Annotated in this window: 52 protein-coding genes, 1 other RNA gene, 1 pseudogene and 1 other annotated feature (1 of these 55 running past the window's edge); of the genes and pseudogenes, 32 read left to right on the top strand and 22 right to left on the bottom strand. The window is 53.0% G+C overall.

Annotated elements, in window-relative coordinates; all coding sequences use genetic code 11:
• Positions 1-50: 50 nt before the first annotated feature.
• The 5 genes from lon to fadM all read left to right on the top strand — a co-directional run bounded on the left by lon (position 51) and on the right by fadM (position 6,053).
• A complete protein-coding gene (gene lon, locus ICA20_RS18265) occupies positions 51-2,405 on the top strand; it encodes an endopeptidase La (protein WP_038638272.1) in 2,355 nt (784 codons plus the stop codon).
• Between the two features lie 209 nt (positions 2,406-2,614).
• Positions 2,615-2,887, top strand: a complete 273-nt coding sequence (hupB, locus tag ICA20_RS18260) for a nucleoid-associated protein HU-beta (protein WP_003021629.1) — start codon at positions 2,615-2,617, stop codon at positions 2,885-2,887.
• Positions 2,888-3,154: 267 nt separating this feature from the next.
• Positions 3,155-5,029 (top strand): peptidylprolyl isomerase, encoded by a 1,875-nt coding sequence (gene ppiD, locus ICA20_RS18255; RefSeq protein ID WP_038638276.1) that lies wholly within the window; start codon positions 3,155-3,157, stop codon positions 5,027-5,029.
• Between the two features lie 146 nt (positions 5,030-5,175).
• The gene (locus ICA20_RS18250) at positions 5,176-5,550 is read left to right on the top strand and encodes a helix-hairpin-helix domain-containing protein (protein ID WP_038638279.1); all 375 of its coding nucleotides are present in this window, start codon (positions 5,176-5,178) and stop codon (positions 5,548-5,550) included.
• A 104-nt stretch (positions 5,551-5,654) separates the two neighbouring features.
• On the top strand, positions 5,655-6,053 hold the full coding sequence (gene fadM / locus ICA20_RS18245) for a long-chain acyl-CoA thioesterase FadM (RefSeq protein WP_038638282.1): 399 nt from the start codon (positions 5,655-5,657) through the stop codon (positions 6,051-6,053).
• A gap of 58 nt (positions 6,054-6,111) precedes the next feature.
• Here the strand turns inward: fadM and queC are convergent, their stop codons facing one another.
• Both queC and ICA20_RS18235 read right to left on the bottom strand, forming a co-directional pair.
• A complete protein-coding gene (gene queC, locus ICA20_RS18240) occupies positions 6,112-6,807 on the bottom strand; it encodes a 7-cyano-7-deazaguanine synthase QueC (RefSeq protein ID WP_038638285.1) in 696 nt (231 codons plus the stop codon).
• 64 nt (positions 6,808-6,871) lie between these two features.
• Positions 6,872-8,572 (bottom strand): SgrR family transcriptional regulator, encoded by a 1,701-nt coding sequence (locus ICA20_RS18235; RefSeq protein ID WP_038638288.1) that lies wholly within the window; start codon positions 8,570-8,572, stop codon positions 6,872-6,874.
• A gap of 100 nt (positions 8,573-8,672) precedes the next feature.
• Between ICA20_RS18235 and cof the strand changes: the two genes are divergently transcribed.
• A complete protein-coding gene (cof, locus tag ICA20_RS18230) occupies positions 8,673-9,491 on the top strand; it encodes an HMP-PP phosphatase (RefSeq protein WP_038638290.1) in 819 nt (272 codons plus the stop codon).
• Between the two features lie 50 nt (positions 9,492-9,541).
• Here the strand turns inward: cof and ICA20_RS18225 are convergent, their stop codons facing one another.
• Complete coding sequence (locus tag ICA20_RS18225; RefSeq protein ID WP_129695007.1) at positions 9,542-10,597, bottom strand: PLP-dependent cysteine synthase family protein; 1,056 nt, start codon at positions 10,595-10,597, stop codon at positions 9,542-9,544.
• A gap of 116 nt (positions 10,598-10,713) precedes the next feature.
• On the opposite strand from ICA20_RS18225, the gene decR reads away from it, so the two are divergent.
• The 5 genes from decR to amtB all read left to right on the top strand — a co-directional run bounded on the left by decR (position 10,714) and on the right by amtB (position 16,634).
• Complete coding sequence (gene decR / locus ICA20_RS18220) at positions 10,714-11,172, top strand: DNA-binding transcriptional regulator DecR (protein WP_003831023.1); 459 nt, start codon at positions 10,714-10,716, stop codon at positions 11,170-11,172.
• Positions 11,173-11,216: 44 nt separating this feature from the next.
• Positions 11,217-12,989: a SmdA family multidrug ABC transporter permease/ATP-binding protein gene (locus ICA20_RS18215; RefSeq protein WP_038638295.1), complete on the top strand. Its 1,773-nt coding sequence runs from the start codon at positions 11,217-11,219 to the stop codon at positions 12,987-12,989.
• Complete coding sequence (locus tag ICA20_RS18210) at positions 12,982-14,760, top strand: SmdB family multidrug efflux ABC transporter permease/ATP-binding protein (protein WP_038638298.1); 1,779 nt, start codon at positions 12,982-12,984, stop codon at positions 14,758-14,760. Before ICA20_RS18215 ends, ICA20_RS18210 begins: the two co-directional genes overlap by 8 nt.
• Positions 14,761-14,977: 217 nt before the next feature.
• The gene (gene glnK / locus ICA20_RS18205) at positions 14,978-15,316 is read left to right on the top strand and encodes a P-II family nitrogen regulator (protein ID WP_006685697.1); all 339 of its coding nucleotides are present in this window, start codon (positions 14,978-14,980) and stop codon (positions 15,314-15,316) included.
• Positions 15,317-15,347: 31 nt separating this feature from the next.
• Complete coding sequence (gene amtB, locus ICA20_RS18200) at positions 15,348-16,634, top strand: ammonium transporter AmtB (RefSeq protein ID WP_038638301.1); 1,287 nt, start codon at positions 15,348-15,350, stop codon at positions 16,632-16,634.
• A gap of 72 nt (positions 16,635-16,706) precedes the next feature.
• Here amtB and tesB read toward each other — a convergent pair whose 3' ends face one another.
• Positions 16,707-17,567, bottom strand: a complete 861-nt coding sequence (gene tesB, locus ICA20_RS18195) for an acyl-CoA thioesterase II (protein WP_038638304.1) — start codon at positions 17,565-17,567, stop codon at positions 16,707-16,709.
• Positions 17,568-17,778: 211 nt separating this feature from the next.
• On the opposite strand from tesB, the gene ICA20_RS18190 reads away from it, so the two are divergent.
• Positions 17,779-18,348, top strand: a complete 570-nt coding sequence (locus ICA20_RS18190) for a YbaY family lipoprotein (protein ID WP_038638307.1) — start codon at positions 17,779-17,781, stop codon at positions 18,346-18,348.
• 31 nt (positions 18,349-18,379) lie between these two features.
• Here ICA20_RS18190 and ICA20_RS18185 read toward each other — a convergent pair.
• Positions 18,380-18,769: pseudogene (locus ICA20_RS18185) on the bottom strand (MGMT family protein).
• Positions 18,770-18,853: 84 nt separating this feature from the next.
• Here ICA20_RS18185 and ffs point away from each other — a divergent pair.
• The 3 genes from ffs to ICA20_RS18170 all read left to right on the top strand — a co-directional run bounded on the left by ffs (position 18,854) and on the right by ICA20_RS18170 (position 19,571).
• Positions 18,854-18,950: signal recognition particle sRNA small type (gene ffs, locus ICA20_RS18180), an RNA gene on the top strand.
• A gap of 154 nt (positions 18,951-19,104) precedes the next feature.
• Positions 19,105-19,356, top strand: a complete 252-nt coding sequence (locus ICA20_RS18175; RefSeq protein WP_038638313.1) for a hypothetical protein — start codon at positions 19,105-19,107, stop codon at positions 19,354-19,356.
• Complete coding sequence (locus ICA20_RS18170) at positions 19,353-19,571, top strand: hypothetical protein (RefSeq protein WP_038638314.1); 219 nt, start codon at positions 19,353-19,355, stop codon at positions 19,569-19,571. Before ICA20_RS18175 ends, ICA20_RS18170 begins: the two co-directional genes overlap by 4 nt.
• Positions 19,572-19,630: 59 nt before the next feature.
• On the opposite strand, the gene ICA20_RS18165 is transcribed toward ICA20_RS18170, so the two are convergent.
• A complete protein-coding gene (locus ICA20_RS18165; protein ID WP_038638318.1) occupies positions 19,631-21,058 on the bottom strand; it encodes a PLP-dependent aminotransferase family protein in 1,428 nt (475 codons plus the stop codon).
• Positions 21,059-21,146: 88 nt separating this feature from the next.
• On the opposite strand from ICA20_RS18165, the gene ICA20_RS18160 reads away from it, so the two are divergent.
• Together ICA20_RS18160 and ICA20_RS18155 are read left to right on the top strand one after the other, a co-directional pair.
• Positions 21,147-21,776, top strand: a complete 630-nt coding sequence (locus ICA20_RS18160; RefSeq protein ID WP_038638321.1) for a membrane protein — start codon at positions 21,147-21,149, stop codon at positions 21,774-21,776.
• A 64-nt stretch (positions 21,777-21,840) separates the two neighbouring features.
• The gene (locus tag ICA20_RS18155; protein WP_038638323.1) at positions 21,841-22,194 is read left to right on the top strand and encodes a DUF1428 family protein; all 354 of its coding nucleotides are present in this window, start codon (positions 21,841-21,843) and stop codon (positions 22,192-22,194) included.
• A 51-nt stretch (positions 22,195-22,245) separates the two neighbouring features.
• Here ICA20_RS18155 and ICA20_RS18150 read toward each other — a convergent pair whose 3' ends face one another.
• Entirely contained in the window at positions 22,246-23,799 is a 1,554-nt protein-coding gene (locus ICA20_RS18150) for an EAL domain-containing protein (protein ID WP_038638327.1), read from the bottom strand.
• A 188-nt stretch (positions 23,800-23,987) separates the two neighbouring features.
• Between ICA20_RS18150 and ICA20_RS18145 the strand changes: the two genes are divergently transcribed.
• Positions 23,988-24,248, top strand: coding sequence for a type B 50S ribosomal protein L31 (locus ICA20_RS18145; RefSeq protein ID WP_038638331.1), 261 nt, complete (start codon positions 23,988-23,990; stop codon positions 24,246-24,248).
• Position 24,249: 1 nt separating this feature from the next.
• Positions 24,250-24,390, top strand: a complete 141-nt coding sequence (gene ykgO, locus ICA20_RS18140) for a type B 50S ribosomal protein L36 (protein ID WP_005125190.1) — start codon at positions 24,250-24,252, stop codon at positions 24,388-24,390.
• 73 nt (positions 24,391-24,463) lie between these two features.
• On the opposite strand, the gene ICA20_RS18135 is transcribed toward ykgO, so the two are convergent.
• From ICA20_RS18135 to acrA, 6 genes are all read right to left on the bottom strand, one after another.
• Complete coding sequence (locus ICA20_RS18135; protein ID WP_038638334.1) at positions 24,464-24,934, bottom strand: YlaC family protein; 471 nt, start codon at positions 24,932-24,934, stop codon at positions 24,464-24,466.
• 116 nt (positions 24,935-25,050) lie between these two features.
• Positions 25,051-25,602: a maltose O-acetyltransferase gene (gene maa, locus ICA20_RS18130; RefSeq protein WP_038638337.1), complete on the bottom strand. Its 552-nt coding sequence runs from the start codon at positions 25,600-25,602 to the stop codon at positions 25,051-25,053.
• A 185-nt stretch (positions 25,603-25,787) separates the two neighbouring features.
• Positions 25,788-26,006 carry an HHA domain-containing protein gene (locus ICA20_RS18125; protein WP_002892050.1) on the bottom strand — a complete coding sequence of 73 codons (219 nt, stop codon included), beginning with the start codon at positions 26,004-26,006 and terminating at the stop codon, positions 25,788-25,790.
• A gap of 27 nt (positions 26,007-26,033) precedes the next feature.
• Positions 26,034-26,408: an Hha toxicity modulator TomB gene (tomB, locus tag ICA20_RS18120; protein WP_003021733.1), complete on the bottom strand. Its 375-nt coding sequence runs from the start codon at positions 26,406-26,408 to the stop codon at positions 26,034-26,036.
• 487 nt (positions 26,409-26,895) lie between these two features.
• A complete protein-coding gene (gene acrB, locus ICA20_RS18115; RefSeq protein WP_038638345.1) occupies positions 26,896-30,045 on the bottom strand; it encodes an efflux RND transporter permease AcrB in 3,150 nt (1,049 codons plus the stop codon).
• Positions 30,046-30,067: 22 nt separating this feature from the next.
• Complete coding sequence (gene acrA, locus ICA20_RS18110; protein WP_038638348.1) at positions 30,068-31,261, bottom strand: multidrug efflux RND transporter periplasmic adaptor subunit AcrA; 1,194 nt, start codon at positions 31,259-31,261, stop codon at positions 30,068-30,070.
• 141 nt (positions 31,262-31,402) lie between these two features.
• Between acrA and acrR the strand changes: the two genes are divergently transcribed.
• Entirely contained in the window at positions 31,403-32,053 is a 651-nt protein-coding gene (acrR, locus tag ICA20_RS18105) for a multidrug efflux transporter transcriptional repressor AcrR (protein ID WP_038638351.1), read from the top strand.
• 127 nt (positions 32,054-32,180) lie between these two features.
• Positions 32,181-35,546 carry a mechanosensitive channel MscK gene (mscK, locus tag ICA20_RS18100; RefSeq protein ID WP_038638354.1) on the top strand — a complete coding sequence of 1,122 codons (3,366 nt, stop codon included), beginning with the start codon at positions 32,181-32,183 and terminating at the stop codon, positions 35,544-35,546.
• Between the two features lie 39 nt (positions 35,547-35,585).
• Here the strand turns inward: mscK and ICA20_RS18095 are convergent, their stop codons facing one another.
• The 3 genes from ICA20_RS18095 to priC form a co-directional block, all read right to left on the bottom strand.
• Entirely contained in the window at positions 35,586-36,509 is a 924-nt protein-coding gene (locus ICA20_RS18095) for an Rpn family recombination-promoting nuclease/putative transposase (protein ID WP_038638355.1), read from the bottom strand.
• A 69-nt stretch (positions 36,510-36,578) separates the two neighbouring features.
• Complete coding sequence (rsmS, locus tag ICA20_RS18090) at positions 36,579-36,746, bottom strand: pleiotropic regulatory protein RsmS (protein ID WP_006685679.1); 168 nt, start codon at positions 36,744-36,746, stop codon at positions 36,579-36,581.
• Between the two features lie 14 nt (positions 36,747-36,760).
• A complete protein-coding gene (gene priC, locus ICA20_RS18085) occupies positions 36,761-37,288 on the bottom strand; it encodes a primosomal replication protein N'' (protein WP_038638358.1) in 528 nt (175 codons plus the stop codon).
• Positions 37,289-37,357: 69 nt separating this feature from the next.
• Here priC and ICA20_RS18080 point away from each other — a divergent pair, with 69 nt between their 5' ends.
• The 8 genes from ICA20_RS18080 (at position 37,358) to hemH (ending at position 45,524) form a co-directional block, all read left to right on the top strand.
• Positions 37,358-37,735 carry a DUF454 family protein gene (locus tag ICA20_RS18080; protein ID WP_038638360.1) on the top strand — a complete coding sequence of 126 codons (378 nt, stop codon included), beginning with the start codon at positions 37,358-37,360 and terminating at the stop codon, positions 37,733-37,735.
• Between the two features lie 194 nt (positions 37,736-37,929).
• On the top strand, positions 37,930-38,481 hold the full coding sequence (gene apt / locus ICA20_RS18075; RefSeq protein ID WP_006685676.1) for an adenine phosphoribosyltransferase: 552 nt from the start codon (positions 37,930-37,932) through the stop codon (positions 38,479-38,481).
• Positions 38,482-38,598: 117 nt separating this feature from the next.
• Positions 38,599-40,527, top strand: coding sequence for a DNA polymerase III subunit gamma/tau (gene dnaX / locus ICA20_RS18070; RefSeq protein WP_038638363.1), 1,929 nt, complete (start codon positions 38,599-38,601; stop codon positions 40,525-40,527).
• Positions 39,860-39,924, top strand: a sequence feature (DnaX frameshifting element). (Overlaps the previous gene by 65 nt.)
• Before the next feature lie 57 nt (positions 40,528-40,584).
• Positions 40,585-40,914: a YbaB/EbfC family nucleoid-associated protein gene (locus ICA20_RS18065; protein ID WP_003021764.1), complete on the top strand. Its 330-nt coding sequence runs from the start codon at positions 40,585-40,587 to the stop codon at positions 40,912-40,914.
• Positions 40,914-41,519, top strand: coding sequence for a recombination mediator RecR (recR, locus tag ICA20_RS18060; protein ID WP_003021767.1), 606 nt, complete (start codon positions 40,914-40,916; stop codon positions 41,517-41,519). The genes ICA20_RS18065 and recR overlap by 1 nt, the downstream gene beginning before the upstream one ends.
• Positions 41,520-41,629: 110 nt before the next feature.
• The gene (gene htpG, locus ICA20_RS18055; protein WP_038638366.1) at positions 41,630-43,504 is read left to right on the top strand and encodes a molecular chaperone HtpG; all 1,875 of its coding nucleotides are present in this window, start codon (positions 41,630-41,632) and stop codon (positions 43,502-43,504) included.
• Between the two features lie 231 nt (positions 43,505-43,735).
• Positions 43,736-44,380 carry an adenylate kinase gene (adk, locus tag ICA20_RS18050; RefSeq protein WP_003021773.1) on the top strand — a complete coding sequence of 215 codons (645 nt, stop codon included), beginning with the start codon at positions 43,736-43,738 and terminating at the stop codon, positions 44,378-44,380.
• A gap of 181 nt (positions 44,381-44,561) precedes the next feature.
• A complete protein-coding gene (hemH, locus tag ICA20_RS18045) occupies positions 44,562-45,524 on the top strand; it encodes a ferrochelatase (protein WP_038638369.1) in 963 nt (320 codons plus the stop codon).
• Here the strand turns inward: hemH and aes are convergent.
• Positions 45,521-46,480 (bottom strand): acetyl esterase, encoded by a 960-nt coding sequence (aes, locus tag ICA20_RS18040; protein ID WP_038638372.1) that lies wholly within the window; start codon positions 46,478-46,480, stop codon positions 45,521-45,523. The two genes, hemH and aes, sit on opposite strands and share 4 nt — an antisense overlap.
• Positions 46,481-46,631: 151 nt before the next feature.
• On the opposite strand from aes, the gene gsk reads away from it, so the two are divergent.
• Positions 46,632-47,936: an inosine/guanosine kinase gene (gsk, locus tag ICA20_RS18035; RefSeq protein ID WP_038638375.1), complete on the top strand. Its 1,305-nt coding sequence runs from the start codon at positions 46,632-46,634 to the stop codon at positions 47,934-47,936.
• Between the two features lie 89 nt (positions 47,937-48,025).
• Here the strand turns inward: gsk and ybaL are convergent, their stop codons facing one another.
• On the bottom strand, positions 48,026-49,705 hold the full coding sequence (gene ybaL / locus ICA20_RS18030; RefSeq protein WP_038638378.1) for a YbaL family putative K(+) efflux transporter: 1,680 nt from the start codon (positions 49,703-49,705) through the stop codon (positions 48,026-48,028).
• 225 nt (positions 49,706-49,930) lie between these two features.
• Positions 49,931-51,151, bottom strand: coding sequence for an MFS transporter (locus ICA20_RS18025; protein ID WP_038638381.1), 1,221 nt, complete (start codon positions 51,149-51,151; stop codon positions 49,931-49,933).
• A 174-nt stretch (positions 51,152-51,325) separates the two neighbouring features.
• On the opposite strand from ICA20_RS18025, the gene ushA reads away from it, so the two are divergent.
• Positions 51,326-52,978, top strand: coding sequence for a bifunctional UDP-sugar hydrolase/5'-nucleotidase UshA (gene ushA / locus ICA20_RS18020; RefSeq protein ID WP_038638383.1), 1,653 nt, complete (start codon positions 51,326-51,328; stop codon positions 52,976-52,978).
• Positions 52,979-53,084: 106 nt separating this feature from the next.
• Here the strand turns inward: ushA and ybaK are convergent, their stop codons facing one another.
• The 3 genes from ybaK to copA all read right to left on the bottom strand — a co-directional run bounded on the left by ybaK (position 53,085) and on the right by copA (position 57,163).
• Positions 53,085-53,564, bottom strand: a complete 480-nt coding sequence (ybaK, locus tag ICA20_RS18015; RefSeq protein ID WP_038638386.1) for a Cys-tRNA(Pro)/Cys-tRNA(Cys) deacylase YbaK — start codon at positions 53,562-53,564, stop codon at positions 53,085-53,087.
• A 202-nt stretch (positions 53,565-53,766) separates the two neighbouring features.
• Positions 53,767-54,561, bottom strand: coding sequence for a TraB/GumN family protein (locus ICA20_RS18010; protein WP_038638388.1), 795 nt, complete (start codon positions 54,559-54,561; stop codon positions 53,767-53,769).
• Between the two features lie 100 nt (positions 54,562-54,661).
• Positions 54,662-57,163 carry a copper-exporting P-type ATPase CopA gene (gene copA / locus ICA20_RS18005; protein ID WP_038638391.1) on the bottom strand — a complete coding sequence of 834 codons (2,502 nt, stop codon included), beginning with the start codon at positions 57,161-57,163 and terminating at the stop codon, positions 54,662-54,664.
• A gap of 109 nt (positions 57,164-57,272) precedes the next feature.
• Between copA and cueR the strand changes: the two genes are divergently transcribed.
• On the top strand, positions 57,273-57,671 hold the 5' portion of the coding sequence (gene cueR, locus ICA20_RS18000; RefSeq protein ID WP_006685661.1) for a Cu(I)-responsive transcriptional regulator. 12 nt of this gene lie beyond the right edge of the window; the window shows 399 of its 411 coding nt (coding positions 1-399); its start codon is at positions 57,273-57,275; its stop codon lies beyond the right edge, outside the window.

Genomic DNA, 57,671 nt, shown 5'->3' with positions numbered 1-57,671 from the left:
CAGTCGTACCACCTGATTACCTGGCGGACACTAAACTAAGAGAGAGCTCTATGAATCCTGAGCGTTCTGAACGCATTGAAATCCCCGTATTGCCGTTGCGCGATGTGGTGGTTTATCCGCACATGGTCATACCCTTATTTGTAGGGCGGGAAAAATCTATCCGTTGTCTGGAAGCGGCTATGGACCATGATAAAAAAATCATGCTGGTCGCACAGAAAGAAGCGTCAACGGATGAGCCGGGTGTAAACGATCTTTTCACCGTCGGGACCGTGGCCTCTATTTTGCAGATGCTGAAACTGCCTGACGGCACCGTAAAAGTGCTGGTCGAGGGGTTACAGCGCGCGCGTATTTCTGCGCTGTCTGACAACGGCGAGCATTTCTCTGCAAAAGCGGAGTACCTTGACTCGCCTGCCATTGATGAGCGCGAACAGGAAGTGCTGGTGCGTACCGCTATCAGCCAGTTCGAAGGCTATATCAAGCTGAACAAGAAAATCCCACCAGAAGTGTTGACGTCGCTGAACAGCATTGACGATCCCGCGCGTCTGGCGGACACCATCGCTGCGCACATGCCGCTGAAGCTGGCAGACAAGCAGTCCGTGCTGGAGATGTCCGACGTTAACGAACGTCTGGAATATCTGATGGCGATGATGGAATCTGAAATCGATCTGCTGCAGGTTGAGAAACGCATTCGCAACCGCGTGAAGAAGCAGATGGAAAAATCCCAGCGCGAGTACTATCTGAACGAGCAGATGAAAGCTATTCAGAAAGAACTCGGCGAGATGGATGATGCGCCGGACGAAAACGAAGCGCTGAAACGCAAAATCGACGCGGCGAAAATGCCGAAAGAGGCAAAAGAGAAAGCCGAAGCAGAGCTGCAGAAGCTGAAAATGATGTCTCCGATGTCGGCGGAAGCGACCGTGGTCCGTGGCTACATCGACTGGATGGTACAGGTACCGTGGAATGCGCGTAGCAAGGTCAAAAAAGACCTGCGTCAGGCGCAGGAAATCCTCGATACCGACCATTACGGTCTGGAACGCGTCAAAGACCGTATCCTTGAGTATCTCGCGGTTCAAAGCCGTGTGAACAAAATCAAGGGGCCGATCCTGTGTCTGGTTGGGCCGCCGGGGGTAGGTAAAACTTCTCTGGGCCAGTCCATCGCGAAAGCGACCGGGCGTAAATACATCCGTATGGCGCTGGGCGGCGTACGTGATGAGGCTGAAATTCGCGGTCACCGTCGGACCTATATCGGTTCGATGCCGGGTAAACTGATCCAGAAAATGGCCAAAGTGGGCGTTAAAAACCCGCTGTTCCTGCTCGATGAGATCGACAAAATGTCTTCCGACATGCGTGGCGATCCGGCTTCCGCGCTGCTTGAGGTGCTGGATCCAGAGCAGAACGTGGCGTTCAGCGATCACTACCTGGAAGTGGACTACGATCTCAGCGACGTGATGTTCGTTGCGACTTCGAACTCCATGAATATTCCGGCGCCGTTGCTGGATCGTATGGAAGTGATCCGTCTGTCCGGCTACACCGAAGACGAGAAGCTGAACATTGCTAAACGTCACCTGTTGCCGAAACAGATTGAGCGTAACGCGCTGAAAAAAGGCGAGCTTACGGTCGACGATAGCGCCATTGTGGGCATTATTCGTTACTACACCCGTGAAGCGGGCGTGCGTAGTCTGGAGCGTGAAATCTCTAAACTGTGCCGCAAAGCCGTGAAGCAGTTGCTGCTCGACAAATCACTGAAACATATTGTGATCAATGGCGACAACCTGCACGACTACCTGGGCGTACAGCGCTTTGACTATGGTCGCGCGGACAACGAAAACCGCGTCGGTCAGGTGACCGGTCTGGCGTGGACGGAAGTGGGCGGCGATCTGCTGACCATCGAAACCGCCTGCGTTCCGGGTAAAGGCAAGCTGACCTACACCGGTTCTTTGGGTGAGGTAATGCAGGAGTCTATTCAGGCTGCACTGACCGTGGTGCGTGCGCGCGCGGAAAAACTGGGTATTAATCCGGACTTTTACGAAAAACGCGACATCCACGTTCACGTACCAGAAGGGGCGACGCCGAAAGATGGTCCAAGTGCCGGTATTGCCATGTGTACCGCGCTGGTTTCTTGTCTGACCGGTAACCCGGTACGCGCCGATGTGGCGATGACCGGCGAGATCACTCTGCGTGGTCAGGTGCTGCCAATCGGTGGTTTGAAAGAAAAACTGCTGGCGGCGCACCGTGGCGGCATTAAGACGGTCTTAATTCCAGATGAAAACAAACGTGACCTGGAAGAGATTCCGGACAACGTGATTGCCGATCTGGACATCCATCCGGTGAAACGCATCGAGGAAGTTTTGACGCTTGCGCTGCAAAATGAACCCTCTGGAATGCAGGTTGTGACCGCAAAATAGTGACCTCGCGCAAAGAGCACTAATAAAAACAGGGCTGGCAGGCCATTTCGGACTTGCCAGCCTTTTTTTGTATAGCTAATTTAGATGACGGATTAGGCTTGCCATCATTAACGGGTGTTGTAAGGGCATGGCAGGCCTGATATAACTGCTGCGCGGTCGCACTTTGAAGGATTCAGGTGCGATATAAATTATAAAAGAGGAAGAGAAGAGTGAATAAATCTCAACTGATCGACAAAATTGCTGCAGGGGCTGATATCTCTAAAGCTGCGGCTGGACGTGCGTTAGATGCAATTATTGCTTCTGTTACCGAATCCCTGAAGGAAGGCGATGACGTAGCGCTGGTAGGTTTTGGTACTTTTGCCGTTAAAGAGCGTGCTGCCCGTACTGGTCGCAACCCGCAAACAGGTAAAGAGATCACCATCGCCGCGGCTAAAGTACCGGGCTTCCGTGCAGGTAAAGCACTGAAAGACGCGGTAAACTAAGTGATTTCCCCTTTGGGGATGTGACGAAGTACAAGGGCGCATCAACTGATGTGCCTTTTTTATTTCTGATTCCGGTACTTTCTACGTGTTGTGGGCTGACAATTGCCCCCGTTTCTTGTCACAATAGGCCTTTGTGCGCAGCGTTCAGGAAACGCTATGCTGCGTGAAGCATATATACTCAAAATCCTTGCCGCCGTTGTTGTAACAACGTGCAGGCGGCTTGAAGGATAACGCGTATAGTCATCTACAGCGGAGTGTGGTTACACCATGATGGACAGCTTACGCACGGCTGCTAACAGTCTCGTGCTCAAGATTATTTTCGGTATCATTATCGTGTCGTTCATTTTGACCGGCGTGAGTGGTTACCTGATTGGCGGGGGCAACAATTACGCCGCCAAAGTGAATGGCCAGGAGATCAGCCGCGGGCAATTCGAGAATGCGTTCAATAGCGAACGTAACCGCATGCAGCAACAGTTGGGCGATCAATACTCTGAGCTGGCGGCGAATGAAGGCTATATGAAAACGCTGCGTCAGCAGGTGCTGAATCGTCTTGTAGACGAAGCGCTGCTGGATCAATACTCCCGCGAGCTGAAGCTCAATATCAGCGACGATCAGGTTAAACAGGCTATTTTCGCCACGCCTGCTTTCCAGGTGGACGGCAAATTTGATAACAACCGCTACAATGCGATTGTTAATCAAATGGGAATGACCGCCGATCAGTACGCTGAGGCATTACGTAATCAGCTTACTACCCAGCAGTTGATCAACGGCGTTGCCGGTACGGACTTCATGCTGAAAGGCGAAACCGATGAGCTGGCGGCGCTGGTCGCACAGCAGCGTATCGTGCGTGAGGCGACGATTGACGTTAACGCGCTTGCCGCGAAGCAATCCGTTACCGAGCAGGAAGTTGCCAGCTACTACGAGCAGAATAAAAACAACTTCATGACGCCGGAACAGTTCCGCGTGAGCTACATCAAGCTGGACGCTGCTGCACTGCAGGAGACGGCCAGCGATGCTGATATTCAGTCTTACTATGACCAGCATCAGGACCAGTTCACTCAGCCGCAGCGTAACCGCTACAGCATTATTCAGACGAAAACGGAAGATGAAGCTAAAGCGGTACTGGATGAGTTGAGCAGAGGCGCAGATTTCGCTGCGCTGGCGAAAGAAAAATCAGCCGACATCATCTCTGCCCGTAAAGGTGGCGATATGGGATGGCTGGAAGATTCCACCACTCCGGATGAGCTGAAAAATGCCGGCCTGAAAGACAAAGGCCAACTGTCCGGTGTGATTAAATCTTCCGTTGGTTTCCTCGTTGCGCGTCTTGATGACGTACAGCCTGCGCAGGTTAAACCGCTGAGCGAAGCCCGTGACGACATTGCGGCGAAAGTGAAGCAGGAAAAAGCGCTGGATGCGTACTATGCGCTGCAGCAGAAAGTGAGCGATGCAGCCAGCAACGATAACGAATCCCTGGCGGGTGCGGAGCAAGCTGCCGGTATGAAAGCGGTTGAAACGGGCTGGTTTAGCCGTGACAGTCTGCCGGAAGAGCTGAATTTCAAACCCGTCGCTGACGTCATTTTCAATGGGGGTCTGGTTGGCGAGAACGGTACGCCTGGCAGTAACTCTGACATCATTACCGTGGATGGCGATCGCGCGTTTGTGCTGCGTATTGCAGAGCACAAAGCCGAAGCCGTTAAGCCACTGGCTGAAGTGAAAGAGCAGGTTACTGCGCTTGTTAAGCACAATAAAGCAGAGCAACAGGCTAAGCTGGATGCTGATAAACTGCTGGCGGACCTGAAAGCCGGTAAAGGCGATGAAGCGATGAAAGCCGCGGGTCTGAGCTTTGGTGAGGCGAAAACGCTGAGCCGCACTGGTCAGGATCCTCTGAGCCAGGCAGCCTTTGGTCTGAGCCTGCCAGCGAAAGACAAACCGAGCTACGGCGTGGCGAACGATATGCAGGGGAACGTTGTTCTGCTGGCGCTGGACGAAGTGAAAGCGGGTTCGATGCCTGAAGCGCAGAAGAAATCGATGGTTCAGGGGATCACCCAGAACAACGCGCAGATTGTGTTCGAAGCGCTGATGAGCAACCTGCGTAAAGCCGCAAAAATTAAAATCGGTGACGCGCTGGAACAGCAGCAATAACCGAGGCAGTTCGCAAAAAATTGCATAAAGTTGTATTAACCAAAGGCCGCTTTCGCGGCCTTTTCCATTTCTGTTATTTGCCGTTTGTCTGCTGTTCCGCACCTCGCTATCGTGATTCCACTGTTAACAAACACGGAGAAAACAGTATGAAACATGGAATCAAAGCCCTGCTTATCACCCTTTCATTGACCTGCGGCGCTATGGCCCAAAGCGCATTGGCTGCAGAGCCCGTTGCCAAAAACCAGGCGACTCAAACCAAAGCGGATGCTTCCACAGTGGCGCAAAGCAAGGCTACGCAACCCGCTAAAGCAAGCGATGATGAAGGCACCAGGGTAAGCATCAACAGCGCTTCTGCGGAGGATTTAGCGCGAGTGATGAATGGGGTCGGACTGAAAAAAGCTCAGGCCATTGTCAGCTATCGAGAAGAGTACGGGCCATTTAAAACGGTCGATGATTTAAAGCAGGTGCCGGGGATGGGAAGTTCTTTGGTAGAGCGTAACCTGGCAGTTTTAACACTTTAATAACTTGCAGAGCGCTGAAAGTTTGCCAGACTATAGAGGTCATACCAGTTATGGCCTCTTCACCCTGAATATGTACATATAAAAAAACGTAAGGTTTCTGCGCTATGCAAACACAAATCAAAGTCCGTGGTTATCATCTTGATGTCTATCAGCACGTCAACAATGCCCGTTATCTTGAGTTTCTGGAAGAAGCACGCTGGGATGGACTGGAAAACAGCGACAGCTTTCAGTGGATGACCGCTCACAACATCGCTTTTGTGGTTGTGAATATTAATATCAACTATCGCCGTCCGGCGGTGCTGAGCGACCTGCTGACTGTTACCAGTCAGGTACAGCAGTTAAATGGCAAAAGCGGCGTGTTGAACCAGACTATCACCCTGGAGCCGGAAGGACAGGTGGTAGCAGATGCGTTGATTACCTTCGTCTGTATTGATTTGAAAACGCAAAAAGCGCTACCGCTGGAAGGAGAGTTGCGCGAGAAACTGGAACTGATGGTGAAGTAGTGGCTGCGAGTGCTTGCAGGCCGGATAAGCAAAGCGCCATCCGGCATCGCTCAACCCATTACTTTAACCCGGTTTTCTGCTTCATCGCCGTCATCACTGCCGGTTTATCCGCCAGATAATGGTTAAGACCGTTGGCGCGCAGATTACAGGCCGCGCAGTGACCACAACCGTCACCTTTGATACCGTTATAGCAGGTCAGCGTTTCTTCGCGTACCAGGTCCAGCTTGCCCCAGTAATCGGCCAGCGCCCAGGTTTCGGCTTTATCGATCCACATCAGCGGAGTTTCAAAGCGGATATCTTTTGCCATCCCCAGGCTCACGGCATGGTTCAGAGCCTTGACGAACTCATCGCGACAGTCAGGATATCCAGAGAAGTCGGTTTCACAAACGCCGGTAATGACCGCCTCTGCCTGTACCTGATATGCGTAAATCGCCGCCAGCGTTAAAAACAGAATATTGCGTCCGGGCACAAAGGTATTGGGAATGCCGTTCGCATCCGGTTCGTAATCAGGCACCGGAATGTTATCACGGGTCAGGCTACTGACAGCCAGTTCGCTAAGCAGCGTGACATCAAGCACTTTGTGCGCACGCGCGCCGAGTTTTAAGGCCAGATCACGTGCGACATCAATCTCAGCGCGATGGCGCTGACCATAATCAAAGGTCACGCAGTGCACTTCATCATACTGATGTAGCGCTTGCGCCAGACAGGTCGTGGAGTCCTGACCTCCACTGAATACAACAACGGCACGTTTCATGGCTTTTCCTGACAAATAACGAAACCCATATGGTAGCGCCTGGACGTGGTGTCGACCAGCTTCTTCATGCTGAAGGGGGCGGTAACCAGGCTTCGGTGAACTCAAACCAGCCGCGAGGATTCAGGCGAACACCGTTCACGCCCGGTGGCGCGCTAATACGATAGTGATAATTGAACAGCGGAGTCAGCGTGGCATCATGCATCAGCGTGGCGAACACTTGCTGTAACGCCGCATGACGATCGTCTTCATTGGCCTGGACTTGCAGGGCATCCAGCGTGGTTTGCAAGTGCGTGTATTCAGGCGCATTGAGTACATGTGACCACAGTTGATCGCAACGTAACCACTGTTCGAGGGTATATTCAGGCGCTTCGCAAATCAGTCTGTCTCCCATCATCAGGTCGGCCTGCGCTAAAGGATGATTACCGTCCCAGTTTTTAGCATTATGAAATATAAGCGTTAATTCACAGCCGAGTAGCGCCAGCGCCTGGCGAAGCTGTTCAGCCATGGCATGTAGTTCAACCGGCAGGTGATATGCCAGCGTCAGTTTTTCCGGTAGCGCTACCTCGTTCAACTCATCCCATTGCGGGATTGTCCATCCAGGCAGCAGCGCATTGCTTGGGGTTATCAGGTTTTCATCTACCTCCAGCGTTTGTAGCAGGGAAGAGCGATGGATAATATTGACCAGCCGGCGGGCTTGCAAGGTATTCAGGCGCGCGCTTTTTCTGAGCGTGAGATAGCAAAAACCGAGGCTTATCCCGCTGCTCACCTGGCTTAGCATGGGCAACTCTTCGGGTTTACCTATCGCTATTTGCACCGGATGGCGACAGCTGGTGCCCAAGTCCTGGGAGAAGAGTTGCGGAGTTATCCAGTATTCGATCGCTTTCAGGAGTGGATGACTCAGGTGGTAGTGATCGTGACTCTCGATACGCACCAGCTCAGGGGTAAACAACGTCAACCGGAACGGACCGGTACCTACAAACGGATGTTCCGGATGCGCCAAATGGCTGCTGTAGCTTGCCAGACGATGCGCCAGCCAGAAGTCGGGGCGATGCAGAATAAAGGTCAGACACTGGGGATGGGTCACCTCAATATGTTTGACGCTGATGAACAATTTGTTCAGGGCGGGTAGCTCAAGTAGCATCAACAGTTGTTGGTGTAACTGCGTGCTGCTGACGGCATCGCCGTTATGCCAGTACAGCGTGGAGCGAATATAGAAATCCCAACGCAGGCCATCGGCGGAGATATTCCAGTGGTGAGCTAAATCACCGCAGGGGCGTTGTGTATGCGTGTCAAACCGGGTCAGGCCAGAGAATACCTGCCCGGCGAGATGTTGCTCTGCGCGACCAGGGAGAAATCCGGGGTGCAAAGGGTCGAGCTGGCGGTAATAGGGGATTCGTAGGGTTGGCGTGTCGTTTTGCCACTGGCCGCCCATAAACGGCTGTAGCAGGGTTCTTAATTCACCCGGCGCCAGTTGGGCCAGCTCCAGCACGCTAAGCTGTTCCCCCTTTTGCAGCGCCTGCTCCATCATGGTATTGCGTAGCGAGTCCGGCGTAACTAAAAAGCGTAGCTGCCCGCGTTTACCCCGCCCCGATTGGGCGTGCCACTCCAGCCAGCCTGCATCCTGCGCTTGTTTTAACAAGGTTCGCACGTGGCGTTCGCTGCAAAAACAGCGTTCAGCCAGTTCGCCAATGGTCACCAACTGCGGCTCCCCGTTCGAGGGCTGCCACAGGCGTTGGTATTGATTTAGTCGGTTCAATAGTCGCATATAAACCCGGAACAATTCATTTTATCTATTCACTATTACTTCCGTATATCTCAGGTGATACTGAATCACAAGTTAACCGCCTCACAGTGTGGAGAAAGAAATGGCTCGTCTGGCTGCATTTGATATGGATGGCACTCTTTTGATGCCGAATCACCATTTAGGTGATGAAACGCTTTCAACGCTGGCGCGCCTGCGTGAACGTGATATCACTCTGACATTTGCCACCGGTCGCCATGTGCTGGAGATGCGCCACATTCTGGGTTCTATTTCGCTGGATGCCTTTTTAATCACGGGTAACGGTACGCGCATTCACTCGCTGGAGGGTGATGTGCTGCACCGCCAGGATCTGGATCCGAATGTTGCGGATAGTGTATTGCACCAGAAGTGGGACACCACGGCCAGCATGCATGTCTTTAATGACAACGGTTGGTTCACCGGACAAGAAATTCCAGCGCTGCTTCAGGCGCATGTGTATAGCGGATTTCGCTACCAGATCGTGGATGTGAAACGTATTCCCGCCCACCAGGTAACGAAGATCTGTTTCTGTGGCGATCATGACTCGCTGATCCGTCTGCGCATTCAACTCAATGAGGCGCTGGGTGAACAGGCGAATCTCTGTTTCTCCGCGGTTGATTGCCTCGAGGTGCTGCCGCTGGGATGTAATAAAGGTTCTGCGCTGGCGGTATTGAGCAACCACTTAGGTTATTCAATGGCCGAGTGTATGGCGTTTGGCGATGCCATGAACGATCGCGAAATGTTAAGTAGCGTAGGGCGCGGCCTGATTATGGGTAACGCGATGCCGCAACTGATTGCTGAACTGCCTCATTTATCGGTGATTGGGCATTGCCGTAATCAGGCCGTATCACACTTTTTGACGCATTGGCTGGACAATCCGCATCTACCTTATTCCCCCGAATGAGAGATCCCTTCCAGCAAGCCAGACTTCGCGTCTGGCTTTTTTTTGTCTGATTAGTGGGTATTCAGGAGTAGAGCCAGCTCCGCTTTCCACGGCGTTAAATCACCGATGTGCGCGTCGACCCACAGCGGGTTGTAATAGGTTTCCAGATAACGTTCGCCGCTGTCACACAGCAACGTCACCAGCGATCCCGTTTCTCCTGCATCGCGCATACGGGCGGCAAGTTGTAATGCTCCCCACATGTTGGTACCGGTTGAGGCGCCAACTTTACGGCCTAGCTGCGTCTCCAGCCAGTGCGCGGTGGCCACGCTGGCGGCATCAGGCACGCGCAGCATTTCATCGACCACGTCAGGAATGAAAGACGGTTCTACGCGTGGGCGACCGATACCTTCGATTTTGCTACCTACCGGGGTGCGTAAGGTTGCATCGCGATCTTGCCAGAAGGGCAGAAAGACCGAGTTTTCCGGATCCACCACCATCAAACGAGTGTCGTAGCCCTGACAACGAATATAACGGCCAATGGTCGCCGAGGTGCCGCCGGTTCCGGCACTCATCACGATATGCCGGGGAACGGGGTTGGGCTCGCATTGCATCTGCCGAAAGATACTGTCGGCAATATTGTTGTTACCACGCCAGTCGGTGGCGCGCTCAGCGTAAGTAAACTGATCCATGTAATGGCCGTTCAGCTCACGCGCCAGTTGTTCAGAAGCCGCATAAATTTCGCAGGCGCTTTCCACGAAATGACAGCGCCCGCCGTAAAACTCAATCTGTTCAATTTTACGTTTCGCAGTACACGAAGGCATAACGGCGATAAACGGTAATCCTAACAGACGGGCGAAATACGCTTCGGAAACCGCCGTTGAGCCGGATGATGACTCAATGATGGTAGTGCCTTCTTTGATCCAGCCATTGCACAGTCCATACAGAAACAGTGAGCGTGCCAGACGATGTTTCAGGCTCCCGGTCGGATGCGTGCTCTCATCTTTTAAATAGAGCTGAATGCCCGGAAACGCCGGGAGTGACAGACGAATGAGATGCGTATCCGCAGAACGCTGATAATCCGCGTTGATTTCATTGATGGCGTTTTTAACCCAGGAGCTATTCATCATTAAAAGATATCCATTTGTCATTTTGTGCCCAGAATAGCGAAAAGCACGGAAAAAATTGTTGCCATTTAGCCTTTAAAATAGAATGTAAGGAGAAAATTCTTCTCTGTGGAGTGGATATGTTAGACAAAATTGACCGTAAGCTGCTCGGCTTACTGCAACAGGACTGCACCCTTTCTTTGCAGGCGTTAGCAGATGCCGTTAATCTGACTACCACCCCTTGCTGGAAACGCCTTAAACGGCTTGAAGATGATGGTATCCTGCTGGGGCGAGTCGCCCTGCTGGATCCCGAAAAACTGGGGCTGGGCTTAACCGCGTTTGTGTTGATCAAGACTCAGCACCACAGCAGCGAATGGTATTGCCGCTTTGTCACCGAAGTCACCGGAATGCCGGAAGTTCTGGGATTCTGGCGTATGGCAGGGGAGTATGACTACCTGATGCGGGTCCAGGTCGCCGATATGAAAAGCTATGACGAATTTTATAAGCGCCTGGTGAACAGCGTGCCGGGCCTGTCTGATGTCACCTCCAGCTTTGCGATGGAACAGATTAAATACACAACCGCTCTACCGATTGAATAATTCTCCCGGCGCTCATTGCCGGAAATCTTGTCAGGACATAACGCGTGCGATTATTTGCTCAATTAAGCTGGTACTTCCGCCGGGAGTGGCGTCGCTACCTTGGAGCAGTGGCTCTGCTTATTATCATCGCTATCCTTCAGCTTATTCCGCCGAAAGTGGTCGGGATCATTGTGGATGGCGTAACAGCGCAACGCTTCACCACCGAGAGGCTGCTGATGTGGGTTGGCACAATCGCCCTGATTGCGGTGGTCGTGTACTTGCTGCGCTATGTCTGGCGCGTACTGCTGTTTGGCGCATCCTACCAACTGGCGGTTGAGCTGCGAGAAGATTTTTACCGTCAATTGAGTCGCCAGCACCCCGAGTTCTATCTGCGCCACCGTACGGGTGATCTCATGGCGCGCGCCACTAACGATGTTGATCGAGTGGTGTTTGCCGCTGGCGAAGGCGTGCTGACGCTGGTGGATTCGCTGGTGATGGGGTGTGCGGTACTGATCGTGATGTCTACGCAGATAAGCTGGCAACTGACGCTTATTGCGCTACTGCCGATGCCGGTGATGGCGTTAATGATCAAACGTTACGGTGATCGACTCCATCACCGTTTTAAGCTGGCGCAGGCGGCGTTCTCCAGTCTTAACGATCGTACTCAGGAGAGCCTGACCAGCATTCGCATGATCAAGGCTTTTGGCCTGGAGGATCGGCAGTCGGCGTTATTTGCCGCAGATGCTGAAGACACCGGTAAGAAAAACCTGCGGGTGGCGCGTATTGACGCCCGTTTTGACCCAACGATTTATATCGCCATTGGGATGGCTAACCTGCTGGCGATTGCCGGAGGAAGCTGGATGGTGGTGCACGGTTTGCTGACGCTCGGCCAGCTCACCAGCTTTATGATGTATCTCGGTCTGATGATTTGGCCGATGCTGGCGCTGGCATGGATGTTTAACATTGTCGAACGCGGCAGCGCCGCCTACAGCCGTATTCGCGCCATGCTGGCTGAAGCGCCGGTGGTGGATGACGGTACTGAACCGGTGCCGGAAGGACGCGGCGAGCTGGCGGTGGCGATTCGCGAATTTCGCTACCCATTGACGGCTCAGCCAGCGCTGGAAAACGTGAATTTCCAGCTCAGACCCGGACAGATGCTGGGCATCTGCGGCCCGACCGGCGCGGGGAAAAGTACGGTGCTGTCGCTGATCCAGCGTCATTTCGATATCAGCCAAGGGGATATACGTTTTCATGATATCCCGTTATCGCGCTTACAACTTGATAGCTGGCGCAGCCGGCTGGCGGTGGTTAGCCAGACGCCGTTCCTGTTTTCAGATACCGTCGCCAATAACATCGCGTTAGGACGCCCGCAGGCCACGCAGGAAGAGATCGAACATGTGGCGCGTCTCGCCAGCGTTCATGAGGATATTTTACGTCTTCCGCAAGGCTATGATACTGAAGTGGGCGAGCGCGGCGTGATGCTGTCCGGCGGGCAAAAACAGCGAATCTCTATTGCCCGTGCTTTGCTGTTGAATGCTGAAATTCTGATCCTGGATGATGCGCTGTCGGCAGTAGACGGCCGTACCGAGCATCAGATCCTGCATAACCTGCGCCAGTGGGGCGAAGGCAGAACTGTGATTATCAGCGCTCACCGTTTATCGGCCCTGACGGAAGCCAGCGAGATTATTGTGATGCAGCATGGGCATATTGCTCAGCGTGGTGAGCATGACGTGTTGGTGCAGCAGCCAGGCTGGTATCGCGATATGTTTCGCTATCAGCAACTGGAAGCGGCGCTGTCCGACGCGCCAGAGATAAACGGGGAGGCGGCTAATGCGTAGTTTTGGGCAATTATGGCCGACCCTGAAAAGGCTGCTGAAGTACGGTTCGCCATGGCGAAAACCGCTGGCGATTGCGGTAGTCATGCTGTGGGTGGCGGCGGCGGCGGAAGTCAGCGGCCCGCTGCTAATTAGCTATTTTATCGATAACATGGTGGCGAAAAACAACCTGCCGCTGGCGATGGTCGCCGGGCTGGTTGCGGCGTATGTGGGATTACAGCTGCTGGCGGCGGGTCTGCATTACGCGCAGTCACTGTTATTTAATCAGGCGGCGGTTGGCGTGGTGCAACAGTTGCGCACCGATGTCATGGACGCAGCGCTTCGCCAGCCGCTCAGCGCCTTTGATACTCAGCCCGTCGGGCAGCTTATCTCCCGAGTAACGAATGACACTGAAGTGATTCGTGACCTGTATGTGACGGTAGTGGCAACGGTTCTGCGCAGTGCGGCCTTGATCGGCGCGATGCTGGTGGCGATGTTTAGCCTGGAGTGGCGTATGGCGCTGGTCGCGATGGTCATTTTCCCGGCGGTGCTGGTGGTGATGGTGATTTATCAACGCTACAGCACACCGATTGTGCGCCGGGTTCGCGCTTATCTGGCGGATATTAACGATGGCTTTAACGAAGTCATCAACGGCATGAGTGTTATCCAGCAGTTCCGTCAGCAGGCGCGATTTGGCGAGAGAATGGGCGAGGCCAGCCGTTCGCACTATATGGCGCGGATGCAGACCCTGCGACTGGATGGCTTTTTGCTGCGTCCGCTGCTTAGCCTTTTCTCGGCGCTGATCCTCTGCGGTTTATTGATGCTGTTCAGCTTTACCTCTGGCAGTTCGATCGAGGTGGGGGTGTTGTATGCGTTTATTAGCTATCTCGGGCGGTTGAACGAGCCGCTTATTGAGCTGACGACCCAGCAGTCAATGCTGCAGCAGGCGGTTGTCGCCGGTGAACGTGTGTTCGAATTGATGGATGGGCCACGTCAACGCTATGGTGACGATGACCAGCCGCTAAAGAGTGGGGATATCGAGGTAGATAACGTTTCATTTGCTTATCGTGACGACAATCTGGTGCTGCAAAACATCAGTCTTTCCGTGCCTTCGCGTAGCTTTGTGGCCCTGGTCGGGCACACCGGCAGCGGCAAAAGTACGTTGGCAAGTCTGCTGATGGGATACTACCCGCTGACGCAGGGGGAAATCCGCCTTGATGGGAGACCGCTGTCTTCGCTGAGCCACGGGGTATTGCGTCAGGGCATCGCGATGGTGCAGCAGGATCCGGTGGTGATGGCGGATACCTTCCTGGCAAACGTCACGCTGGGCCGCGATATCTCAGAAGCACGGGTATGGCAGGCGCTGGAAACCGTGCAACTGGCGGAACTGGCGCGCGGCCTGAGCGAGGGAATTCATACCCGGCTGGGCGAGCAGGGCAATAATCTCTCCGTTGGGCAGAAACAGTTGCTGGCGCTGGCGCGGGTGCTGGTTGAAACGCCGCAGGTCCTGATCCTCGATGAAGCCACGGCCAGTATTGACTCCGGCACGGAACAGGCGATTCAGCAAGCGCTGGCGGCGGTGCGTGAACACACCACGCTGGTGGTGATTGCGCATCGCTTATCGACGATTGTCGATGCGGACACCATTCTGGTACTGCACCGTGGACAGGCGGTTGAACGTGGTACGCACCAGCAATTACTGGCGGCGCAAGGCCGTTACTGGCAGATGTATCAACTGCAGCTGGCGGGCGAAGAGCTGGCGGCCAGTACGCAAGAGGATTCCATTATTGCCTGATAGCTGAGACCAACCCGGTATCGTAGGCCGGACGGCAATCAACAATCTGGTGCAAAAATGTAACGCACTATGCACCGTTATAGTGCGTTTTTTCTTCTTCTTCCCCCACTCCCCTCGGCTGGCCCGAATCATCCTGCTTTTTCATTCCTGGCACATCCCTTGCAGTATTCATCTGGTGTATCTGCAGCCACTACTGAATTCTGACTGGAGGGGATCTATGAAGCTGGTTACCGTGGTAATCAAACCGTTCAAACTGGAAGACGTCCGCGAAGCCTTGTCGTCTATTGGTATTCAGGGGCTGACCGTCACCGAAGTGAAGGGGTTTGGCCGACAGAAAGGTCATGCCGAGCTGTACCGTGGGGCTGAATATAGCGTCAATTTTTTGCCCAAGGTGAAGATTGATGTGGCGATTGCCGATGACCAACTGGATGAAGTGATCGATGTCATCAGCAAGGCGGCCTACACCGGAAAAATTGGCGACGGCAAAATCTTTGTCGCCGAGCTGCAACGCGTGATTCGTATTCGTACCGGCGAAACTGACGAAGCCGCACTGTAACGTCTGGCACACAGTGATAGGAAACCAAAAAATGAAGATAGCAACGATGAAAACAGGTATGGCTTCACTGGCGCTGTTGCCGGGACTGGCGATGGCGGCACCGGCGGTCGCGGATAAAGCGGATAACGCTTTTATGATGATCTGTACCGCGCTGGTGCTGTTTATGACCATTCCTGGCATTGCGCTGTTTTACGGCGGTTTGATTCGCGGTAAGAACGTGTTGTCGATGCTGACTCAGGTGACGGTGACATTTGCCCTGGTCTGTATTTTATGGGTGGTTTATGGCTATTCACTGGCCTTTGGCGAAGGGAATAATTTCTTCGGCAACTTCAACTGGGTATTACTGAAGAACATTGCGCTGACGGCGGTCACGGGGAGCTTCTACCAGTATATTCACGTTGCTTTTCAGGGCTCTTTCGCCTGTATCACCGTTGGGCTTATCGTTGGGGCGCTGGCTGAGCGTATTCGCTTCTCGGCGGTACTGATTTTTGTGGTCGTGTGGTTAACGCTGTCTTACATCCCAATAGCCCACATGGTCTGGGGCGGCGGTTTGCTGGCTTCTCATGGCGCACTGGATTTTGCTGGCGGGACGGTTGTACATATCAACGCGGCGATAGCCGGTCTGGTGGGGGCTTATTTGATTGGCAAACGCGTCGGTTTTGGTAAAGAAGCTTTTAAGCCGCATAACCTGCCGATGGTCTTCACTGGCACCGCCATTCTCTACATTGGCTGGTTTGGCTTTAATGCCGGTTCTGCGGGCACGGCGAATGAAATCGCTGCGCTGGCCTTCGTCAATACCGTGGTCGCCACCGCTGCCGCCATCCTCGGGTGGATCTTCGGGGAATGGGCGTTGCGCGGTAAACCGTCTCTGCTGGGGGCCTGTTCTGGGGCCGTTGCGGGTCTGGTTGGCGTAACGCCTGCATGTGGTTATATCGGTGTCGGCGGCGCGTTGATTATTGGCGTGGCAGCCGGTCTGGCGGGCCTGTGGGGAGTGACGATGCTGAAGCGTTTTCTGCGCGTGGACGATCCGTGTGACGTGTTTGGTGTTCACGGCGTGTGCGGCATTGTCGGCTGTATCCTGACCGGGGTTTTTGCCGCCAGCTCGCTGGGTGGTGTAGGTTTTGCCGAGGGCGTGACCATGGGGCATCAGCTGCTGGTGCAACTGGAAAGCGTGGCGATTACCATCGTCTGGTCCGGCGTGGTGGCCTTCATCGGTTATAAGCTGGCGGATATGACGGTGGGTCTGCGCGTACCAGAAGAGCAGGAACGCGAAGGTCTGGATGTGAACAGTCACGGCGAGAACGCCTACAACGCCTGATTTCTCAATATGCCGGATGGCGCTAACGTTTATCCGGCCTACAACGATGTAGCCTGTAGGCCGGATAAGACATCAATTACGATTACGCATGACCCCTTCCTGTACGGTAGAAGCGACCAGCACGCCATCCTGCGTATAAAATTCCCCGCGCACAAAGCCCCGGGCGCCGGAGGCGGAAGTACTTTCGACGTTATACAGCAGCCATTCATTGATATTGAACGGACGATGGAACCACATTGAGTGGTCAATGGTGGCGATCTGAATCCCTTTTTCCAGGAAACCAATCCCGTACGGTTGCAGCGCGACGGGCAGGAAGTTCAGGTCAGAGGCATAACCCAGCAGATACTGATGGACGCGCAGATCGTCTTGAAGTTCACCGTTAGCGCGGATCCATACCTGGCGGGTCGGAGGTGCGACATGACCTTTTAAGGGGTTATGAAACTCCACCGGGCGCACTTCCAACGGACGATCGTTGATGAACTTTTCTTTCAATAACGGTGGCAGAAGATGCGCCACTGAGCGGGCAATTTCTGTTTCTGATTTCAGCTCATCGGGACCCGGCGCATCCGGCATGGTTTTCTGATGTTCAAACCCGTCTTCTGGTGCCTGAAAGGAGGCGGTCATGTAAAAAATGGGTTTACCATTCTGGATTGCGGCAACGCGGCGCGCGCTGAAGCTGTTACCATCACGCAGGACTTCTACATCATAAATGATGGGTTTTTGGCTATCGCCGGGGCGTAAAAAGTAGCTGTGAAAGGAGTGCACCAGACGTTCTTCCGGAACGGTTTCTTTCGCGGCATACAGCGCCTGACCGACAACCTGTCCGCCAAAAACCTGACGTAACCCTAAGTCTTCACTTTGGCCGCGAAAGAGCCCTTCTTCAATTTTTTCCAGATTTAACAGTGTCAGCAAATTTTTGAGTGCCAGACTCATAGGAGCTCTCCAGGTGATATCGATGTCGCGCGAGTTAGGCAGAGTATAACGCAATTTTAAAAGTGGTCCGATGGGTGCAATTGTCTGAATTACTGGCCTATTACAGGCAAAAACAGCTGTCTTGTGCCACACTTAATCACGTTATGTTTTTGTTAACCACTCTTCTGGCGAGGAAAGTTCTCGCTGGTGCATAGATGATAAGGAGAATTTAATGAAACTCGTGCACATGGTAAGTGGTTTAGCGGTTGCAGTCGCTCTGGCGGCCTGCGCCGATAAAAGTGCAGATATTCAGACACCTGCGCCAAGCCCTAATACGTCAATTTCTGACACACAGTCTAAAATTCAACAGCCGAATGTATCTGGTACAGTATGGATCCGCCAGAAAGTGGCCTTGCCACCGGATGCTGTGCTAACTGTCACGCTGTCGGATGCGTCGCTGGCCGATGCGCCATCAAAAGTGTTGTCGCAAAAAGCGGTGCGTACTGAAGGCAAGCAAGCGCCATTTAGCTTTGTATTACCGTTTAACCCGGCAGATATTCAGCCCAACGCGCGTATTCTGCTGAGTGCGGCAATTACGGTGAATGGCAAACTGGTCTTTATAACCGATACCGTTCAGACGGTTATCAATCAGGGCGGGACGAAAGCCGACCTGACGTTGGTTCCCGTGCAGCAGACCGCAGTCCCGCTTAATGCTGGCGGCGGCGCAACCACCACGGTGCCTTCGACTTCACCAACCCAGGTGACTCCGTCTTCAGCCGTTCCTGCTCCCACGCAGTACTAAAGCAGTCGTAACCCTCTCCATGAGGAGAGGGTTAGTACACCCAGCGATAGCGCTGTAAATCGATTTGCCCGCTGCCGGAAACGACAATCCCTTCTGCCAGCAACGCCTGACGTTGTCGTTGCAGATCGGGGCCCGTCAATGAAATAGCGCCGTGGCGATTGACGACCCGGTGCCAGGGCAGGGAACTACCTTCGGGGAGACGCTTAAGTACGCCGCCCACCTGGCGCGCAGCGCGCGGCGATCCGGCAAGTCTGGCGACATCGCCATAGGTGGTGACGAATCCTTCGGGGATTGACGCGACGATTTGCCAGACGCGTTGGGGGAAAGTGTCTTGTATATCCATCATTTATTCCTGCGCTAATCCTTCAGCATAATCCTGAATGGCGAGTGAGTGAAGCCGCATTGCGCAAGAAAACAGCATCCGATGCTGGATGGGTTGCATTTACAGGGTACACCAGTGATAATGCGCCTGCGCGTTGGTTAACAACGCTCTCAATGGGGGCTCTGTTGGTTCTCCCGCAACACTACTCTGTTTACCAGGTCAGGTCCGGAAGGAAGCAGCCAAGGCAGATGACGTGTGTGCCGGGATGTAGCTGGCAGGGCCCCCACCCAATTCTGCCGTCCGGCAATTTCCTTCTGCTTATCTTCTTTTTCTTTGTCACTGTATTGTCATTTTATTGTCATCAAATGCTGTCAATGTGTTTCGGGGATGTTGTTTGACGCTTTTACCGTCGCCGATCACAAGGACTTTTTACAATGTCGACTGCTGTACTGAATGTCAAAATTGATGAAGCGCTGAAAGAAAAACTTCGTCATTACGCCGAAGTGCATAATGAAAATCTAAGTGTCGCGACGGAAAAGCTGCTGCTGATCGCCTTTTCCGCCGTTGAAGAGGCGGGAGTCTCCGCTGAGGATATCGACAGCCAGCATACGGAAGAATCCGTCGTTGATGCACTGACTCCTAAAGAAATCAAAGCATTGCGTAGATTACTGAAGAAGAAAAAATGAAACAACAATCGTTCTCAACCGCCTGTAATTACAGCGAAGCCTGTGAATTGCTGCGATCTGGCTATGTGAAACATGTTCGCCTGAGCTGGAATGTCGGCAGCGATGAGTTCTTCCGTATTGCTTCCGACTGGTGTGATGCCGGGGCAAAAATTAAGAAGGACGGTGAGAATTTTGTGATTTCCCTGAAAGGTTTTCCGGTTCCTCCGCAGTTGTAATTGTGCCGGGACGTTGTTGTCCGTCACAACATACAAAAGCGGGTCCTTTGGCCTGTCGCTTAAATTATTTTGCGCATTTTCCCGCTGCTGGCCTGCAAACGCAGGTTATCCCAAATGGGTTGCAACACCCTGAAGGCGGCGCGTGCTGTATCATCCGGCAATGTGAAGGGCATGCGCAAAAAACGATCGAATGCGCCATCGAGGCCGAAGCGCGTACCGGTTCCTAACTGAATCCCCGCGCTTTCGGCGCGCGCAGCAAAGAGCGTCGCCAGCGTATCGGGCAGTTCGACCCAGAAAGAGAGTCCTCCTTGTGGTTGGGTAAACTGCCATTCCGGGAAATGCATATTCATCAGGCTGGAGCACAGGTCGCGCTGCGATGTCAGCAAGCGTCTTCTGTCAGGCAGAAAGCGCCCGGCGTTATCCAACAACCAACGGGTGGCGAGTTGTTCAAGTACCGGAGAGCCCAAATCGAAAGTGTCGCGGGTTTGTACCAGGGCGGCAATTGTTCGTGACGAAGCCCGAATCCAACCCAAACGTAATCCTCCCCAAAAGCTTTTCCCTGCCGAACCCAGTAAAATGATTGGGGCATCGTGATTGAACGCGGCAAGCGGCGGTGGTGGCGGGGCGTCGTACCACAGGTTCACCATCGTCTCATCGACGACCAACGTCGTACGTGTTCTTTCGGCAATATCCGCCACGACCTGGCGGGTTGCGGCGTCCATACAACGCCCGGTCGGGTTGTGGAAGTCCGGCATCAGGTAGGCCATTCTGGGCGCCGTTTGCGCGATAGTGGCGACCAGACCCGCCGTATCCCAACCCTGCCCGGGTAGCGACACGCCAACGGGTCGACAGGATGCGCCCTGAATAGCGGCAATCGCCAGTGGATACGTGGGGTGATCAACGACGACGCGATCGCCAGGACCTGTCAGCAAACGCAGGATGAGCGCCAGACCGCTGACCGCACCATTTACCACCATTATTTCATCGGGCTGCGTTGGGAGTCCGCGCTCGCAATAATGCCGGGCGATGGATTCACGCAAAGCTGGCAGCCCCTGCGGCAGATACCCGGAACTCAGCAGATGCTGCGGCATCGCAAACAACGCTTGCTGATAAGCCTGATGAATTTCGGGACCGGCACTGAGCGCTGCCGTGGACAAATCAAGCGCTGTGCCAGTGCTGGTTCGCGTTGGCACATGGCGAATATGTTCCGGCAGAATAACCCGCGAACCGCTCCCATGACGGCTCTCCAGATAGCCTTCTTCACGCAGTTGCGCCATCGCGCTGGCGACAGTGGTTCGGCTCACTTCCAGAACGGCAGCGAGTTCACGCTCGCCGGGCAAACGGCTATCCAGCGCCAGCCGACCATCGAGAATCAATAGACGTAGCGCTTCTGCCAGCTGTCGCCAGAGGGGCGTTCGCGAGGGGCTTTCCTGCCAGTGGCCGAGCAGGCGCTGCAAAGACTGACTTCCATAACGGCGAGATGACATAGCAGTCCACTTTTTGAAAACTGGACGTTAATCATAGTGCCAATTGCGGGGAAGATGAAAGCTATCTGAGAGTGAGAGGGGAAAAAGCATGCTGCGTCGTTTACTTCAGCTGTATATCGGTCTGGCGCTGTACGGTGTATCGACGGCCATGTTTGTTCGCGCCGATTTAGGGGCCGATCCGTGGAACGTGTTTCATCTGGGAGTAGCCAATTTACTGTCGATGAATATCGGCGTGGTGATTATTGTCGTAGGCGTGTTGGTGCTGCTGGCGTGGATACCGCTACGCCAGCGTCCCGGATTTGGCACCCTGAGCAATGTTATTATGATTGGGCTGGCGGCAGATGCCGCGCTGGTGATGATCCCGGGATTCGAATCCCTGCCGGCGCGCAGCGTCCTGCTGGTGACCGCGGTGATCCTGAATGCATTAGCCACCAGTTTATACATTGGCGCTGGTTTTGGCGCGGGTCCACGGGACGGCCTGATGACCGGTATTCACGCGCGTACCGGATGGCCAGTACGACGCATTCGCACCGCAATTGAAGTGTCAGTGTTGCTTATTGGTTGGCTGCTGGGGGGAACCGTGGGGGTTGGCACGGTATTGTATGCGCTGGCTATTGGGCCGTTAATTCAGATTTGCCTGCCGTGGTTTCGCCAACAGCCACAGTCGCGTATCCGAGTCAGGAGTGAACCTGGGGCACGATCGCCTGCTGGCGACTAAACTTAACCTCGACTGACGCGGCCAGAATCGGCTTGCTGCGCAGTACACTTCGGAGGTTTTTCTCATGAAGTATGTTGATGGTTTTGTCGTTGCCGTACCCGCTGAAAACAAGGAGGCGTACATTGCGATGGCGGCGAAAGCAGCTCCGCTTTTCAAGGAGTTCGGCGCATTACGCGTGGTGGAGTGCTGGGCAGATGATGTCCCCGACGGCAAATTAACCGATTTTCGCATGGCAGTGAAAGCGCAGGATGATGAAGAGGTGGTATTCAGTTGGATTGAATACCCTTCCAAAGAGGTCCGCGATGCGGCGAATCAGAAGATGATGTCCGATCCCCGTATGAAGGAATTCGGTGAGTCTATGCCATTTGATGGCAAACGAATGATCTACGGCGGATTTGCGCCCATTATGGACGAGTGATGTGACTGGCTGTGCGGCGTGCCGCCAGCCATCTCAACATCAACAGCCATGTCACAGCCGTTTTTCAGCCCACAGAATAAATTCCGCTTTTGGCAGTGCTTTACTGTAAAGCCAGCCCTGACCGTACTGCACGCCATGTTGGCGTAGCCAGGCTGCCTGATTTTCAGTTTCGATACCTTCTGCCACCATTTCCAGCTTCAGCGTTTTGGCAATCTCAATGATATGCGGCGTCACGTTGTTGTACTCCAGGGCATCAACAAAGGATTTATCGATCTTCAGGATGTCCACATCCAGATCCTGTAAATAGCTCAGGCTGGAATAGCCGGTTCCAAAATCATCGATGTATATTGAATGTCCCGCCTGACGATATTTAGCAATAAACGGCGCGCTGTTTTTCGGATCGGCAAACTCGCGTTCGGTCAGTTCCAGCGCGATTTGCGCTGGATTAAGCTGCCAGTGCTTTACCTTCTGGCCTAACAGAGCGGGAAGGGTTTCAGAAGCCAGATCGGCTGACTCAAGGTTAATGGAGATATGCTGATCCGGGTGTTGACGCAGCCATTTTCCTAAATCGTCAAATACGCTTTCAATTATCAAACGCGTGAGGGGTTTTGTCAGTCCGGTCTCCTGCGCCATCGCGACAAAAATTTCAGGCGACAGATAGCTCCCATCGGCCTGCTGCCAACGGGCCAGTGCTTCTGCCCCGACCACTTTTCCCGTTGTTAGCGAAATAATGGGCTGGTAATGGACTTTGATATCCCGATGCTGGATAGCATCCTGCAACTGGTGATGGGGGGACTGTAAGCGACGCAAAATGCGCAGAATAAAGGCGGCGGTAAGCAGGCCGATGATAATCCCGGCCGGGAGCCAGATCAGGGCTTGTCGGTGCCAGGTTTTTTGTAATGGTAGGGTAGATGCCCAGGTGACGATCGTGATGCCCAGTTCAGGAAAGGGGCGGGCATTAAAAATATTGCTATCTTTCTGAAAATGAGTGATCGAATGTTCTTGTTTTACATGCTGCAAAACGTCCGATGGCAGCGCGGCGCTACTGGCAACCACCACGTTGCGCGCGGTGCCAATGATAGTGACTTCGATTGGCCATGAGCCAAACGGGATGACGTCAATAAAGGAACCCGGATCGACCATCACGACATAATGCTCGCTACCTAAAGCTGCCATAAAACGCTTGATGCCCAAATCATTTTGCGTAGTAAGCCATGCGCGATATCCATCCGGCGTGACTTTCATTGCTGGTGGAAATGCGGCAGCCTGGCTGTTTTTTTCCAGAGATGAACATTGCGGAACATTGTCTTTGAGATACAGCACTTCCTGAATATAGCGATAGCTATATGACAAGCGACGCATTTCCAGCAGATGCTCATCACTGCAAGGCACTCCCTGAAAGGACTCTATGTGGCGTAATGCTTTCCTGGCCTGCTCGCCGACGCGTTCTGTGCGCAATGCGACTCGTGTTGAGAACATATCGAGTTCATCAATAAACTTTGTTTCGACCTGACGATGTGCCAGCCACATGCTTAAACCTACGGGGGCGAGGATAGAAAGAAACAGCACCCCTGTCACCAGGCTTATCAGATGTCGTGTTGTCACAATGATATCCTTATTAACACAGCGTAAGGAAAGTATATCCGAAAGCCGAAAAAGCTATTCGATTGGCATCATATATTTAGGGCCACTTATCACCCCGTTTGTTTGCCCGTAGCGTAAATCAGGTTGTGATTTAAATACGAGTGGTGTACTTTAATGGTTATGTTATAACGTAACAATTTGAGGTTGCCATGAAACCGGATATCCATCCTTTTTATCGTACCGTGGTGTTTCACGATACCAGTGCCAATGAATACTTTAAGGTCGGTTCGACCATCAAAACCGAACGTGAGATTGAGTTCGAGGGGAAAACGTACCCGTATGTGACCCTTGATATCTCTTCTAAGTCACATCCGTATTACACCGGAAAACAAAAGACCTTTGACAACGAAGGTAGCGCAGCCCGCTTCCAGAAACGTTTTGGTCATTTTATTGGCGCTAAGCGAGGTTAAAATGCAGGTACTCAATTCGCTTCGCAGCGCAAAACAGCGGCACCCTGACTGCCAGATAGTGAAACGCAAAGGGCGTTTGTATGTTATCTGTAAAACAAATCCGCGATTTAAAGCGGTACAGGGCCGTAAAAAAAGACGTTAATTTCTTTGCCGGCATTCAGGGGCTAAAGTGCGTTTCCTTCACAGGGACGCACTTTTTTATGTCAGAGGCGAAATTACTGGCTGGCCTGCGGGCGGGTGAGCGTAAACACATCGTAGAACGAGAGTTCGCCTTTACGTGAAATCATCTTTTGCAGTTGTGTTTTATGCTCGCTATCAACGGAAGGGGAGTGCAAAATAGAGTCGATGAGTGAGGAGGGAACAAAACGCGTGTTGTACCATTCACCGTTATAACAAACTCTGAAATCCAGGACGTCGATGTCTTCATAGCGATAACGCGGCGCCACGTCGAAAAAGAAAAAGCCGTTAAGTATGACAAACAGTACTGCCAGCAGCCATACCGAATCGACCAGCGTTTCTGACTGTAGCATTACCGCCAGCGTGGCAAACCATGCCACATACATACCGATAAACAGCCCCGGATGTTTGCGAATAAAACTGATGCTAAAGCGCGGTTTGTTGTCGCGCTTCTCGCGAATATTTAAGTCATCGATTGTTTCGGTAAGCAGGCGCTGTATTTCTGTCATCTCTTGCCTTCGTGATATCTGCAAAATTCAGGAGCGATCGCCCTATTTTAAAAGGGGATACCTGCTGAAGGTAGTAACAGATTAACCGCAATTTAGCATAACAGTTACATTTTAGATCACAGCGTTTTGATGATCCTCGCGGGATTACCGCCGACTACGCTGTTTGCCGGAACGCTTTTCGTCACCACCGCGCCAGAGGCTACAACGACATTATCACCGAGCGTTACGCCGGGATTGATCACTGCGCGGCCACCTATCCAGACATTGTTGCCGATAGTCACGGGCTTTCCGAACTCCAGGCCACTGTTGCGTTCGGTCGCATCCAGAGGGTGTGTCGCGGTATAGATATGGACGCCGGGTGCCAGCATGCAGTTGTCGCCAATATGGATTGGACAGACATCAAGCATGACGCAGTCGAAGTTGGCGTAAAATTCTTTACCGAGATAGATGTTATAACCGTAATCACAACGGAAAGAGGGTTCAATATATGCACCTTCGCTTTGACCCAGCAGATCATGCAGGATGGCCTGACGCTCACTTTTTGCCTCTGGCGAGGTGAGATTGTAGCGGTGAGTCAACTGACGAGCGCGTAGTCGGTCGTTGCGCAACGTTTCATCTGCCGGGCGATAGTGTTCGCCGGCGATCATTTTTTGCTTTTCTTTACTCATTACGAATTCCCTGTGTCCTGATGATCATTTCAGCACAGTAAAACGCAATGCAAGCAAGGGGAACGTTCCCGTTGATTCGCTGTGATCGTAATCACATGATTTGAATTAAATAACCATTGTAAATACGAAAATGGTCAGTCAGACAAACAAATGTCCCGCTATACCTGACTTAACCTCGAGAGCAATTAGCGAATGAATTTCCAAACGGAAGTTGGAATCTTGTCGTAGAGCTTATTCATGGTCAATTCAGCAAGACGGTGATCCGCTGCTGAGTAAAATACAGCCAGTTCGTTGTCGGACAATTCATATTTATTTTTTTCAATAACGCGCTCAAGCGTGTCAATTGTCTGGCAGCGTCGCAGGCGCATCAAATAATCTGTTTTAGTTAATGGTTTATCAGACATAACTCTTACCTATGATTGTAATAATTTTTAACAAGACAAACTAACAGGATTAGCCCTGGTGGCATTGACAAAACAGCGAAACAGTCGATTACCTGATTTCCGCCATTTCTGCAGATCCTGCGTATTAATACCATAACTGCTGAACAACATAAAAGTGTCATCCAGGTATTCATCTATCTGCGCAATCAGCTTATTGTCCTCATTGTACTTAATTTTATAATTAAGTGCGAAGGTTGCAATATGCTCTATCAGTTCATTGAGCTGCAAGCTGGTTGCAGAGGTAGGGTCGTTAACCCAGCCATGGTTACTTTGTTCAAGGTTTGCAAGACAGTCATGATACAGAGTTTCGCAGAGAAATTTAAGCTGCGCGATATCATGTCTTTTGGGTGAGTATTCATCCATAACGCATCCCCTTCTTCGTGGCTTAAACTAACCGAACACCTTCGGGATGGATACAACAAACTACCTGGAACTTGCCCGCGACTCCTGATGATTTAACTATAATCTAGTCTAAAAAAGATTTCATCGTCATATCACGAAAAATTACAATTATGCAAAATTATGACGTGGCGTCATATTTACATTTTAACAGATAAGTACAGTTATTTGAAATCGGACAATTTCTTTATTCTTCGGGCAATCATCGGGTTATCTTCATTAGCTATCGCAACGACAGGCAACAACCGCCAGGATGGCGCGATAACCAGGAATAATCTTAATATTTATTAAGGTAAATAAGAACTCTCAACACTTTTTAAGAATAGCCTTTAAGGCTACAGGGATTATATCGCTTATTTAAGCCGGAGAAAATAAACCGAATTTCAATAAGTGGATTTTATGATTTTTCCAGAAAAAAGGCCGCTTGCGCGGCCTTATCTTTAGAAAGGTATCAATGATGATCGACTGAGTGGCTATGCTCAATATCTTCATTTTTGCGGCTAAAGCGGCGGCGTACCACCACAAAGAACACCGGAACAAAGAAGATAGCCAACACGGTTGCCGTCACCATCCCGCCCATTACGCCAGTACCAACGGCGTTCTGCGCGCCGGAACCTGCGCCGGAGCTGATTACCAGCGGCATTACGCCCAGAATAAAGGCCAGTGACGTCATGAGGATCGGACGTAAACGCATGCGGACCGCGTCCAGCGTCGCCTCTATCAGACCTTTGCCTTCTTTATCCATCAGATCTTTGGCGAATTCGACGATAAGTATCGCGTTTTTCGCCGACAACCCAATGGTTGTGAGCAGGCCTACCTGGAAGTATACGTCGTTGGTCAGACCGCGGAATGTCGCCGCCAGCAATGCGCCGATAACCCCCAACGGTACTACCAGCATAACGGAGAACGGAATTGACCAGCTCTCGTACAATGCCGCCAGACACAGGAAGACGACGATCAGTGAAATGGCATACAGGGCAGGGGCCTGGTTACCGGACAGTCGTTCCTGGTAGGACATACCCGTCCAGTCATAACCGATACCGGATGGCAGTTTGCTGGCCAGTTGCTCCATCATCGCCATCGCTTCACCGGTACTTTTACCCGGTGCGGCCTGGCCTAAGATCTCCATGGAAGGCAGACCGTTATAGCGTTCCAGACGCGGTGAACCGTATTCCCAGCGTGAGGTAGAGAAGGCGGAGAATGGGACCATCTGTCCATCGCTGCCGCGTACGTACCAGTTGCCAATATCTTCCGGCAACATACGGTATTTCGCTTCAGACATGACGTAAACTTTCTTCACACGACCACGGTCGATGAAGTCATTCACGTAGCTTCCGCCCCATGCGGCACCCAGCGTTGTATTAATATCGCTAATGGAAACACCCAGCGCCTGCGCTTTTTCCTGATCGATATCGATCTTGAACTGCGGCGTATCTTCCAGACCGTTAGGACGTACGCCGACTAACAGATCAGGATGTTTCGCAACTTCACCAAACAGTTGGTTACGCGCCTGGGTCAGTTTTTCATGGCCCAAACCAGCCTGGTCAATCAACTGGAAGTCAAAACCAGTGGCGGTACCTAACTCCACAATCGCTGGCAGGTTGAAGGCAAAGACCATTGCATCTTTAATCTGCGAGAATGCGCCCATCGCACGCTCGGTAATCGCCTCAACTTTATTCTCTTTACCTGGACGTTCGCTCCAGTCTTTCAGTGAGACGAACGCAATACCAGTGTTCTGACCACGACCCGCAAAACCGAAGCCGTTAACGGCAAATACCGATTCAACGTTCGCTTTTTCTTTCGTCAGATAGTAATCCGTCATTTCATCCAGCACCTTCTGGGTACGCTCTTGCGTTGCACCCGCTGGCAGCTGAGCCATTGACAGGAATACCCCCTGGTCTTCATCTGGCAGGAACGAACTTGGCAGACGAACGAACAGATAGGCCATGCCCACGACGATGATCAGATACAGCGCCAGATAACGACCGGTGCTGCGCAGAATACCGCCCACGCTGTCGGTGTAATGATGCGTGCTCTTATCGAACATGCGGTTAAACCAGCCGAAGAAGCCTTTTTTACCTTCTCCGTGATCGCCTTTAGCAATCGGTTTGAGCATGGTCGCACACAGGGCAGGGGTCAGAATCAATGCCACCAGTACTGACAACGCCATCGCGGAAACAATGGTGATGGAGAACTGACGGTAAATTGCACCGGTAGAACCCCCGAAGAATGCCATCGGAATAAATACCGCTGACAGCACCATCGCGATACCCACCAGCGCGCCCTGAATCTGGCCCATTGATTTACGTGTCGCTTCCTTCGGCGGTAGTCCTTCTTCCGCCATAACACGTTCAACGTTCTCGACCACCACGATGGCATCATCCACCAACAGGCCGATGGCGAGCACCATCCCGAACATCGTCAGGGTGTTTATCGAGAAGCCGAAAATCGCAAGGACGGCAAACGTACCCAACAGCACCACCGGCACGGCGATAGTCGGAATCAACGTCGCGCGGAAGTTCTGCAGGAACAGATACATGACCAGGAACACGAGGATGATTGCTTCCGCCAGCGTTTTCACCACTTCGTGAATAGAGATTTTCACGAACGGCGTGGTGTCATACGGGTAAACGATCTTCAGACCTGACGGGAAGAACGGTTCCATCTTCTTCAGTTCATCGCGGATAGCGTTTGCCGTGTCCAGGGCGTTAGCGCCTGTCGCCAGCTTGATACCCAGACCGGATGCTGGTTTACCGTTGAACTTCGCAATGATGTCGTAGTTCTCGCCGCCCAGCTCCACTTTCGCCACGTCGCGTAAACGAACCTGGGAACCATCCTGATTCACTTTCAGCAGAATTTTGCTGAACTCATCGGCGGAGGTCAGACGGGTCTGCGCGATGATCGACGCGTTAAGCTGCTGGCCTTTCACCGGCGGCGTACCACCTAACTGACCGGCGGCAACCTGGGCGTTTTGCGCTTTGATTGCGTTGATGACATCAACTGGCGTCAGCTGGAAATTGTTCAGTTTGTTCGGATCCATCCAGATACGCATTGCGTACTGCGAACCGAACAGCTGAACATCGCCCACGCCTGAAGTACGGCTAATGGCGTCCTTCATGTTGGCGCCAACGTAGTCGGAAATATCCTCCTGCGTCATGGTGCCATTGGTGTTGATAACACCGACGACCATCAGGAAGCTGCTGGATGACTTCTCAACGCTAACCCCTTGCTGCTGTACTTCCTGCGGCAGTAAAGGCATAGCCAGCTGCAGTTTGTTCTGCACCTGTACCTGCGCGATGTCCGCATCAGTACCAGACTGGAAGGTTAGGGTGATCTGCACGGTACCCGTGGAGTCACTGTTTGAGGACATGTACATCAGGTTATCGATACCGTTCATATTCTGTTCGATAACCTGCGTAACAGTATCCTGTACTGTTTTGGCATCAGCGCCAGGGTAGGTCGCGGAGATCGTCACTGCTGGCGGTGCAATAGTCGGATATTGCGCTACCGGCAATTTGAGGATCGCGAGCCCCCCTGCCAACATGATGATAATGGCGATCACCCACGCAAATATTGGGCGATCGATAAAGAAATTAGGCATGTCTTAACGGCTCCTGTTTAAGTTAAGACTTGGACTGTTCAGGTTGGCTACCGCTTGCGGCTTGCTGGTTGTTATCCGCGGTAATCTCCTGGGCTTTTACCTGCGCGCCAGGACGTACTTTTTGCAACCCAGTGACAATCACGCGGTCGCCCGGCTTAAGTCCATCAGTGACTAACCATTTATCGCCAATCGCTTGTGCGGCGACAATTTGACGCATTTCAACTTTGTTATCTGCACCGATAACCAAGGCACTGGCATCGCCACGCGGTGTGCGGGTAACGCCTTGCTGCGGAACCAGTAATGCAGTTGGGTTAGTCCCTTCTTCCAGACGAGCACGGACGAACATTCCCGGTAATAAGGTGTGATCCGGGTTAGGGAAGATGGCGCGTAACGTAATCGAACCGGTGGTTTGATCTACCGTAACATCGGAAAACTCCAGCGTACCGGCCTGCGGGAACTTGATGCCGTCATTGGTCACCAGCTCGACTTTCGCTTTACCGTTCTCTTGCTTCAGCGTGCCGTTGGCCAACTCTTGTTTCAGGCGCAGGAAGTCGTTACTTGACTGCGTCACGTCTACATAGATAGGGTCCAATTGCTGAACGGTAGCCAGTGCGGTCGCCTGACCGTTTTGCACCAGAGCGCCTTCCGTAACGGATGACTTACCAATGCGGCCGCTGATCGGCGACGTCACTTTGGTATAGGCCAGATTGATGCGTGCAGTTTCTACTGCGGCTTTCGCGGCGACAACAGCGGCGTTCGCCTGCTGTGCGTCTGCCAGCGCGCTATCGTAATCCTGTTGACTGATGTACTTAGTACCCAACAGTTTCTGATAACGTTTGACCGTCAGTTGAGCGATATTTGCTGCGGCTTGTGCTTTGGCCAGATCGCCTTTTGCGCTCTCATAAGCGGCCTGGTAAGTCGCAGGATCAATCTGATAGAGAGATACACCCGCTTCGATGTCACCACCTTCCGTGAAATTACGCTTCAGGATAATACCGCTAACCTGAGGACGAACTTCTGCAATGCGATACGCACTGGTGCGACCCGGGAGTTCGGTTGTTATCTGTAGAGGTTCAGTTTTGAGCGTAACAACTCCAACCTCTGGCATCTGCTGGCCCCCTTGTTGGGCCTGTTTGTCGTCACATCCTGTTAGCGCTAAGCTGCCTGAGAGCATCAGAACGACTGCCAGAGGCGTTAACCCTCTGTTTTTGTTCATATGTAAACCTCGAGTGTCCGATTTCAAATTGATCAATGGCTTAAAGCCCATAAACCCATTGCTGCGTTTATATTATCGTCGTGCTATGGTACATACATTCACAAATGTATGTAAATCTAACGCCTGTAAATTCACTGACCTATGGCACGAAAAACCAAACAACAAGCACAGGAAACACGACAGCACATTCTCGATGTTGCTCTGCGTCTGTTTTCGCAACAAGGGGTATCATCCACCTCGCTTGCGGAGATCGCAAAAGCCGCTGGTGTCACGCGCGGCGCAATCTATTGGCATTTCAAAAACAAATCGGATTTATTCAGTGAAATTTGGGAGCTAGCAAAACCTAACATTGATGAGTTAGAGACTGAGTATCAAGCAAAATTCCCCGACGATCCACTATCAGTATTAAGAGAAATTTTAATTTACGTTCTTGAAGCTACCGTGACAGAAGAACGCCGACGTTTGTTGTTGGAAATTATATTCCACAAATGCGAATTTGTCGGGGAAATGGCCTCTGTTCAGTTGGCTCAACGCAGTCTGTGTATTGAAAATTACGACCGTATCGAACAAACATTGCGGCAGTGCATGAATGCCAACATGCTGCCGGAAAATCTGAACACGCGTCGCGTGGCGGTGCTGTTGCGTAGCTATGTTACGGGACTTATAGAGAACTGGTTATTTGCTCCTGAATCTTTTGATCTGAAAAAAGACGCGCGTGAATACGTCGCAGTACTACTGGAGATGTGTCTTCTCTGCCCAAGCCTGCGGGTTAACGTGGCGAAATCCTGCTAACTTTTGCGGTCTGAACCAGGAATTATCCTGGTCGTTTTGCCTGCTGCTATTCTGCTGCTCACAGCCGTGATATTCTTGCCGCTTGACTATTTCCGGTCACTTTTCCGGTTCAGAAACGTTCATTCTCATGACTATGTTGCAGCTCTATAAACGTTCACAGCATCTTATTGCTATTACCTTTCTTTTCTTCATTTTATTGCTTTCTTGCCAGTCGTCAGCATTTGCACGGGCGCAACAGAGTGGGGATCTGCCGACGAAAGCGGATATTCAGAGCCAACTGGACGCGCTGAATAAACAAAAAGATCTCTCCGCGCAGGATAAGCTGGTTCAGCAGGATCTGACCGATACCATCGCCACGCTGGATAAAATCGATCGCGTGAAAGATGAGACCGTACAGCTTCGGCAGAAAGTTGCCGAGGCGCCGGAGAAAATGCGTCAGGCGACGGATGCGCTAAATTCGCTCAGTGATGTTGATAATGACGATGAAACGCGAAAAACGCTGAGTACGCTCTCCTTACGTCAACTGGAGTCGCGCGTGGCGCAGGTATTGGATGACCTGCAAAGCGCGCAAAATGATTTGGCCGCTTATAACAGCCAACTGGTATCGCTGCAGACTCAGCCAGAGCGCGTGCAAAATGCGATGTACACCGCGTCGCAGCAAATGCAGCAAATCCGCAATCGGCTTGATGGTAATAATGTGGGGGAGGCGGCGTTGCGCCCCAGTCAGCAGGTGCTTCTGCAGGCGCAGCAAGCGCTACTGAACGTGCAGATCGACCAACAGCGTAAAAGCCTTGAAGGCAATACGATTTTGCAGGACACCTTGCAAAAACAACGCGATTACGTGACGGCAAACAGCAATCGTCTTGAGCATCAGCTCCAGCTCCTGCAAGAGGCTGTAAACAGCAAACGGCTGACGTTAACCGAAAAGACGGCGCAGGAAGCGGTATCGCCTGACGAAGCTGAGCGTATTCAGTCTAATCCGTTAGTGAAGCAGGAACTGGACGTCAACCATCAGCTTAGCCAGCGTCTGATCGCCGCGACCGAAAACGGCAATAACCTGATGCAGCAAAATATTAAGGTTAAAAACTGGCTCGATCGCGCGCTGCAATCCGAACGCAATATTAAAGAACAGATCGCCGTCCTGAAAGGCAGTCTGTTGTTGTCACGTATTCTGTACCAGCAGCAACAAACGCTGCCGTCCGCAGATGAGCTTGCTGATATGACCAACCGGATCGCCGATTTGCGTCTGGAACAATTTGAGGTCAACCAGCAGCGTGACGCCCTGTTCCAGAATGATGCGTTTGTCGCCAAACTGGAAGAAGGGCACAGCAACGAAGTCAACGGTGAAGTCCATGATGCCCTGCTGCAGGTCGTGGATATGCGCCGGGAGCTGTTGGATCAGCTGAATAAGCAACTGGGCAACCAGTTGATGATGGCGATTAACCTGCAAATCAACCAGCAGCAGTTGATGAGCGTGTCGAAAAACCTGAAAGGGATCCTCACCCAGCAAATTTTTTGGGTTAACAGTAACCGTCCAATGGACTGGGACTGGATCAAAGCCTTCCCGCAAACGCTTAAAGACCAGTTTAAGTCGATGAAAATCACCGTGAACTGGGAAAAAGCCTGGCCGGCGGTATTTATTGCCTTCCTGGCAGGGTTGCCGCTGCTGCTCATTGCCGGGTTAATCCGCTGGCGTTTGAAATGGCTGAAAGAATACCAGGCGAAATTAGCCGCCGCGGTAGGCAACCTGCGTAATGACAGTCAGCTCAATACGCCAAAAGCGATACTGATCGATCTCATCAGAGCGCTGCCAGCGTGTCTGATTATCCTCGCCGTGGGGCTGATTCTGCTTACCATGCAGCTGAATATCAGCGACCTGCTGTGGGCGTTCAGTAAGAAGATGACTGTCTTCTGGCTGGTATTTGGTTTGTGCTGGAAGGTGCTGGAAAAAGATGGTGTGGCGATACGCCATTTTGGCATGCCTGCAAAGCAAACCAGCCACTGGCGTCGCCAGATTGTGCGTATTAGCCTGGCGTTGTTACCGCTTAACTTCTGGTCAGTTGTTGCTGAACTGTCGCCGCTCAATCTGATGGATGATGTGCTTGGTCAGTCCGTTATTTTCCTCAACCTGTTGCTGATCGCCTTCCTGGTATGGCCAATGTGCCGTGAAAGCTGGCGTGACAAAGAGTCGCATGGTCTGCGTCTGGTCACCATTACCGTGCTGTCTATTATCCCGATTGCATTGATGGTGCTGACGGCGACAGGGTATTTCTACACCACGCTGCGCTTGTCGGGCCGCTGGATTGAAACGGTTTATCTGGTTATTGTCTGGAACCTGTTGTATCAGACGGTGCTCCGCGGGTTGAGCGTGGCGGCGCGGCGTATCGCCTGGCGTCGTGCGTTAGCGCGTCGTCAGAACCTGGTGAAAGAAGGGGCAGAAGGCGCAGAACCGCAAGAAGAACCGACCATTGCGCTGGAGCAGGTTAACCAGCAAACCTTACGTATCACCATGCTGGTGATGGTTGCCTTGTTTGGTGTTCTGTTCTGGGCAATTTGGTCCGATCTGATCACCGTGTTCAGTTACCTCGACAGCATTACGCTCTGGCATTATAACGCTACAGAAGCGGGGGCCGCAGTGGTGAAAAGCGTCACCATGGGCAGCCTGCTGTTTGCGATTATTGCGTCAATGGTCGCATGGGCGCTGATCCGTAACTTACCCGGCCTGTTGGAAGTGCTGGTGCTCTCGCGACTGAAGATGCGCCAGGGGGCGTCGTATGCGATCACCACCATTCTTAACTATGCGATCATCGCCATCGGTGCGATGACGGTCTTCGGTTCGCTCGGCGTCTCGTGGGATAAACTACAGTGGCTGGCCGCAGCCTTGTCGGTTGGTCTTGGTTTTGGTTTGCAGGAGATTTTCGGTAACTTTGTTTCCGGTCTGATTATTCTGTTTGAGCGCCCGGTACGCATCGGTGATACCGTGACTATCGGAACATTCTCGGGAACGGTCAGCAAGATCCGTATTCGTGCCACCACCATTACCGACTTTGATCGCAAAGAGGTGATCATCCCGAACAAAGCCTTTGTGACGGAGCGGTTGATCAACTGGTCGCTTTCCGATACCACCACGCGTCTGGTGATCCGCATTGGCGTGGCCTACGGTTCGGATCTGGAGAAAGTGAAGAAAGTGCTGCTGCAGGCGGCGATGGAACACCCGAAAGTGATGCACGATCCAGAACCAGCGGTGTTCTTTACCGCCTTCGGCGCCAGCACCTTGGATCATGAGCTGCGTTTATACGTGCGTGAACTGCGCGATCGTAGCCATACGGTTGACGAACTTAACCGTGCGGTCGATCGTTTGTGTCGTGAAAATGACATTGATATCGCCTTTAACCAGCTCGAAGTGCACCTGCATAATGCGAAAGGGGACACCGTGACCGAAGTTAAGCGTGACATCATCAAAGGTGATGATCCGACGCCTTCGGTAGGTTAAGTTGCAATCAGGGCGGCCATTTTGCCGCCCTGATTGTATTTAGTGAGTCAGCGCTGTCAGTTCTTCCTGCGTCAGGCCCGTAAGGTGTGTAATCAGATCCGGTTCCAGGCCGCGGGCGAGCATTTTTTGTGCGATATCACGCGCTTCTGCCTGCCGACCTTCTTCTAACCCTTTTTCCAGCCCTTGCTGCATGCCTTCCGCTCTACCTTTTTCTTCTAACCATTCAGCAATTGTCATCAGCTGTTCCTTGTACTGTGGCGCACTCTGCGCCAGTTGGCGGACAAGTACGCCGGGTTCCGTGGTATTTCCTGCTTTCAGCATGTAATTAATCAAAACGTCGAGCTGATATTCTGTCAGGCGATCCTGCGTTAAGAGCGTAATGAGTTGATCCAATAACTCGCTCAGATCGCGTTGCCGAATATGTTTTTGCAGGAGTTCCAGCATCGCTACCCGTTGATGCTGCATGATCTGATTATCTGGCATAATGGTCAGGTCTACCAGCGCAAATTCATTGCCATAAAGCGCTTTCGCAAGCTGTGGCTCGCTAAACAACTGATGCCAGTTGAGAGTATAGGGCCACGGGCTTTCCGTACCATGATAAAACAGTACAGGTACCACCAAAGGTAAGGTTTTATGCCCGGCGTTAAGGTGATGCTGCATAGCAGCAACAGCGTAGCGCATCAGGCGAAAGGCCATTAATTTATCGGGTTTACTCTGATGCTCAATCAGCGCATAAACGTAGCCGGGTCCATGTGTTGTTTGCAGGGAATAGAGGATATCTGAATAGCAGGTGCGTAAATCGTCCTCAATAAAGCTGCCTGATTCCAGCGTTAATGTTTCCATATCGCATATATTGAGAAAAGCTCGAGGCAGATGGATCTGCAAAAAATCTCGGGCGACCTCTTTTTGCGTCAGCATTTGCCGAAAGACCGCATCGTGCGGCGTGGTGGGGAGCCGTTCCATGATCTGTCCGTTATCGTCGTGATGTTGCGACGACTCTGACATCGAAGCCAATGACAGACCAGAGGGCAATCAATCAGTTTGCGAGGCGCCTTCCGCACTTTTAAGCTTATTTTCATAATCGCGCATAACGATCTCCAGCGCGCGTAGCACTGTGCGTGCTGGAAGCTGATTTTCTTCAAGTAAAACAATCAAATCGACGGCCAGTTTGACCTCGTCCGGGGCGTTCTCTAATGACATAAATTCTCCGGGGATTAACGGGTTAAACGCGCCAGCACGGCTTCTATTCTTGCCAGCGCATGGCGACAGCGCGTCAGTCGCGCCTCGAATGCTTCTACTTCACGATGCAATTTCTGTTGTTCTTCAAAACCCGTAGCCTGGGACAGGCGCTCCTTGCGTTCACGCGTCATTTCAACCAGCCGGCGTTCAAATTCCTGGTGTTGAACCCGCTTGCGCTGCCAACGCGCCAGGCCGGGAGAGGCGCAGTCCCACTCTCTGAGCGACCAACTGGCTGTTTCGCGTGAAATCGCCTCTAACTGTGAAGCAAGGTGTTCCGCAAGCCAGCTAATTTGGGGGAGTTGTTGCTGATCCACCGCGCGGCGTAGGGCCGTGAGATTATCTTCTGCTTCATCCAGACACGCCTGCAGCAACGTGCTGCGAGTGTGAAACAGATGCCTGTCAAAGCGGGCGCTAAGCGTTGTATGATGCGCCAACGGGGCACAACGCTTTCGCAGGCGGTTAAGCTGGTTTTCGAGCGTCTGTAGCAGCATGACGGTTTTCACGACAACACTCCGATGAAAATGAGAACTGTTATGCTAAAGTAGCGATTCTCTGTGTTAAGTACTCATATTATGCAACGCATTATTCTAATCATCATTGGCTGGCTAGCGGTAGTATTAGGAACGCTGGGCGTGGTATTGCCGCTATTGCCCACGACGCCATTTATCCTGTTGGCTGCCTGGTGTTTTGCCCGCTCATCGCCGCGTTTTCACGATTGGCTGCTGTATCGTTCGTGGTTCGGCGGGTATCTGCGCCATTGGCAAAAACACCGCGCGATGCCGCCGGGCGCAAAGCCGCGCGCTATTTTGCTGATATTGATTACGTTTGGTATTTCACTGTGGTTGGTCAATATGATGTGGGTACGCGGCCTGCTGCTGGTTATTCTCGCCTGTTTACTGATTTTTATGTGGCGGATCCCGGTGATTGATGAAAAACAACAAAAGCAGTAAAGCGCAATAATCGCTGTTGCAATTGTCGCTCACAGCCAGTAAATTCGACCGTTTTCGAGCACAGGCGCAGGTGGTCAAAGGTTAAGCAAATGTAACCCTGGCCCTTAATATAGACACAAAATCATTCAAGACACGTCGAGGATGAAGTGTATAGTGCGCCGTGAAGTAATACCGAATTAATCAGGCACAAACTTATGACCGCGACTGCACAGCAGCTTGAGTTTCTCAAAAATAGCATCAAAAGCATCCACGACTACCCGAAACCGGGCATTCTTTTTCGCGATGTCACCAGCTTACTGGAAGACCCGAAAGCCTACGCCCTCAGCATTGAATTGCTGGTTGAACGCTATAAAAATGCGGGTATCACTAAAGTGGTTGGCACCGAAGCGCGTGGCTTCCTGTTTGGCGCGCCGGTAGCATTGGGTCTGGGCGTCGGCTTTGTTCCGGTACGTAAACCCCGCAAGCTTCCGCGTGAAGTGATCGCCGAGAGCTATGAGCTGGAATACGGCACCGATCAGCTGGAAATCCACGTTGATGCCATCAAACCGGGCGATAAGGTACTGGTTGTGGACGACCTGCTGGCAACCGGCGGCACGATTGAAGCCACCGTGAAACTGATCCGCCGTCTGGGGGGCGAAGTGACCGATGCTGCATTTATCATTAACCTGTTTGACCTGGGCGGCGAACAGCGCCTGGAAAAACAGGGGCTGACCTGTTATAGCCTGGTTCCGTTCCCGGGCCACTAAGTCGGCTATCTCATCTCGGCTGAAGTAATACCGAGACACACAACCTCGCCGTCGCTGCGAGGTTGTGTTAGCATTATCCTCCTGTGAATCCACCCTCCAGCCTTTCAGAGCCTGCCAATGAGTTATCAGGTCTTAGCCCGAAAATGGCGCCCACAAACCTTTGCTGACGTTGTCGGCCAGGAACATGTGCTGACGGCACTGGCGAACGGCTTGTCGTTAGGGCGTATTCATCATGCTTATCTGTTTTCCGGCACCCGTGGCGTCGGGAAAACCTCTATCGCCCGTTTGCTGGCGAAGGGACTAAACTGTGAAACCGGTATTACCGCCACGCCGTGCGGCGTGTGCGATAACTGCCGTGAAATCGAGCAGGGGCGTTTTGTCGATCTGATTGAAATCGACGCCGCCTCACGCACCAAAGTCGAAGACACCCGCGACCTGCTGGATAACGTCCAGTACGCGCCTGCGCGCGGTCGCTTTAAGGTCTATTTGATCGACGAAGTGCACATGTTATCGCGCCACAGCTTTAACGCCTTGCTGAAAACGCTCGAAGAGCCGCCTGCACACGTTAAATTCCTGCTGGCGACCACCGATCCGCAGAAGTTACCGGTGACTATCCTGTCGCGCTGTTTGCAATTCCATCTTAAAGCGCTGGATGTTGAACAGATTCGCCATCAGCTTGAGCATATCCTCAAACAAGAGCATATCGCCCATGAGCCACGCGCGTTGCAACTGCTGGCCCGCGCCGCGGACGGCAGCCTGCGCGATGCGCTGAGTCTTACCGATCAAGCGATCGCCAGCGGCGATGGTCAGGTGTCGACCGACGCGGTGAGCGCCATGCTCGGCACATTGGACGATGACCAGGCGCTCTCGCTTGTTGAAGCGGTTGTCGCGGCTGACGGCGAACGCGTTATGACATTGGTGAACGACGCCGCCGCGCGGGGTATTGAATGGGAAGCGCTGCTGGTTGAGATGTCGGCTTTGCTGCATCGCATTGCTATGGTACAGCTTTCGCCCGCCGCGCTCGGCAGCGATATGGCCGCCATTGAACAGCGTATGCGCGAACTGGCGCGAATCGTTCCGCCAACTGACATACAGCTTTACTACCAAACCCTGTTAATCGGGCGCAAAGAACTGCCGTATGCGCCGGACAGGCGAATGGGCGTCGAAATGACGCTACTGCGTGCGCTGGCTTTTCATCCGCGCATGCCACTGCCGGAGCCTGAAGTCCCGCGCCAGTCGTTTGCCCCCGTCGCGCCGACTGCGGTGATGACCCCGACGCAAGTACCTCAGCAGTCTGCGCCAGCGCAACAGCAACAGAATGTGCCGCTCTCCGAGGCCACCAGCCAGGTGCTGGCGGCGCGCAGCCAACTGCAACGCGCTCAGGGAGCAACCAAACCAAAAAAGAGTGAACCGGCAGCCGCTTCCCGCGCGCGGCCGGTGAATAATGCTGCGCTGGAAAGACTGGCCTCGGTGTCGGAGCGTGTTCAGGCGCGTCCGGCCGTCTCTGCGCTGGAAAAAGCGCCGGCGAAGAAGGAAGCGTATCGCTGGAAAACGACCAATCCCGTAGCCGAAGTTAAAGAAGCCATTGCCACGCCGAAAGCGTTGAAAAAAGCGCTTGAGCATGAAAAAACGCCGGAACTGGCGGCAAAGCTGGCGGCAGAAGCCATTGAGCGCGACCCCTGGGCTGCTCAGGTGAGCCAGCTTTCGCTGCCTAAACTGGTGGAGCAGGTGGCGCTTAATGCCTGGAAAGAAGAGAATGGCAACGTGGTTTGCCTGCACCTGCGTTCCTCGCAACGGCATCTTAATTCCAGCGGCGCGCAGCAAAAACTGGCCGAAGCATTGAGTACCTTAACGGGGTCAACGGTTGAATTGACCATCGTTGAAGATGATAATCCTGCGGTGCGCACGCCGCTGGAGTGGCGTCAGGCCATTTATGAAGAGAAACTCGCGCAGGCGCGTGAGTCGATTATTGCGGATAATAACATTCAGACGCTGCGTCGTTTTTTCGATGCAGACCTGGACGAAGAGAGTATTCGCCCCATTTGATCGTCAGCCTGATGGTTGGACGGTCGTCATCCCTTAACGTGATTGAGAGAGAAGCCTATGTTTGGTAAAGGCGGTCTGGGTAACCTGATGAAACAGGCCCAGCAGATGCAGGAAAAAATGCAGCAGATGCAGGAAGAAGTCGCCAAGCTGGAAGTGACCGGCGAATCTGGCGCGGGTCTGGTAAAAGTGACCATCAACGGCGCGCACAACTGCCGTCGCGTGGAGATCGATCCAAGCCTGCTGGAAGACGACAAAGAGATGCTGGAAGACCTGGTCGCTGCGGCATTCAACGACGCGGCGCGTCGCATTGAAGAGACGCAGAAAGAGAAGATGGCTTCTGTTTCTTCCGGAATGCAGCTGCCGCCTGGCTTTAAGATGCCGTTCTGATGCAAACCAGCCCGCTGTTAACTCAGCTTATGGAAGCACTGCGCTGTCTGCCGGGCGTTGGCCCGAAGTCTGCGCAGCGCATGGCATTCACGCTACTTCAGCGCGATCGCAGCGGCGGGATGCGTCTGGCGCAGGCGTTAACGAAGGCGATGTCGGAAATCGGCCACTGTGCCGATTGCCGCACCTTCACAGAGCAGGATGTCTGTAATATCTGTTCGAACCCGCGTCGCCAGGAAAACGGTCAGATCTGTGTGGTGGAGAGTCCGGCGGACATCTATGCCATTGAGCAAACCGGCCAATTTTCTGGACGTTACTTCGTGCTGATGGGGCACCTGTCGCCGCTGGACGGTATTGGCCCTGATGATATCGGGCTGGATCGCCTTGAACAGCGACTGGCGTCTGAGCAAATCAACGAACTGATCCTCGCGACCAATCCCACGGTCGAAGGAGAGGCGACCGCCAACTATATTGCTGAGCTTTGCATGCAGTATGGCGTTGAAGCCAGCCGTATCGCCCATGGCGTACCGGTCGGCGGCGAGCTGGAAATGGTCGACGGCACCACGCTGTCGCACTCTCTGGCTGGGCGTCACAAGATTAAATTCTGAACAAACGGAGGCCGCGACGGCGGCTTCCGCTTGAAATCCTTCGCGCTTGTCCCCATTTCACCCTCAACGTGTTTTTACCATTGAAAATGGCATTGTTGAGGTAGATCTACATGAAAGGACAAGAAACTCGTGGTTTTCAGTCAGAAGTAAAACAGCTTCTGCATCTGATGATCCATTCTCTGTATTCCAATAAAGAAATCTTCCTGCGTGAGCTCATCTCTAACGCCTCGGATGCGGCAGACAAGCTGCGTTTCCGCGCACTGTCTAACCCGGACCTGTACGAGGGGGACGGTGAACTGCGTGTGCGTGTCTCCTTCGATAAAGATAAGCGTACGTTGACCATTGCTGATAACGGCGTGGGGATGAACCGTGATGACGTCATCGATCATCTGGGGACCATTGCGAAATCCGGCACCAAATCTTTCCTCGAATCCATGGGCTCCGATCAGGCGAAAGACAGCCAGTTGATCGGTCAGTTCGGGGTTGGCTTCTACTCGGCGTTTATCGTGGCCGATAAAGTGACCGTACGTACCCGCGCGGCGGGCGACAAACCTGAGAACGGCGTGTTCTGGGAATCTGCGGGCGAAGGTGAATACACCGTTGCCGACATCACCAAAGACGATCGCGGCACCGAAATCACTTTGCATCTGCGCGATGGCGAAGACGAGTTCCTTGATGACTGGCGCGTACGTTCCATCATCAGCAAATATTCCGACCATATCGCGCTGCCGGTAGAGATCGAAAAATCCGAAGAGAAAGACGGCGAGACCGTGGTTTCCTGGGAAAAGATCAACAAGGCGCAGGCGCTGTGGACGCGTAACAAGTCGGAAATCAAAGACGACGAGTACAACGAATTCTACAAGCATATTGCCCACGACTTCACTGACCCGCTGACCTGGAGCCACAACCGTGTGGAAGGTAAGCAGGAGTACACCAGCCTGCTGTACATTCCGTCGCAGGCGCCGTGGGATATGTGGAACCGCGATCACAAGCATGGTCTGAAACTGTACGTTCAGCGTGTGTTCATCATGGACGACGCCGAGCAGTTTATGCCGAACTACCTGCGCTTTGTGCGCGGCCTGATAGATTCCAACGATCTACCGCTGAACGTTTCCCGTGAGATCCTGCAGGACAGCACCGTCACCCGTAACCTGCGCAGCGCGCTGACCAAACGCGTGTTGCAGATGCTGGAAAAACTGGCGAAAGATGATGCCGAGAAATACCAGACTTTCTGGAAACAGTTCGGCCTGGTGCTGAAAGAAGGTCCGGCGGAAGACCACGCTAATCAGGAAACTATCGCTAAGCTGATGCGCTTCGCGTCTACGCACACAGACTCCTCCGCACAGACCGTGTCGCTGGAAGACTATATCTCCCGTATGAAAGAAGGGCAGGAGAAAATCTACTACATCACTGCAGACAGCTATGCGGCGGCGAAGAGCAGCCCGCACCTGGAACTGCTGCGTAAGAAAGGCATTGAAGTGCTGCTGCTTTCTGACCGCATCGATGAGTGGATGATGAACTACCTGACTGAGTTCGACGGCAAGCCGTTCCAGTCCGTTGCGAAAGCCGACGAGTCCATCGATAAGCTGGCGGATGAAGTGGACGAGAGCGCGAAAGAAGCGGAAAAAGCGCTGACGCCGTTCGTTGAACGCGTGAAAACGCTGCTGGGCGATCGCGTCAAAGACGTGCGTCTGACCCACCGTCTGACCGACACGCCGGCCATCGTCACCACCGATGCGGATGAAATGAGCACCCAGATGGCGAAACTGTTCGCTGCTGCGGGTCAGGCCGTACCGGACGTGAAATATATCTTTGAACTTAACCCGGACCACGTGCTGGTAAAACGCACGGCGGATACCCAGGACGAAACGCAGTTTAAAGAGTGGGTTGAACTGCTGCTGGATCAGGCTCTGTTCGCCGAACGCGGCACGCTGGAAGATCCGAACCAGTTCATCCGCCGTATGAACCAGTTGCTGGTATCCTGATAGCCATCATCTAATGCCGGATGGCGCTAACGCGTATCCGGCCTACCATATCTTTTACTCGTAGGCCGGATAAGGTGTGTACACCGCCATCCGGCAATTTCACTCCTTATTTTCAATTTTCCCTCCATTAACCGTTTCAGCGTCGGGCGTCTTCCTTGAGCCAATTGCGTGATGGTGGTATCGTTTAGCGCTTTTTAAAAAATATCGACAACCTTTAAGGGGATTTTCGTAATGCGTATCATTCTGCTTGGCGCTCCGGGCGCGGGTAAAGGAACTCAGGCTCAGTTCATCATGGAGAAGTATGGTATTCCGCAAATCTCCACCGGTGATATGCTGCGTGCCGCCGTGAAATCTGGCTCCGAGCTGGGCAAACAAGCGAAAGACATCATGGACGCCGGTAAGCTGGTGACTGATGAGCTGGTGATCGCGCTGGTAAAAGAGCGTATTGCTCAGGAAGACTGCCGTAATGGTTTCCTGCTCGATGGCTTCCCGCGTACTATTCCGCAGGCTGACGCCATGAAAGAAGCAGGTATCAACGTGGACTACGTTCTGGAGTTCGACGTACCTGACGAGCTGATCGTTGACCGTATCGTGGGTCGTCGCGTACACGCTGCTTCTGGCCGCGTTTACCACATCAAGTTCAACCCGCCTAAGGTTGAAGGTAAAGACGATGTAACCGGTGAAGAGCTGACCACCCGTAAAGACGATCAGGAAGAGACCGTACGTAAGCGCCTGGTGGAATACCATCAGATGACCGCGCCGCTGATCGGCTACTACTCTAAAGAAGCGCAGGCGGGTAACACCAAATACGCGAAAGTTGATGGCACTCAGGCTGTTGCTGACGTGCGTGCAGCGCTGGAAAAAATCCTCGGTTAAGTTTTAGCGCAGTCAATGCCGGATGGCGGTGTAAACACCTTATCCGGCCTATGATTTTTTTGTAGGCCAGATAAGCGCAGCGCCATCAGGCAAATTCATGTCTTACCTCTCGCAGCAATTAGTTCTTCTTCATCACTTTTCCGCTACAATTATCAACAATTTGAATCGATAAGAGGCGGTAATGCGTCAGACGAAAACCGGTATCCTGCTGGCAAACCTCGGCACCCCCGATGCCCCCACTCCTGAAGCTGTTAAACGCTACCTGCGCCAGTTTTTAAGCGATCAACGTGTAGTTGATACTTCCCGCCTGCTGTGGTGGCCGTTGCTGCGTGGGGTGATCCTGCCGCTGCGTGCGCCACGCGTGGCAAAGCTATATCAGTCAATCTGGATGGAAGAGGGTTCGCCGCTGATGGTCTACAGCAAGGCACAACAGCAGGCGCTGGCACAACGCCTGCCCAATACGCCTGTTGCGCTGGGCATGAGCTATGGTTCGCCTTCGCTTGAAAGCGCAGTCGACGAACTGCTGGCAAGTGGCGTAGAACACATTGTCGTGTTACCCCTGTACCCGCAATATTCCTGTTCGACGGTGGCGGCGGTGTGGGATGAACTCGCGCGCATCCTGGCGCGTAAACGCGGTATTCCCGGCGTCTCCTTTATTCGTGATTACGCCGATGACAGCGCTTATATTGACGCGCTGGCAAAAAGTGCCCGTGACTCCTTCGCCAAACACGGCGAACCCGATTTACTGCTGCTCTCTTACCATGGGATTCCACAACGTTACGCCGACGAAGGCGATGACTACCCGCAGCGCTGTCGCGATACGACGCGTGAGCTGGTCTCTGCGCTTGGCCTGCCGCCGGAAAAAGTGATGATGACCTTCCAGTCGCGTTTTGGTCGCGAACCGTGGCTGACGCCGTATACCGACGAAACGTTAAAAATGCTGGCGGAGAAAGGGACCCGACATATCCAGGTTATGTGTCCGGGCTTTGCGGCAGATTGCCTTGAAACGCTGGAAGAGATCGCGGTGCAAAACCGGGAGATTTTCCTCGAGGCTGGCGGCCAGCAGTATGAGTATATTCCGGCGCTGAACGCCACACCGGAACATATCGAAATGATGGTTAAACTGACCGCAGCCTATCGTTAAAGTTGTGCTTTGAAGTAATGCGCGCCCTCCCGCAAGGCATCGTCGGCGGTTTTCATCATCCGCGAGTAGTGCAGGAAGGCGTGCAGCGTGCCGGGGTACATTTTGTACTGGCAGGGCTGCTGATGTGCCTGTAGCGTCTGAAATAATAAGCGGCTGTCGTCAATCAACGGATCGAACTCCGCGCCGGCGATAAAACACGGCGGCACGTCGCGCGTCAGGTCGTTATTGAATAAGCAATAATACGGTGACTCGCGATCGTCGGCGCTACGCAGGTACGCGTTTTCGTACATCTGCAGATCCTCCCGCGATAAACCATCCCACGCTCCGCCCATCAGCCGTCGGCTGGGCGAATCCTGCAGGCCGTAAAGTCCATACCACAGCAATATGCCAGCGACTTTGCCGCAGGCAATCTGTTTGTCCCGCAGCCACAACGCGCTGGCAAGCGCCAGCATCGCGCCAGCGGAATCACCGGCAAAACCAATATGATCCACATTCAAAGAATAGTCGCCCGCGTGTTGGTGATAATACTGACAGACGGCGACAATCTCCTCGATGGCTTGTGGGAAACGAGCCTCCGGCGAGAGAGAATAGTCGATGCCAATTACCGTGCACTGCGTGTAAAGCGCCAGTAAGCGCATAATGCGATCGTGAGTATCCAGATTACCAAGAATGAAACCGCCGCCGTGCAGATAATACAGCGTGGCCTGGCTATGGGGTTGCGGAGAATAAATTCGCGTGGCAACGGGGCCGCGCGCGGTAGAAATGACGCATTCTCGGGTATTCATCTGCGGGGCATCGGCATTCCACAATTGCCGTTCGTGGATATAGTGTTGGCGCTGGGCCACGATGTCATCGGCGGCGGGCCAGGGCGGCAGATCGTCGCGATGAAAATTCACCACGGTTTTCATTTCGTCTGAAATTCTGTCGAGTACGGGGATCTTATTTTCCGGCTTCATAAACGCTCCTTGTGAAGGTGATTTATTGTAGAAATCCCCCCCGTATAAACTGCGATCCCATCGTCCGATATTGAAACTCAGCGCCGCATCGCATGCGTACAGGGGAATGTGCTACCATGCACCGCTCAGCTAATCACCCGTAAAATCGACCATGAAATTTCCCGGTAAACGTAAATCCAAACACTATTTTCCTGTCAGCGCGCGCGATCCGTTGCTGCAACAGATTCAGCCTGAAAATGAAACCAGCGCAGCCTGGGTGGTGGGTATCGACCAGACGCTGGTAGATATTGAAGCCAAAGTTAATGATGACTTTGTAAAGCGTTATGGATTAAGCGCCGGGCACTCTCTGGTGATTACAGACGATGTCGCCGAAGCGCTCTACCAGGAACTGGTACGTGACAATTTGATCACTCATCAGTTTGCCGGTGGAACTATCGGTAACACGATGCACAACTACTCCGTGCTGGCAGATGACCGCTCGGTGCTGTTGGGCGTGATGTGCAGCAATATCGAGATTGGTAGCTACGCGTACCGTTATTTATGTAATACCTCCAGCCGTACCGATCTGAACTACCTGCAGGGCGTTAATGGACCGATTGGTCGCTGCTTTACGCTGATTGGCGAATCCGGTGAGCGCACGTTCGCTATCAGCCCCGGACATATGAATAAGCTGCGGGCGGATAGCATCCCTGAGGCGGTTATTGCCGGGGCCTCCGCGCTGGTGCTGACCTCCTATCTGGTGCGTTGCGAACCGGGCGAGCCGATGCCGGAAGCGACCATGAAGGCGATTGAATATGCCAAAAAACACAATGTGCCGGTGGTTCTGACGCTGGGTACCAAATTTGTTATTGCCGATAACCCACAGTGGTGGCAGGCATTCCTGAAAGAGCATGTCTCCATTCTGGCGATGAATGAAGAAGAGGCCGAAGCACTGACCGGCGAGAACGATCCGCTGCTGGCGTCCGACAAAGCGCTGGATTGGGTGGATCTGGTGCTGTGCACTGCGGGTCCGGCGGGTCTGTATATGGCGGGCTTTACGGAAGAAGAAGCCAAACGTAAAACCCAGCATCCGCTGCTGCCAGGGGCTATTGCCGAATTCAACCAGTATGAATTCAGCCGCGCCATGCGCCATAAAGATTGTACTAATCCGCTGCGCGTGTATTCGCACATCGCACCGTATATGGGCGGGCCTGAAAAGATCATGAACACCAACGGCGCTGGCGACGGCGCGCTGGCGGCATTGCTGCATGATATTACCGCCAACAGCTACCACCGCAGCAACGTGCCTAATTCCAGCAAGCACAAGTTCACCTGGCTGACCTATTCGTCGTTAGCTCAGGTATGTAAATATGCTAATCGCGTGAGTTATCAGGTGCTGAATCAACATTCACCACGCCTGACGCGCGGTTTGCCAGAACGTGAAGACAGTCTCGAAGAGTCGTACTGGGACCGCTGAGTTCTTGCCCGATGGCGCTGCGCTTATCGGGCCTACTCTGGTGTGGGAATACGTAGGCCGGATGGCGTAGCGCCATCCGGCACGTAATATTAACTGGCAGTAGCAACGTCGCCGGCAGGTGGCGTTTCAATCAGCTCCAGCATAGTGCGGGCGATTTCACGCTCGCCCATGACGACCTGATTGGCCCCGCGGTCGGTAATATATTCCACTTCATCGTCATAATGCGCGCGGGCGATAATCTCAATCGACGGGCACTTTTCGCGAGCGGAAGCGACGATTTCACCGGCTTCATAGCCGTTTGGAATTGTCAGCAGCAGCCAGCGCGCGCAATCCAGATGCGCCAGATTCATTATCTCTTCGTTGGCGGCATTTCCCAGCACCGCGCGGATCCCGCGCTCACGCAGTTCATCCACCCGCGTACGTGAGGTTTCGATAACCACCAGCGGAATCCCGGCAGCCATCAATTTTTCGCCCAGCAGACTACCGACGCGGCCAAAGCCTACCAGCAGGGCGTGATTGCAGATATCCACCGGAATTTGTTTCTCTTCTTCGATGGCTTCTTCCAACGTCTGCTCTTCCAGCGTTTCGGTTTTCGCGAGATATTTTTCTAACACCGCGAACAGTACCGGATTGAGCATAATCGACAGAATAGCTCCCGCCAGCACCAGGTTTTGCCCGGCCTGCGGTAACAGGTTTAGCGCCATTCCCAGACCCGCCAGGATGAAGGCAAACTCACCAATCTGCGCCAGGCTGGTGGCAATGGTGAGCGCTGTACGTTGGGAGTGGCCAAACAGGCGCACGAGGAAATAGGCGGCAACGGATTTACCAAAGACGATAATCGCCAGCGTGCCCAGTACCGCCAGCGGTTGCTGGATCAAGATTAACGGATCAAACAGCATACCAACGGATACAAAGAACAATACGGCGAACGCATCGCGCAGCGGCAGGGTGTCATGCGCCGCACGGTGGCTCAGTTCGGATTCGTTCAGCACCATGCCAGCGAAGAACGCGCCCAGAGCAAAGGAGACATCGAACAATTCCACTGCGCCAAACGCGATACCTAATGCCAGGGCAAGGACTGACAGAGTAAACAGCTCTCGTGAACCGGTTGCGGCGCTACGCGCCATGATCCACGGTACCAGGCGACGGCCAACCAGCATCATAATGGCGATAAACGCCACCACTTTACCAATGGTAATGCCCATATCGACGGCCAGCGATGCAAAGCCGACATCTTCTTTTTCCAGCATTCCGGCGACGGCGGGCAGAAGAACCAGCGTCAGCACCATCATCAGATCTTCAACAATCAGCCAGCCTATAGCAATTTGCCCGCGCTGGCTGTCAATAAGCTGCCGTTCCTCAAGCGCACGCAGTAGCACTACGGTACTGGCGGTTGAAAGACACAGTCCAAAGACGATACCCACCACTAGCGACCAGCCCATCACCGCTGAAAGCGCCATACCCAGTAGCGTCGCCACAGCTATCTGGGCAATCGCGCCGGGAATGGCGATGGACTTTACCGCCATCAAATCCTTCAAGGAAAAGTGTAGCCCCACGCCGAACATCAGCAGAATTACGCCAAGTTCCGCCAGTTCAGGCGCGAGTTTGGTATCAGCAACAAAACCAGGTGTAAATGGACCGGCCAGAACGCCCGCTAACAGATATCCCACCAGAGGAGAAATACGTAGTTTATTGGCAATCATGCCTAATATAAAAGCGAGCACAAGGCCGCCGACAATGGTGGTGATAAGCGGGGTGGCGTGATGCATTCCGTCTCCTTTGGTTGCTGTGTTGATCCTGAAAACCTCAATTCCGAGTAATAGTTTATGACAATTTTAATGTTTATGTTTATGAATAATTATTGAATTTTGATGAAAACGGGATTTTAGACGTAAAAAAGCACGGATCGGAAAACTACAGGGGTATGCGGGGAGTAAAGGCTGATGGTCTCTGTAAGTGAAGACGGCCAAAGTTTACTTTTGGCCGTCAGAAAATCAGGCTTTATGTCGGTTATCAGGTAAGAATATGGTCAGTATCCCCAGAAGTGGCAGGAAAGCACATATTTTATAGACCAAATCAATACTGGTATGGTCAGCAATCAGCCCTAAAACCGCGGCTCCTAAGCCGCCCATGCCAAAGGCAAACCCGAAAAATAGCCCAGAAACCATGCCGATACGACCCGGAAGTAGCTCCTGCGCGTAGACCAGAATGGCAGAAAAGGCAGATGCGAGGATAAAACCAATGATCACGGTTAAAATCCCGGTCCATTCCAGCGTTGCATAGGGTAAAACGAGGGTAAATGGCGCTACGCCGAGGATAGAGCCCCAAATAACATATTTTCTGCCAATCTTATCACCTAACGGTCCACCAATTACGGTCCCGGCCGCAACGGCAAACAGGAAGGCAAACAGATGAAACTGGGCGTTTTGTACCGATAATCCGAATTTTTGCATCAGATAAAAGGTGTAATAGCTGCTGATGCTCGCCATATAGAAGTATTTGGAGAAAATTAGCACCAGCAGAATGCTAACCGCCAGTACCACTTTATTACGCGGTAATGGATTAACAACAGTGACTTTCGGTTTTCCTTTGCTCATCCGATGCTGCGCGGCATACCAACGGCTGATTTGCGCCAGAACCACAATCGCTAATAACGCGGCCAACACAAACCAGGCTACATTACCTTTACCATATGGCGCGATGATGACAGCCGCCAGCAAGGGCCCGAGAGAGCTACCGAAGTTGCCGCCAACCTGGAAAATTGACTGGGCGAGGCCATGACGACCGCCGGAAGCCATTCGCGCCACGCGGGATGACTCCGGGTGAAACACCGATGATCCCGTACCGACCAGCGCCGCGGCGAGTAATACCATATGGAAACTGCCTGCCATGGCCAGCAATACGAGCCCGCTTAGCGTGAAGCACATACCAATAGGCAGCGACCACGGCATTGGATATTTGTCCGTCCAGTAGCCGACAACCGGCTGAAGCAGCGAGGAGGCGAGCTGGAAGGTTAGCGTAATCATCCCGATCTGCATAAACGTCAGCGAGAACTCTGACTGCAAGAGCGGGTAAATCGCCAGGATCAGCGACTGGATCATATCGTTTAGCAGATGAGAGAGACTGATCGCCCCTAAAATGCCAAATGAGGTGCGTGCTTTAGCAACCGACGCTGACGCGCCAGCCACTGGCGGGGTTGGTTCACTTATTGCCATAGAAAGTCACTTCTGTTTGGGTTGCGATTATGAGGGTAATCTATTTTGTTATTATTACCTGCCTAACATACCTGCGGAAGGTGTTTGAAGGAAGTCTCATTTCTGAAAACATTTTCGACTATTATTTCATATCATTGTAATTTCAGTCGTTGATTTTGGCTCAGGGAGAGAAATATGAAGTTTTTAAAGCGGGGCGTGGCGCTGGCGTTATTCGCCGCATTTGCGCTGGCAGGTCAGCCTGCGCAGGCGTACGAAAAAGATAAAACCTACAAAATTACCATTCTGCATACCAACGATCATCACGGCCACTTCTGGCGCAGTGAATATGGGGAATACGGGCTGGCGGCGCAAAAAACGCTGGTGGATGGTATTCGTAAAGAGGTGGCGGAAGAAGGGGGAAGCCTGTTGCTGCTTTCCGGCGGCGATATTAACACCGGCGTACCGGAATCCGATCTTCAGGATGCGGAACCTGATTTTCGCGGCATGAACCTGATTGGCTATGACGCGATGGCGGTTGGCAATCACGAATTTGATAACCCGCTAACCGTGCTGCGCCAGCAGGAAAAATGGTCCAAATTCCCGTTTCTCTCGGCCAATATCTATCAGAAAAGCACCGGCGAGCGGTTGTTTAAGCCGTGGGCCATCTTTAAGCGTCAGGATTTAAAAATTGCCGTACTCGGTTTAACCACTGACGATACGGCGAAAATTGGTAACCCGGAATTTTTCACCGATATCGAATTCCGTAAACCTGCCGATGAAGCCAAACTGGTCATCCAGGAACTCAATATGGGTGAAAAGCCAGACATCATTATTGCGACCACCCATATGGGGCATTATGACAACGGCAATCACGGCTCGAACGCCCCTGGGGACGTAGAGATGGCGCGTAGCCTGCCGGCGGGTTCGCTGGCAATGATTGTGGGTGGTCACTCACAGGATCCGGTGTGTATGGCCTCGGAAAACAAGAAGCAGGTTGATTACGTACCGGGCACGCCGTGTGCACCAGATAAGCAAAATGGCATCTGGATTGTGCAAGCGCATGAGTGGGGGAAATACGTGGGCCGGGCGGATTTTGAGTTTCGTAACGGCGAAATGAAAATGGTGAACTACCAGCTCATCCCCGTCAACCTGAAGAAAAAAGTGACCTGGGATAACGGTAAAAGTGAGCGCGTACTCTACACCCCGGAAATTGCTGAGAATCAGCAAATGCTCTCGCTGCTGACGCCATTCCAGAATAAAGGTAAAGCGCAACTGGACGTGAAGATTGGTAGCGTCAATGCGCGCCTCGAAGGTGACCGTAGCAAAGTTCGTTTCGTACAGACCAATATGGGGCACCTGCTGTTGGCTGCGCAAATGGCGCGGACCAGCGCTGACTTTGGCGTGATGAGCGGTGGCGGTATTCGTGATTCCATTGAAGGCGGCGATATTACCTATAAGAGCGTGCTGAAGGTGCAGCCGTTCGGCAATATTGTGGTGTATGCCGACATGAGCGGGAAAGAGGTGATTGACTACCTGACCGCCGTGGCGCAAATGAAGCCGGACTCCGGGGCTTATCCCCAGTTTGCCAACGTCAGCTTCGTGGCGAAAGACGGTAAACTTAACGATCTGAAAATTAAAGGCGAACCGGTTGATCCGGCTAAAACTTATCGCATGGCAACGCTGAGCTTCAACGCCACCGGCGGCGATGGTTATCCGCGAATTGATAACAAGCCAGGCTATGTGAATACCGGGTTTATCGATGCGGAAGTGCTGAAAGAGTACGTGCAGAAAAACTCACCGCTGGATGCCAGTGCGTATGAGCCGAAGGGCGAGGTGAGCTGGCAGTAACAGGGCGGAATGCCGGATGGCGGTGCTGGCACCTTATCCGGCCTACAGGTCAGTGCGGTTTGTAGGCCTTAAAGCTGCGGCCATCAGGCCTACATTCTACAATCGCTTAATCCCGGCGGGCGATGTCGGCGAATTTCGCATCCAGAATTTTCGCCAGATCGCCCGCTGCCAGTTCGATATCCAGCCCGCGTTTGCCACCGGAGACATAAATGGTGTCAAACGTTTGGGCTGGGGCGTCGATGAGTGTCGGCAATCTTTTTTTCTGTCCCAGCGGGCTGATACCGCCTACCAGATACCCCGTTGTTCGCTGCGCAACCAGCGGATCGGCCATATCGACCTTTTTGGCCCCTAACGCTTTGGCGACTTTTTTAAGATCCAATTGACCCGCCACCGGCGTGACGGCAACGGCCAGATGCTTCATATCGCCATTTACGGCAACCAGCAACGTTTTGTAAACCTGGTCTGCATTCAGACCTAACTTGCGTACTACTTCGTCACCAAAGTTTGTTTCGGACGGATCGTGATCGTAGGTGTGGATCTGGAAAGAAATTTTGTTTTTTTCGAGTAATTTAACGGCGGGTGTCATAGCAATTTTTCCTGGCCCAGACAAAATACGAGACAAGCATACGCCTGATGGCGGTCTAAAAAATAGTACCATCTTGCGCAATAGTATTGGCAGGATGATGACTTTGAGCGACAATCGACCTACACCGATGCTTTAAGCACCGGGATCATAATAATGATGAAATTCCTCTTTGACGGGCCAATAGAAATATTGGCCATTTTTTTTACCGTAACATCTCCGGCAAATTACCTTCTCCGTACAGATGCAGTGCGCCTACGGCCACCACATAATGGCCGGCTGGCATCGCCCTGAGTCGATCGCGCCAGGCGACATTGCGCTGATGCATCAATACGTCATATAACGACTGGCTGAAAGTATTAGGAAGCGTCAATTCGCTATCGCGCGGCGGCGTTTTAAGCCACCAGCCCATCATTTGTTGCAACAACCTGGCGTTGGTATGCCAGTGCGTCAGGGTATCATCCAGAAGAGCCTGGCCATTATCGGGTAACTGGCATAGCAGCTCGATTTGACTGGATGAACCTTCCAGCTCGATCACCGGTTTGTGAGCCTGTTTTGCCGCTTTCAGCAGTTGGTAATCAATCCCGTATTCCGCCCGCAACCCCAACTGTTGTGCCTGCGTCGCCTGTAATACCATGGCTATTTGCCATAAAGGTTGTGTCGATAACAGGGAAGGGGAAATGCCCAATTCACTGGTGACTTTACGCAGATTATCTAATTGTTCTTCACTGATGCGTTCTTCCAGGGCGGCAAAGGTCGGAAGATTAGCAAATGGCGCGTCATCGCCGGAAACATCGGCTTCGACAATCAGCGCATCAGCACGATTGAGCTTTTTGAGTAATTTGGCAGGCAGAGGCGCCATATCACGGCTACCCATGTGAATACTGCCAATCAGATGAAAATGGCGGTTACCGGGTAAAGAGATGTCAATGGCGGGCCAGGTATAGTGGTTGCCGTGCAGTGCAGACCATAATTTTTTTACCCGGTATAACAAATCCATACGACCTCCCTAAGTGGACTTCCATGCTAGCGCGTGGTCCGGGAAGGTGCAACGCGTGAATTGCCGGATAGCGCGGTTGATAGCGCCATCCGGCAAAGGCTTACTCTTTTGGTTTGAAGCGTAGCAGACGGTTAGCGTTGCTTACCACGGTAATGGAGGAGAGTGCCATCGCTGCGCCGGCAACCACCGGGTTGAGCAGCGTTCCGGTGAACGGCCACAGGATCCCGGCAGCAACGGGGATACCGATGCTATTATAGATAAACGCGCCGAGCAGGTTCTGCTTCATGTTGCGCAGCGTTGCCCGTGAGATAGACAGCGCATCCGCAACGCCCATCAGGCTATGACGCATCAGCGTAATCGCGGCGGTTTCAATCGCCACATCGCTGCCGCCACCCATGGCAATCCCTACATCGGCCTGCGCCAGCGCAGGCGCATCGTTGATACCGTCACCGACCATGGCAACCTGACGTCCCTGGCTTTGCAGACGCTTAATCGCCTCGGCTTTGCCGTCCGGCAGAACGCCCGCAATCACTTCATCAATACCTGCCTCTTTGGCAATGGCGTTGGCGGTCGTTGGGTTATCACCGGTGAGCATCACCAGACGATACCCGGCGCGGTGCAGGCGCTGGAGCGCCGCCACGCTGTCGCTACGCAGTGGATCGCGCACCGCTAACAGCGCCGCCGCTTTACCGTCAATCGCCAGCAGTACCGGCGTTGTCCCTTGGGAGGCTTGAGCGGTAATCTCAGCTTCCATTTCAGTGGTATCTACCTGCTGTTCATTGAGCAGCGCCTGGTTTCCCAGCAGCAGCATGTGACCTTCCGTTTCGCCACTGACGCCCAAACCGCGCAGCGTACGGAACCCGTTGACCTGCGGCAACGTGACATCACCGGCTTTGTCCAGAATCGCCCTGGCCAGCGGGTGACTGGAACCCTGTTCAAGGGCCGCAGCCAGGCGAATCGCCAGCGCTTCATCGGTATTGCCAAACGTTTTGATGGCGACAACCTGTGGCTTACCTTCAGTCAGCGTCCCGGTTTTATCAAACACAATGGTATCGAGCGTACTGGCGCGCTGCAGCGCATCGGCATCGCGTACCAGGACCCCGAACTCAGCGGCGCGCCCAACACCGGAAATAATCGACATTGGCGTCGCCAGGCCCAGTGCACAAGGGCAGGCAATAATCAGAACGGTGGTGGCAATCACCAGCGTATAGACAATTTGTGGCGCCGGTCCGAAGAAATACCAGACAGCTGCGCTAACCAGCGCAATAACGACCACCACAGGAACGAATACCGAGGAGATGCGGTCAGCCAGTTTGCCAATCTCCGGTTTACTGCTTTGCGCCTGGCGCACCATGCGAATAATGCGCGACAGCGTGGTATGGCTGCCTACGGCGCTGGCGCGGAATAGCACGCTGCCGTCCTGTACGACCGTACCGGCGTGGACGCTATCGCCTTCGCCTTTTTGTTGCGGGATCGGCTCCCCGGTCAGCATGGCTTCATCCAGCCAGGCTTCGCCCTGAGTGATTTCGCCATCGACCGGAACCCGGTCGCCGGTGGTCAGGCGCAGCAACATTCCCGCCTGAACGTCAGCCAGCGGCACACTCTTTTCACCTTCATCGGTGACGACGCGTGCGGTTGGCGGTGTCAGATCGAGCAGTTTTTCCAGCGCTTTGGAGGAGCGTTGGCGAGCCCGCGCTTCCAGCATATGTCCGAGGTTAATCAGACCGATAATCATCGCACTGGCTTCATAATAAAGGTGTCGCGCTTCCATCGGAAACCACTGCGGCCAGAGGTTGACGCTCATGGAATAGAGCCATGCCACCCCCGTACCCAGCGCCACCAGCGTATCCATGGTCGCGGTGCCATTCATCAGGCTTTTCCACGCATTGCGGTAAAAGTGACCGCCGGCGAAAACCATCACGGCAAGCGTTGCCAGACCAATCGCCAGCCACAGGCTGCGGTTGTCGTCACTCACCATCATGTTATCGCCAATCATTCCCCACACCATGACCGGAATACCCAACAGCAGCGCGACGGCTGCCTGCCAGCGAAAACGTTTCATGGTCGCAACGGCGGTTTCCTGCTGGCGCTCGCGGCGCTTCGCGTCATCTTCTATAGCTTCAGCGCCGTAGCCCGCTTTTTCCACCGCCTGCACTAAATCTGCGGCGGACGCACTGCCCATTACCAGCGCAGTACGTTCCGCCAGGTTTACCCGTGCCTGGGTGACGCCGGGTACGCTTTGCAGAGCATTTTGTACGCGGGTCACACAACTGGCGCAGCTCATGCCGTTTAACAGCAACTGTTGGCTGTCATCATCAGCCGTAGCTGCCGGAAGCTCGGAAGGGACCGCTGCCAGTGCTTCCGACGGGATTGATGACTCCGTCAGCGGTTTAGCCTTTGGGTGGCTTAACTCCGCGCCGTAACCGGCTTGTTTGATGGTTTCAATCAGCGCTTGTGCACTGGCGCTCCCGGTGATGTGCGCTTCAGTCACAGTGACATCCGCTTGCTCAACGTCCGGGCGTTGCTCCAGACTCTCTTTAACGCGTTTTACGCAGTGACCGCAGGACAGGCCGTCCAGGGTTAGATCGATTGTTTGAGACATAACTAATTTCCTCTATGAATGGTCGGTTACTTATTGACCTTGGCAATCGTTTTGACTAACTGTTATAAAGGTTAAACCTTCCATCAAGGGGAAGGTCAAGGGAGAAGAGATGAATATATCCGATGTTGCTAAAAAAACCGGTTTAACCAGCAAAGCGATACGCTTTTATGAAGAAAAAGGGCTAGTGACGCCGCCGCTGCGTAGCGAAAATGGCTATCGCACATACAACCAACAGCATCTGAATGAACTGACGCTGCTGCGCCAGGCGCGGCAGGTTGGTTTTAACCTGGAAGAGTGCGGCGAGCTGGTAAACCTGTTTAACGATCCGGCGCGTCACAGCGCGGACGTAAAAAAACGCACATTAGAAAAAGTCGCGGACATCGAGCGGCATATCAGCGAGCTACAGGCCATGCGCCTGCATTTACTGGCGCTGGCGGAGAGTTGCCCCGGCGATGACAGCGCCGAATGCCCGATCATGGATAATCTTTCTGGCTGCTGTCATCACAAA

Source organism: Citrobacter sp. C5_2, assembly GCF_014596845.2.
GTDB classification, from domain to species: Bacteria; Pseudomonadota; Gammaproteobacteria; order Enterobacterales; family Enterobacteriaceae; genus Citrobacter; species Citrobacter werkmanii.
This window is presented reverse-complemented; position numbering and strand designations above follow the sequence as displayed.

Coding starts and splice junctions, on each gene's coding strand:
- dnaX (WP_038638363.1), top strand. CDS start 38,599: ATGAGTTATCAGGTCTTAGCCCGAAAATGGCGCCCACAAACCTTTGCT.
- recR (WP_003021767.1), top strand. CDS start 40,914: ATGCAAACCAGCCCGCTGTTAACTCAGCTTATGGAAGCACTGCGCTGT.
- ICA20_RS18135 (WP_038638334.1), bottom strand. CDS start 24,934: ATGACAGAAATACAGCGCCTGCTTACCGAAACAATCGATGACTTAAAT.
- ICA20_RS18165 (WP_038638318.1), bottom strand. CDS start 21,058: ATGTCATCTCGCCGTTATGGAAGTCAGTCTTTGCAGCGCCTGCTCGGC.
- fadM (WP_038638282.1), top strand. CDS start 5,655: ATGCAAACACAAATCAAAGTCCGTGGTTATCATCTTGATGTCTATCAG.
- glnK (WP_006685697.1), top strand. CDS start 14,978: ATGAAGCTGGTTACCGTGGTAATCAAACCGTTCAAACTGGAAGACGTC.
- apt (WP_006685676.1), top strand. CDS start 37,930: ATGACCGCGACTGCACAGCAGCTTGAGTTTCTCAAAAATAGCATCAAA.
- ICA20_RS18010 (WP_038638388.1), bottom strand. CDS start 54,561: ATGGATTTGTTATACCGGGTAAAAAAATTATGGTCTGCACTGCACGGC.
- adk (WP_003021773.1), top strand. CDS start 43,736: ATGCGTATCATTCTGCTTGGCGCTCCGGGCGCGGGTAAAGGAACTCAG.
- tomB (WP_003021733.1), bottom strand. CDS start 26,408: ATGGATGAATACTCACCCAAAAGACATGATATCGCGCAGCTTAAATTT.
- aes (WP_038638372.1), bottom strand. CDS start 46,480: ATGAAGCCGGAAAATAAGATCCCCGTACTCGACAGAATTTCAGACGAA.
- copA (WP_038638391.1), bottom strand. CDS start 57,163: ATGTCTCAAACAATCGATCTAACCCTGGACGGCCTGTCCTGCGGTCAC.
- ppiD (WP_038638276.1), top strand. CDS start 3,155: ATGATGGACAGCTTACGCACGGCTGCTAACAGTCTCGTGCTCAAGATT.
- ykgO (WP_005125190.1), top strand. CDS start 24,250: ATGCAGGTACTCAATTCGCTTCGCAGCGCAAAACAGCGGCACCCTGAC.
- acrR (WP_038638351.1), top strand. CDS start 31,403: ATGGCACGAAAAACCAAACAACAAGCACAGGAAACACGACAGCACATT.
- ushA (WP_038638383.1), top strand. CDS start 51,326: ATGAAGTTTTTAAAGCGGGGCGTGGCGCTGGCGTTATTCGCCGCATTT.
- ICA20_RS18250 (WP_038638279.1), top strand. CDS start 5,176: ATGAAACATGGAATCAAAGCCCTGCTTATCACCCTTTCATTGACCTGC.
- ICA20_RS18080 (WP_038638360.1), top strand. CDS start 37,358: ATGCAACGCATTATTCTAATCATCATTGGCTGGCTAGCGGTAGTATTA.
- ICA20_RS18065 (WP_003021764.1), top strand. CDS start 40,585: ATGTTTGGTAAAGGCGGTCTGGGTAACCTGATGAAACAGGCCCAGCAG.
- htpG (WP_038638366.1), top strand. CDS start 41,630: ATGAAAGGACAAGAAACTCGTGGTTTTCAGTCAGAAGTAAAACAGCTT.
- ICA20_RS18025 (WP_038638381.1), bottom strand. CDS start 51,151: ATGGCAATAAGTGAACCAACCCCGCCAGTGGCTGGCGCGTCAGCGTCG.
- mscK (WP_038638354.1), top strand. CDS start 32,181: ATGACTATGTTGCAGCTCTATAAACGTTCACAGCATCTTATTGCTATT.
- ICA20_RS18170 (WP_038638314.1), top strand. CDS start 19,353: ATGAAACAACAATCGTTCTCAACCGCCTGTAATTACAGCGAAGCCTGT.
- maa (WP_038638337.1), bottom strand. CDS start 25,602: ATGAGTAAAGAAAAGCAAAAAATGATCGCCGGCGAACACTATCGCCCG.
- ICA20_RS18160 (WP_038638321.1), top strand. CDS start 21,147: ATGCTGCGTCGTTTACTTCAGCTGTATATCGGTCTGGCGCTGTACGGT.
- ICA20_RS18145 (WP_038638331.1), top strand. CDS start 23,988: ATGAAACCGGATATCCATCCTTTTTATCGTACCGTGGTGTTTCACGAT.
- tesB (WP_038638304.1), bottom strand. CDS start 17,567: ATGAGTCTGGCACTCAAAAATTTGCTGACACTGTTAAATCTGGAAAAA.
- ybaK (WP_038638386.1), bottom strand. CDS start 53,564: ATGACACCCGCCGTTAAATTACTCGAAAAAAACAAAATTTCTTTCCAG.
- ybaL (WP_038638378.1), bottom strand. CDS start 49,705: ATGCATCACGCCACCCCGCTTATCACCACCATTGTCGGCGGCCTTGTG.
- amtB (WP_038638301.1), top strand. CDS start 15,348: ATGAAGATAGCAACGATGAAAACAGGTATGGCTTCACTGGCGCTGTTG.
- decR (WP_003831023.1), top strand. CDS start 10,714: ATGTTAGACAAAATTGACCGTAAGCTGCTCGGCTTACTGCAACAGGAC.
- acrB (WP_038638345.1), bottom strand. CDS start 30,045: ATGCCTAATTTCTTTATCGATCGCCCAATATTTGCGTGGGTGATCGCC.
- gsk (WP_038638375.1), top strand. CDS start 46,632: ATGAAATTTCCCGGTAAACGTAAATCCAAACACTATTTTCCTGTCAGC.
- ICA20_RS18235 (WP_038638288.1), bottom strand. CDS start 8,572: ATGCGACTATTGAACCGACTAAATCAATACCAACGCCTGTGGCAGCCC.
- ICA20_RS18095 (WP_038638355.1), bottom strand. CDS start 36,509: ATGGAACGGCTCCCCACCACGCCGCACGATGCGGTCTTTCGGCAAATG.
- ICA20_RS18210 (WP_038638298.1), top strand. CDS start 12,982: ATGCGTAGTTTTGGGCAATTATGGCCGACCCTGAAAAGGCTGCTGAAG.
- ICA20_RS18155 (WP_038638323.1), top strand. CDS start 21,841: ATGAAGTATGTTGATGGTTTTGTCGTTGCCGTACCCGCTGAAAACAAG.
- ICA20_RS18190 (WP_038638307.1), top strand. CDS start 17,779: ATGAAACTCGTGCACATGGTAAGTGGTTTAGCGGTTGCAGTCGCTCTG.
- queC (WP_038638285.1), bottom strand. CDS start 6,807: ATGAAACGTGCCGTTGTTGTATTCAGTGGAGGTCAGGACTCCACGACC.
- rsmS (WP_006685679.1), bottom strand. CDS start 36,746: ATGTCATTAGAGAACGCCCCGGACGAGGTCAAACTGGCCGTCGATTTG.
- ICA20_RS18225 (WP_129695007.1), bottom strand. CDS start 10,597: ATGATGAATAGCTCCTGGGTTAAAAACGCCATCAATGAAATCAACGCG.
- hemH (WP_038638369.1), top strand. CDS start 44,562: ATGCGTCAGACGAAAACCGGTATCCTGCTGGCAAACCTCGGCACCCCC.
- acrA (WP_038638348.1), bottom strand. CDS start 31,261: ATGAACAAAAACAGAGGGTTAACGCCTCTGGCAGTCGTTCTGATGCTC.
- ICA20_RS18125 (WP_002892050.1), bottom strand. CDS start 26,006: ATGTCTGATAAACCATTAACTAAAACAGATTATTTGATGCGCCTGCGA.
- lon (WP_038638272.1), top strand. CDS start 51: ATGAATCCTGAGCGTTCTGAACGCATTGAAATCCCCGTATTGCCGTTG.
- ICA20_RS18175 (WP_038638313.1), top strand. CDS start 19,105: ATGTCGACTGCTGTACTGAATGTCAAAATTGATGAAGCGCTGAAAGAA.
- cof (WP_038638290.1), top strand. CDS start 8,673: ATGGCTCGTCTGGCTGCATTTGATATGGATGGCACTCTTTTGATGCCG.